Here is a 55,447-nt window from a genome sequence, read left to right as displayed (position 1 = left end):
TATGAGGTATGAGAAATGGGTGAAGGGAAGAGTATTCTTCACTCATAACCCATAACTCTTCACACTTCACCTTTATAATTCACCACTTACTATTCACTATTTTTATTTCATAAACCAAGAAGAAGTTATAACTTTACATCCTAATTTGTGAAGTAATAGGTTTATTTATGCACAATTTGTATAGAACATAAGTATGAGTTTTTCTGGAAAAAAAGTTGTTAAACGAATAGCTATTGCTTTAGGGGCTTTAGTTGTTTTTATTTTGGGGTTGATGTACATTCTCCCTGTTTTTTTTAAAGATACAATCAATGAAGAAATTAAAAAGTTGCTTGCCGATTCGATTGAAGGGGAAATAGCATTTGATGATATTGATGTGTCGTTTTATAAAAAGTTTCCCTATTTAACAGCGACTATTACTAACCCTAGTATTGAAGGTGTACAAGTGGATTCTCTACAGTCTGCTAAGTTATTCGAAGCGAAAGAATTAGGACTTGGAATTAATATGATGAGTCTATTAGATTCCAAAATTAGTTTTAATCGTGTTTTTATCAACTCTCCTGTTATAGACTTGTTAGTCAATGAAAAAGGAGAAGCCAATTATATGGTTGTTAAATCTACGGATGATAAGGAAGATGAAGAAGAGAAAGGATTTGATTTGCAAATCGACCAGTTAGAAATTAAAAATGCGCTATTGCGCTATTGTGATGAAGCAGGGAATTTGTATTTTTCAGCAACGGGTTTTGATTACTTGGGGAGTGGAAATATGAGTGAAGCTGTTTTTCAATTGAAAAGTAAAGTCCGAATTCAATCTTTTGATTTCAGTTTTGAAAATGTTTTTTATGTGAAAGAAAAGCCTATTTTGGCTGACTTAGAAACGCTAATTAATACCGAATCATTAACCTTTGAGTTTCAAAAGAATGATTTGAAAATTAAGGATTTAATTGTGGGTTTTGTCGGAAGATTTGGCTTTATTGAGAATGGTTATGATATGTTATTTGATATCAAAACACAGCAGGCGAGTTTAAATGAATTGTTGTCTTTGGTTCCACCAGAGTACCAAGGTTGGTTTGATCAAACAAAATTTGAGGGTGTTGTTGATGGCAAGTTTAACCTGGAAGGAAAGTTTTTAGCTTTAGACTCAATTAAGCCTTCAGTAAATTTAGATTTATCCATCAGTAAGGGACTTATTCAGCATGGTAATGTAGTTGACCCGATTAAGGATTTAACGTTGGATTTTCAATTTAAGATGCCTTCTTTGGATATGGAGCAAAGTGAGATCTTAATCAATCAACTTAGTTTCGCTATTGCAGGTCGCAAAAGTGATATTAAACTACATACGAGTGGTTTTGAGAAACCGACTATTCAAAGTTCTGTTGATTTGGATTTAGACTTAGATTTGATCCAAAAATCCCTAGGATTAACAGGTTTTGAATTGAAAGGTGATCTTAAGATTAAAGGCGTAGTTGATGGACAATTTGCTAAAGGTGTTGTAGAAACGCGTACACTTCGAGCAGTGAAACGCGATACGCTAATTACTAGTATTCCAACTTTTGATTTTAATGGAATGATTCGCAATGGTTATTTTAAATTGGATAGCTTACCTCAGGCTTTGAAAGAAATTAGTTTTGATGTTAAAGCAGAAGGGCCTACTTCAAAAATTAGAGATATCAAGTTTCGCATTGATAATTTGAATCTTTTAGCCATGGATAATTTTATCAAAGGACATTTTGCAGTAAATAATTTGTCAACGTACGATGTTGATGCAAGAATTGAGGCGGCTATTGATTTTGACAACATCAAAGAGTTTATTCCTTTTGATGAAGCGGTATTGCATGGGAATTTTAAGATTGATGGAACGGTAAAGGGGAGTTATGAACCGAAACGCAAACGATTCCCAGTTATCAATACAGAAATTAAATTGACCAATGGGTATGTGCAACTTAAGCGTTTGCCAGAATTGCCAATTGAAGACATTCAAATTCACACCATTGTAAAAAGTTCTAGAGGATCAATCAATGACTTATCGATTGAAGTTTTACCTATTAATTTTAAAATTGCCAATGAACCTTTTCAATTAGCCGCAAGTTTATATAATTTGAATAATCTTAATTATAATATTCAATCAAAAGGAACGATTAATCTTGGAGATATTTACAAAATTTTCAAAGTAGATGGCATAGATGTTAACGGGAAGATTATTACAAGCTTATTTTTAAAAGGATTGCAAAGTGACGCGTTGAAGGGTGATTTCGATAAGTTGAAAAACGGAGGGAAATTTGAAATTGATAATATCCGTATTCGCTCTGAGATGTTCCCTTATCCTCTGCATATCAAAAAAGGGATATTTAAGTTTTTTAAAGAAAAAATGGGCTTTGAAAAGTTTGTAGCTAGTTATGGTACTTCCGAAATTAACATGAAAGGATACTTAACGAATGTTCTTGATTATATCTTAAAAGAGGATACGCTACAAGGAAAGTTCACTTTTGAAAGTCAATATGTCAATGTAGATGAATTTATGATGTTTGATACAAAGAATGCCTCAAACGGAAAAGGAGGATCTCCTTCTTCTGGATCTGGGGTTATTCAAGTACCTAAGAACTTAAATATTTTATTTGATGCTGTCGCTAAGAAAATTAAGTATAGCGAATATAATTTAGAAAATTTTAAAGGTGGCTTACTTGTAAATGGCGGGAGAATTGAACTGCAAAATACTGATTTCGGTTTAATCGGTACAAAGGTTAACATGAATGGTAGTTATCAACCAACAGGATTTAGAAGTGCTAAGTTTGATTATGCAATTAAGGCTTCTGATTTTGATATTCAGAGAGCTTATAAAGAGATTACTTTGTTTAGAGAAATGGTTACTATGGCAAAAGATGCCTATGGACAAGTTTCTTTGAATTATCAATTAGGGGGTAATTTGGATAAAAATATGTTTCCTGTATTTCGATCATTGGCTGGTAGTGGATCTATGACCTTAGAAAATATTGAGTTTAAAGGATTTAATTTACTTGGAGCAATTGCAAAAGAAACAGATACTAAATCCTTAGAAGAGGGGAAAGTTTCAGATGTAGAGATTAAAACGACGATAAAAGATAATGTGATGACCATTGAGCGTACTCGAATGAAAATGGCAGGTTTTAGACCTAGATTCGAGGGACAGATTAGCTTAGATGGAGAAATGAATATTGGATTTAGATTGGGTTTACCTCCGATGGGGATTATTGGTATTCCCATGCGTATTCAAGGAACGTCAGATAATTTCAAAATAAAATTAGGAAGATATAAAGCAAGTGATGTTTTAGGGCGACCTTCTGATGACGAAGACGAAGACGAGCAGCCAGAACCAGGTTCAGAGAACGGCTTAACGCCGGAAGGGCAATTACCTAGTTCAACTGAAGTAAGTAAGAAAGAAGAAAAAGCAGCATAAATTTAAAAGCTAGAGTGTGAATCTCTAGCTTTTTCTTTTTTTTGCATGTCTAGAAATAGTATTTTTACTTTAAGATTTTGAAATAAAAGCAGGATGAGAGAAATCATTTCATTAACCCAAGAGGAAATAGAATTAATTACACGTGGAGATCATTCAAAGGCGATGCATATCTATCAAGATACAGTTCTAGAAGAGCTACAAGTTTTGAAAGCAAATTGCATTGAAATTAATCCAACGGATGTTCATTTGAAAACGTTAATTGCTCGGATGTATCAAACAGTTACGGATGGAGATCGTTCAGGTGTGGGGATTGCTGCACCCCAAGTAGGAGTCAATAGAAGGATATTCTTGGTTAAGCGTTATGATAAAATAAATGAGCCTTTTGAATTTTTTATTAACCCTCAAATTGTTTGGTATTCTACTTTACTTCAGCAAGGACAAGAGGGATGTTTATCTATTGAAGATCGATATGATACTGTTTATCGCAGCTTAGCGGTTCACATTACCTATTTTGATTTAGAAGGGAAGCAGTACCAAGAAGTGGTTGAAGGATATACCGCAGTGATTTTGCAACATGAGTATGATCATTTAAATGGTGTATTATTTACCGATCGAATTGAGGAACAAGTACAGCGTAAGTACAGGGATGCAACAGAAGAGATTCCTTTGGTATATGAAGTTTAATTTGTATAAGCTATTGTTTCTAGTCGTTTGCCTCGGGCTGCCAAACGCTGGTCACGCGCAAGATAAGCCAGCTTATTCTGTTTTAACGTTGGCCTGTCCAACCGAGAGTAAAGAAATAATTGACTTGTATGAAACGGGTTTTTCAGCTTTAGAAAAAACAGCCTATTCTAATACAGCGGGAAGAATTTTTTTTCAAATTATTCAATTGGATAAGCGTTTATGTGATGCCTATTATTATACAGGTTTAGCCTTGATTAAGCAAGACAAAGACGAGGCTGCTTATTCGTATTTGTATTATGCAGATAGTTTAGTCACACAACCTAATTTAGGTTTTAAAACGGCTTTAGCTGAATCGGCTTTACGTCTTGGAAATGTGGGATTGGCTCGAAAAAAATATGAAGAAGTAAAAGAGTATTTTCCAAATAGTCCCGAAGGGTATTATGGGTTGAGTTTAACAGCAACTTCTTTGGGTGATGTTGTAGAGGGACTGGTTAATACAGACCGTACCTTAGCCAAATACAAAAAATCAGGGGGATTAACGAAAGATAGAGAGCAAGAGATTTATTTGATTAAGGCGATTCTATTGCGAATGAATACCCAATATGAAAAGGCGCTTGAGTTTTTTGAAAGGAGTAAAGAGAGTTTTGGTACAACAACCGATTATTTAGCTAATTATGCACTCACCACATACGAATTGTATCTAAGTACCAAAGAGGAGAAGTGGAAAAAGGAAAGCCAACAAGCCCTGCAACTCATACAAGATACAGCCGGTGTGAAAGAAGAATTTTTCAAACAGTTTGTGTATGATTAAAGCGCTAAATCAATTTTAAAACCAACGCCTCGAATACTGCTAATTTGTATGGCATCATCTTCCGCTAAATATTTGCGCAAACGCGTGACAAATACATCCAAACTTCGTCCATTAAAATAATCTGCGGATGGCCATAGTTTGGTTAGAATTAATTCGCGCGTTAGTATAGAATTATTATGTTGGATAAAAAGTAAAAGTAAATCTCTTTCTCTTTCGGTTAGTTGATATTTGTTTTTGGAATTTTCTAATCGTAGGTGATTGGGATTAAAAGTGTAACTACCTAAATGATATACCGCATTTGTTTCTGTTTGGGTATAACGGAGTATATTGTCAATGCGCAATTTTAGTTCTTCAGGATCACAAGTTTTCGAAATATAGTCTGCCGCACCTAATTTTAAACCTACTAATCGATCGATATTTTGATTTTTAGCCGTTAAAAAAAGAAAGGGAATCTGCGGATTATCTCGGCGAATTTCTTTTGCTAAAGTAAAACCATCTTTCAGAGGAAGCATAATATCCAAAATAGCTAAATTGAAGGTGGTTTTTTGTAATAAGGTAGCTACTTCCTCAGAAGAAGAAGTCCAAATAACGTCAAAACCACTAAATTCCAAATACTGTTTAACCACAGTACCATAATCGAGATCATCTTCAACGAGGAGAATTTTATACATAGGGTAAAAGAATAGTGAAGGTTGTTCCTTCTGTTAATTTACTTTTTAATTGAACCCGGCCTTTTCTTCTGTCTACAATTTGTTTGACTTGATACAGACCAATTCCCAAGCCAAGGGTATTGTGGATATTGTGATGTCTAACTCGATAAAACTTTTGAAAAATTAGATTTTGTTCTGCTTTTGCAATTCCAATTCCATTATCAGCAACTTGAATGCACAACTTACCCTCGTTCTCCTTTAGGGTACATACAATAGCTGTACCCCCATATTTAATGCTATTTTCAAGCAAGTTTAAAAGAATAGTTTCTATTTCAGTTTGAGGAAAATTCAGTTTATCATCTAAATCCCAAGCTAAGGTAAAGGAAACGTGTTCGTTTTTTAGTTTTAGATCAGCTAGGAGTTGCACTAAATCAGCTTTACTAAAGGCATGATCTGTGGTTTCTACAAAACCACCAAGTTGATTTTGTAGGCGTTCTAAACGACTAACTTGCCTTTGAATAAGTTCTATCGTTGCGGAATTATATTCTTGCTGAAGATTATTACAACCATATTTTAACGTAGCAATAGGGAGTTTAAACTCATGTGAAACATTATCAACCATATTGTGTAAGCTCAAAACTTCCTGTTCTTTTTTCTTGATGGTTTTATACGTGATATAATACAAGATTAGAATAAAAGTGCAAATGAGAAAGGAGCCTAATAACAACGGAAAAAGCTCTCGAAAGGCTATGCGGTTAAAGTTGATTACTTCAATGTATTTTTCTTGTTTAACGGTAAAGTGATTTTTGTAATCTATAGGGCAATCTATACAGGTTTCATCAGATTTATTTGTACTGCTTTCTTCTACTTCCCATTCAGAAGAATTAATGCGATGTGCTTTCTTTACGTCTTTTTCTGTCTGTAGAATAGTAATAGGCTCTAACAATAGGTTTTCTTTGGTGGAATTGATAATCACATCAGTCAGGTCAATGCGAAAAGCAACTTTATAGCCTAACTCGCGAAAGGTACTATCAATTTTTTTTGTAGCATCTAAATTAGCCGCTTCAAAAAGAGAGCGATTCTTGCTTTTTATTTCTTCTAAAGTTGTTTTCTTTTGCAATAAATCCAATACAGCACGATAAATAAAATTGTCCTTTTTTTTGGATCCTTTTTCAAAGGATAACACGGGTTCTAATGCATCAATTTTTTCATGTGCTATGCTGTGAATCTCTTTTTTCTTCAGTTCTAAAACTTGTGCAAAATAAAATACCATTATCCCTAGTAGCAGCAGATAGAATAAGCTAAAAGCAATCAAATAATATTTGGGTTTATAATACTTCATAGCATACAAATTTAGCATAAAATAAATTCGAGCGAATGGCTCTTTAGGGAGTTAACCGTTCATTAACCGTTCATTAACCCGTTTCATATTGTGTTTGTAACATCTTTGCTTAAAATTAAAGAAAATATGGGACGTATAGTTATTTTTCTAGTGCTACTATTGATGAGTGCACTATTGTATGCACAGCCTACGGATTTGATAGTAAAAGGAAAGGTAGTTGATCAAAAGCAAGAAGCGTTGGCTTTCGTAACCGTGGTGTTGAAAGATGATGCCGGAGTAGTTATAGACTCATTTTATACCGATGAACAAGGGGAGTATCAGATTCTTTCAAAACAAAGTTTTAGCACTTTAGAATTTCAGTATGTAGGTTTTCAGGTTCAAGTTGTTCACCTCGATGCTGGCATTCCTTCAGTTATAACTTTACTTGAAGATACTGCACTCTTGGATGAAGTGATAATTACAGCCAAACGACCAACGATAAAAAGAGAAATCGATCGATTAGTTTTTAATGTACAAGATACGCCCTTAGCAACTAGTAATGCATGGGATATTGTCAAGCAGACGCCTGGTGTTACTTCAATTGGGGATAATTTGAGTATACGCGGTAGTCAAAGTATTTTGGTGACGATTAATGATAAGAAAGTAATGTTGACGGGTGAACAATTAAAAGCTATGCTTGAAGGAACAGAGGGAACGCAAGTTGAAGCAATAGAGGTAATTACGAATCCCCCTGCCAAATATGAGGCACAAGGAAATGCAGTGCTGAATATAAAATTAAAAAAGAATAATTTATTGGGATATAAAGGGAGTATTTCGGAGCGTTTTAAACAAACGACGTATGCTTATAATACATTGAGTACCCAGCACACTTATACAGGAGAGAAGATCAATATATCAGGGAGTTATTCTTTTGGCAATGGAAAAACCGTAAGATACAATGAAGATAATGTGCTTTATGAAAATGGAGATCGATGGAGTAGTGTGATGACTCGTATGAACAAGATGAAAGGCAGACATAGTTTTCAAGTAGAAACGGATGTGAAATTGGATAGTACCCTTACCCTTACTGTAGGAGGTAACGGTTATATCAACGAGCAAACAAAAGGTGATTTTGTAATTCCTACGTTGATTTATAATCCGGAGAATCTCGTTGAATCTTCCTATACTACCTTTAATAAAAAACGAGCGAATATGGATACCTATACGGGGTATTTTATGTTAGATAAACATTTTAGTACGGATAAAAAATTACTGTGGTCTTCTTATTTTACGTATGATAATCAAAAAGATAATCAAGAAGTATTAACAGAACTCCATTTTCAAAATCAAGACCCATCGAAACAATTTTTTGCTACCAAGGATAATCAACGTACCCGATTGGCTGTTTCAGGAATAGACTATTCAATAGACAGTGAAACCTCTAAATGGGAGCTTGGCGGAAAATACAGTATTGTAAAGGCTTTATATGGTTTGGATTTTTTTGACCAGGCGATTGAAAATACTGAATTCAACAAAGAAAAAAGCAATGTTTTTGATTACCAAGAAATCAATTGGGCAGGTTATGGTTCTTATACCAAACAATGGGGAAAATGGCAAGCTAAAGCGGGAATTAGAGGAGAATACACGGGAATTCAAACCAAAAGTAGTGGTGTAGGAAGTGCTGATCAATCGTATTTCAAATTATTCCCGACGGCTTATTTGAAATATGAGTTGACAGGGAACCAACAATTGAGTTTTGCCTATAGCAAAAGAATTGATCGTCCGTCTTATTCATGGATGAATCCTGCAAAAAGTTATTATAATTTGTTCTCTTATTTTCAAGGGGACCCCGATTTGAAAGCCGCAATAAGCCATAATTTTAGTTTAAACTATAATTTCAATGAATTAAATGTAGAGCTCTTTTATAACCGAGAAGTGAACCCTTCCATGGAAATTTCCTATCAAGAAGACCAAACCAATATGCTTATTTATCATTATACCAATATTGATAAAAGACAACTAGCGGGTCTGATTGTCAATTATACGTACCAAATTTTGCCGATATGGTCGGTCAACTCCTTTTTATATATTCAACAGCAAGAAGATTATTTTTATGGTGTAGATCAAAAATTACACAAGAATGATGCTTTCGTTTTTGGTGGACGCCTGAATACGGCCATAGATATTGATAAAGAAAGTAACTGGAAAGCCATGTTAACGTATAGTTTTGATACCCCAACGGTACAAGGATCATTCAAAATAGGGGGCTATCAACGTACGGATTTTATTATGAGTCGCGATTTTACTAAGAGTAAGTGGTCTGCGAATTTATATGTATATAATATCTTCGGAAGTGATAGACAGATTATTAGTACGAAGTATGCAAATCAGAATAACTACTTTAAAGATTATAGTGATACGCAAGGTTTTGCTATAGGGTTAAAGTATACTTTCGGAAATCAAAAAATAAAATACAGTGCAAAAGAACTGGATATGCAAGAGAAAGATAGGTTATAAATGTTGGGTTATACTTTGTTAACGTCTTGTTAATGATTTTAGAGCTTTGCTGCTCTAATCATGATGTTTTTTTTACGTACTCTAAATTAACAGGTAATACTAGACCCTTAGTTTTGTCTCTATTAATTAACCAAGTAGTAACGTAATGAAAAGAAAATTACATTTAGCAGGATGGGTGTGTTCGATGTTGTTCAGTGCACAAGTTTTTGCACAAACAACACAAGCTTCTATTCAAGGAATCGTAGTGCAAGACAATGCCATTCAACAAGGAAAAGAAGTTTTAATAAGAAATACCTCTACAGGATTTACCACACGTACAAAGACGAATGCAAGTGGAGAGTTTGTGTTTAAAGAAATTCCTTTGGGAGGACCTTATCTTGTAATGACCCAAGATGAAGCAGGTGTTGAATTTAAAAAGTCGGGTTACTATGTAAATCAAGGAGATAATGTCTTTGTGGATTTGGTTATCGGAGAACAAGATCAGCAATTAGATGAGATTATTATCGAAGGAAGAAGTTTAAAAAATCAAAAAGAATCTTTGGGTGCAGCTACAACGTTTACGGCAAATTCGATTAAAAACTTGCCGATTAATGGGCGTAATTTTGCTAACCTAACGGATTTATCACCTTTATCGAATGGCGGATCTATAGGTGGACAATTAGGTTCATCCATTAACTTTACGATTGATGGTACTACAGCTAAAAATCCAACGTCTGGAGGTGCAACAACGAGTAGAAGTGGAGCACCGTATTCAATCTCGATGGAAGCAGTACGTGAATTTCAAGTAGTGACGAATCAGTATGATGTAACCCTTGGGCGCAGTGGTGGTGGAACGGTGAGTGCCGTAACTAAATCCGGAACGAATGAGTTTTCAGGATCGATGTTTTCTTATATGCGCGCCGATTGGTTGTCTAGTCCCTATGATATTAATGGAAATAAGAAAGGGAAAACGGATTATTCTACGTATCAGTACGGCTTATCCTTAAGCGGTCCGATTATTAAAGATAAACTACATTATTTTATCGCTTGGGACCATCAGTTGGATACGCGTTCCTTAATTATTGCGGATATAAAAGGACCTGCTGATGAAGATCGTTTCGGAATCACAAACCAAACCTTAGAAAAATTTGTCGGTATTGCTCGTAATAAATATGGGGTATCAAATGCACCCCAATACGGGACTTTTGATAAAAGAAGAAATTCAGATGCTGCTTTTTTGCGTTTAGATTGGCAAATCAATGAGAATAATTTATTGACGGTTCGAAATAATTTGACGTATGATTACAATCCTTTGGGATTGGGAGATAATACACAAATTAATTTATACGAGTCCTATGGAACAGATAAAAGTGTTGATAACAGCTTGTTAGCCACCTTGAGGTCGAATATTAATTCGAAAGTGACCAATGAATTAAAAGTTCAATATTTATATACCTTCCAAGATAGCCATCAAAGTGATGAGTTACCAGGATGGTATATTCCACGTGCCATTGTAGAAAACGTTACTTCTACGGTTGGCGATGCCGTGCGTTCGGCTAATATACAGCTTGGTGGACATCGTTTTGCACAAGAAAAATTCACTAATAATGTATTTCAAATCGTCAATAACTTGTATTACAATACAGATAAAGTGAAGTATACCTTTGGAATGGATTTGATGCAAACAAATTCCAACTCTGTGTATGGAAGTGAAGTGAATGGACGTTTCCATTTTAATACAGACCCAACACTTGGTTATTCTTCTATGGATAGTTTTGACAACCTTAGGCCATATAGATTCTATAGAGAGGTTCCTTTATCGGATGATATTGCTGTAGATGGAAATATTCTTAATGCAGGTATTTACGCACAGATGCAAACGGCCTTATTTCCAGGATTAGATATGACATTGGGACTTCGAATGGATTATGCCAAATACCCTACCGCACAGTTTAACCAATTGGTATATGATGAGTTGGGATTAAGAACAGATAATAAATTTAAATCCTTAATTGTTCAACCTCGTATACAGTTTAATTGGAACATCAACGAAAACAATACAGATTACATTCGTTTAGGTGGAGGAATTTTTGGTTCAGATATTAATAACTATGCTTTAATTAACAACCTAACGTTTGACGGTAGTAAATTAGCAACGGTTGACGTAATGGGAGCCGATGTTCCTGTACCTGATTTTAATGCTTACCGACGAGACAAAAGTACAATTCCATCCTTAGAACAGCATCAGTTGAGTACGATTAACTTTACAGGAAAAGAGGTAAAAGTGCCCATGGTATATAAAGCAAACCTTTCTTATACCCATTTCTTTAGCAGTAAGTTTAAAGTAACAGCGACGGGTTATATGAACCTTGCGCGTAATAACTACTTTTACAAAGATAGAAATATGGTAGACACTCCATTTTTTACTTTAGAAAATGAAGGAGGAAGAGGCGTTTATGTACCAGGTAGTACAATTCTAGCCAATGGAGCTTCCGATTGGAAACAAGGAAGAAAAACAGACAAACTAGGTCGTGTATTAGAGTTAGTAAGCGAAGGAAAAGTAGATAACTATGCTTTTGTATTTGATACCAATTACAATTATTATAAAGACGGTCATATTGCAGTAAGTTATACTTGGAATTCAACCAAAGACAATACATCCTATAATGGAAATGTTGCAAACTCGGCTACTTTGGGATTACCTGTAAAAGATGATCCAAGAGATTTGAGTAAGATGACATATTCGGATAATCATTTTAGACATAAGGTGGTTATTTACGGAAATGCACCAAGTTTTTATGGAATAAATGTGGGGGTTCGTTTTTCAGGCATTGGAGGAACCCGTTATAGTCTATTGTCAGGAGGAAATACAAATGGAGATTTCGCAGGTGCAAGTAATAATTTAGCATACATTTTTGATATCAATGATGCGCGTACTCCTCAACATATCAAAGAGGGTTTGCAAGCGATTATGGATAACCCAGAGGTTAGTTCTAGTTTGAAAGATTACATCCAGAATAGTTATGGTAAGATCGCTGAGCGAAATGGAGGTAAAAATGGCTTCTTTGGAGTATTTGATTTACGTATAGCAAAAACCTTTGCCCTTAACGAAAAGCACAAATTTGAATTGTCCGCAGATATATTTAACCTAGCGAATTTATTGAATAAAGATTGGGGCGTTAATAAATCGATGAGAACGCAAGCCTTATATGCCCTAGGAGTACCTAAAAAAGGGGATGTTGCTGCATTACCGGGTTTCGATCAAGCACAACAAGAATTTAATTACCGAGTGAATACAAAAGGAACACCTATTAAAAGAGGAACACCTTACCAAATTCAAGTAGGTTTAAAATATAGTTTCAACTAAGAGTATCCTAGTTAATATCTTGATGTTTTAATTAGAAGGTTAAAAAAAAGATAGCGTAATTGCTATCTTTTTTGTTTTTATACTTTTTTAAAAAGTGGTATTCTCTACTTAAATGTTGTAATTTTAACAGTTAAACATAAGTAGATGGAATTTGATTATTTTGACAGGATTAAAAAGATAAGAACAGGGATCCGCTTTTATAGTGAATTGTTGATTGAAGCCTCCTGGAATGTATGGAATATCAAAACGCGTATTGGTATTTTCTTTTTTTCGTTAGTAGCAGCTTTTTTAAGTACTTATTTTTTAACCCCTGACGTTTTTTCAGAAGCACAGAAATACACCTTTTTTATTTTAATTTTTTCTATTTTACTGTGGGCAACAGAAGCAATTCCTCCTTTTGCAGTAGGAATTATGATTATTGGTTTTCTGGTTTATACCATGGGAAATATGGAAGGAGCTACTATTTCTCCTCAAGAAATTTCCTCTACCTGGTCCGATAGTGTAATCTGGATTTTTTTAGGAGGATTCTTTCTCAGTGAAGGCATGCGAAAAACAAATCTAGACCTTTCACTTTTTAAAAAGACAATTGCTGTTTTTGGGTCAAACCCCAATAAATTAGTCTTGGGAATAATTTTAGTAACCTCTGTGTTATCACTTATTATTTCAAATACGGCCACTGCGGCTATGGTTTTAGCATCCGTTATGCCTTTGATTGACAGAGAAGGAAAAGATTCTCCGATGTCTAAAGCCATTTTGATTAGTATTCCTGCGGCAGCAACTTTTGCAGGAATGATAAGTATGGTTTCTACGCCCCCAAACTTAATTGTTGTTGATGTTTTAAAAACAAAAGGCTATTCGATCAGTTTTATGCAATGGCTATTTTTAGGTTTAGTACCTGCCGTTATTTTATTAGCCGGATTTTGGTGGGCTGTTGTTAAGAAATACACCTCAAAAGTAAAAGGGCTGGATGTTTCTTTTGTTAATGATGCCTTGGAAATGACCAATAGTTTGCGATTACAGCGTCTAGCTGTTATCGTGATTTTAGTGGTAACCGTTGGTATGTGGATGTTTGGAACAAAGTACCATATTCCAACAGCAGGAGCTGCTATGATTCCTATTATGTTTTTGCCCATGCTAGGTATTATTACTGCGGAGGATGTGCGAAAATTGCCTTGGGATACCCTGATGCTAGTGGCAGGAGGATTGTCTCTGGGGATAGCTATTAAAGAATTATTGGCTCCTTATTATTCTCAATTTTTAGCAGGAGAAGAATTTAATGTGGTTGTTATGATGCTTGTTTTTGCAGTAATTACCGTATTGTTTTCTAACATTATGAGCAGTACAGCCACCGCAACTATTTTAATTAATATAGCAGCTATTGTATTACCCGTAGAGCAGTTATTACCTGTTGGTCTGATTGTAGGGCTTTGTTCGTCTTGTGGTTTGTTTTTACCTGTTTCAACCCCTCCTAATGCCATTGTATTTGGGACGGGAATGCTCAAGCAAAAGGATTTTCGTTTAGGTGGTTTATTTGGTGCTTTTGTAGGAACGACCGTTATTATTTTATGGGTCTTATTCCTAAAAGAATTTACTAGTTTTTTTGACTATTTCTAATGAAAAATAAGAGAATATAAATTAAAAGTCAGTTACTTTTTGGAAGCAACTGACTTTTTTTATAGAAACAACTTAAAACTATAGACTTATATTCTTTCTGGAAAATTGGTAATAATACCATCAACCTCAAGCTCTTTTAACTGTTTAATATCTTCATTTTCATTTACGGTCCAAGGATAGATTTTTAAATTGGCTTCTTTGATTTTGCTTACATTTTCAGCATTCAACCACTTGAAATACGGATTAATTGCCACAGCCTTTATTTGTTTTGCAAATTCAATTGCAGCTGTAGGTTCTTTTTCAGTCAATACAGCAATATCGATTTGACTATCTAGTTTGTGCATAATTTCTAATTCATTCCATCTAAAACTAGAAATGATAAAATTAGCATTGGTCCATCCTTTCTTTTTAAAAGCTTGGATAACTTTATAAGTAGGTTCAGCCGTATTGGCTCCTTTTAATTCGATATTTAATATTGCTTTCTTATCAATGGTTTTAATTATTTCTTCCAAGGTAGGAATTTCATATTGGTCATCGACCAAAAGTTTTTTAAGTTCAGCCTTTGTATACGTTTCGATCTTTCCCTTGCCATTGGTTTTGCGTTCTAAGTTATCATCGTGAAAAACCATTAGAGCACCATCTTTCACAACGAAAACATCAATCTCAATAACGTCACATTGCATATCTACAGCTTTTTTTATAGAGGCGACTGTATTTTCTGATACGTGCCCCATCGCTCCGCGGTGACCGATGCGCAATATTTTTGATTCTTGTGCTAAGGATATTGAAGTTATCATTGTGCAAATAAGTAATACGAATTGGGTGTGTAGTTTCATTTTTAATTGTATTGATTGTTGAAAGCAAAGATGAATAAACGCTGTTCAATCGACATTACCTCAATATTATTTTAAAGTAAAGGATACAATCAAGAATTCTTTATACGATACTAAGATAGCATTCCTATCGTAAAAGAACAAAGGCTAACTTCGGTTGTTGAGGTTAGCCTTTGCTTATTATTTTACTTTAAATCTTTTAAAATTTCTTGTACAGCACGTTCTAATTGAGGATCGTTGTTATTTAAGCGATCCATAAATGAATTTTTCACATAAATATCAGGAGCAACTCCTGTTTTTTCTAGATTATTGCCCTCTAAGGTATACGTTCCCCAAGAAGGTAAACGATAAGAAGAATTGTCCACTAAAGACTTCCCTGAGGTAAAAATAATCCAACGATAGGTTTCTTGACCAATGATTTTACCCAGTTTTAAAGCTTTGAATCCAGCGGCTGTCATTTCAGCATCGCTGAGAGAATATTCATTGATTAATAATACAATTGGCTTTCCACTGGGGCTAAAATTACTTTGCATAGTAAGTTTTCCTTCGCGGTATTTCCATTGTAAATAGGGGCGTTGAGCCAAGAAATTTAAAACTTTGTCATGAACATTTCCTCCTGTATTAAAGCGAAGATCTAAAATTACACCTTCTTTATGGTGTTCTTGTTCTACCATATCCAATAAGAAGGAGTCTAGTTCTGGGGAAGTCATATTTTTCATATAACTATAGGCAATTCGATTGTTGCTCCATGTATTTACCCGTTGTTTATTTAGGTAAATCCATTCATCATACAACAGATTTTTTTGCGTAGTATAGGCAATCGGATGTAATTTAACTGTATATTCTTTGCCAGAACGCATAAAAGTAAGTTCAATTTCTTCTTGTTTCGTAGGGGAAGTAAAATACGTATCTCGATTCGTATTCGTATCAATTGCCTGCTGGTTCACTTGCGTTAAAATATCTCCTTTTTGAATGTCAATACCCTTTATAAAAGCTGGAGACTTGCGCAATACACGTGCGATTTCATACGGATTAGAGTCGGAAAAGAGTAAGCCTGTTTCTGCTGTAGTGAATTGTAAGCGCGTTTTTTCTTCCTCACCTGTTGTGTTAAAGCCTAGATGAGATGAACCTAGTTCACCTAGCATATCATTCAGTAAGATACGAAGGTCATTTCGGTTATTAAGATAAGGAATATATGGGGCAAAATAAGCTTTGGTCTTCGTCCAATCTATGCCATGAAAATTTTCATCATAGAAGTTCTCTTCTACACCAGCCCAAGTTTCTTCAAACATTTGTTGAAACTCATCTGCTAAGTTTTTGGTAAATGAATATGCGATGTTTATTTTTTCAGGTGTTCCTTTTTCTAAGGTAAATTTATAAATATTACCCTTGCTTAAAGCATATAGAGTTTTGTCGTTTTGTAAGAGTTGACTGGTGGTTTGATCACTTACTTTTTCCGTTTTTTCTTTCTCAAAGTTTTCGTAGATTTTGCGATACAAGCTAAACTTTCCACTTTCTTGATTTGAAGAATAATAGACATATTCTTTTTTATCATCTTTGAAAACTACTGGCGCCAATTGATTGCCAAACGTATCACTAACCAATTCAATTCGGTCTAATAATCCTTCGGTATTGATGCTAATGATAGTTGATTTTTCAGCTACACTTTCTTTTTTCTTTTCTTTTTTAGAACCTTTAGCTTCTTCTTTGTTAACGTCCTTTTTCGCTGTGAATAAACGATTGAATTCATCTGATTTAAAAGGATCAGCATACCAATCTAAGGCCAAACGATAGATACTGGCATTTTGTGTTCCCATAGGATAAGAGGGATTTAAACGATCACTTGTAAAATAGATGTATTTGCCAGAGGGAGACCAGGTAGGATTGGATTCGGATATACCTGTATTCGTTAGATTTAAGGTTTCATTCTTTTTGATATTGTAGATAAAAATGTCATCCTCAAAATTGCGCTTAGCGGTAAATAACACATAAGATCCATCCGGTGAAAAGGATGGTTTTGAACTTTGGAAGGCCCATATTTCATCTTTAACGATAGTTTTGGAAGTAAACGTTTTTAAATCTAATAGACGAACTTCATCTCTACCACTTAAATAAACTGCTTGGGTTGCATCCTGATTGAAAGCTATATCGCGATTATTACGTTGATCACTTGTTATTTGCTCAATTGTTCCTTTGTTATTCGCTTTTATTTTAAACCAATTCTGATATCCTTTATCGGTTTGACTAAAAAGTAAAGTGCTATTGTCATTTAACCATTTTGCTTCTAGCGCGCGTTCTTTTCCATTGGTAAGCTGTTGAATGAACTTTCCTTCTAGATCTGAAACAAATACAATTCCTCTACTAATAAAGGCTATTTTTTTGGCATCTGGAGAAATATCAAAGAAACTGATTTCGTTTTCAACCGTAAAGGTTTGCTCTTTAGCTAGCGATTTATTCGTGTTCAATGTTATAGCAACAGGTTGAACCTGATTGGACTTCGTATCTAATATAAAAAGTTGATAGTCTTTTTCAAATACAACTTTACTACCATCTGCTGAAACGAAGGGTTTTTTAATCGATGAGGTAAAAGCTGTTAAAGCTGTCTTTTTACCATTTATAAACGTATAAAGGTTGTAATTTCCGTTGTTTTCATCTGAAATAAAATAAATATTTCCCTTTTGATCTACGGTTGGGTTGAAATCTTTACCGTTATAATCCGTATACTGTTTAAAGCTTTTAGTTGTAGGCGTATAACTTAAAATATCGGGATTATTTTCTCCTTTGTAGCGTTTACGCACTACTTGATTTGCACTTTCGGTAGAGTTAGTGAATAAGAATTCGCCAGAAGGCGTTTCTACTAAGCCATTGGTATTTGTAAAGTAATGAGTAAATAGAGGAGAAGGAGTACCTCCCTCTTTGCTAATTTTAAACGAGGCATAATTGTTATACGCGTTGCTTGTAAAATAGATAGTTTCACTATCCCAACCCCAACTTTCCATTTCATCGGCCGCTTGGTGGTAGGTCAATTGCTTAATTGTTCCTCCAGTAAGAGGCATGACAAATAGATCTTTGTTGCCATATTGATCCGAAGTAAAAGCCAAATGCTTGCCATCAGGGGATACTCTTGGATTGGTTTCATTACCTGGTAAAGCAGTTAGACGTAAAGCTTCTCCGCCAATTGCAGGAACCTGCCAGATATCTCCATCAAAACTAAAATAAACTATTTGGCTATCCGGACTTAAGGAGGGAGTAGAAGCGAAGTGGATTTTATTTTGACTCCATAGTGTAGTTACTAGAGATAAGGCAAGTAGTGTAATCGTTTGTTTTAACATGAAATATATTTTCCCTAAACTTAAAACTATTTTATAAATAGCCCAAGTTTTTCAGCGAATCTATTTGTTTCTTGCGGGAAAAGGACAATAAAAAAACGCTATCCTTTTCGATAGCGTTTGATATATAGTATTAGTTTACTGGACTTCCGTATAAATCGAATTCACTTGCTTCATCAATGAGGATTGTTGCAAAATCTCCAATTTTTAGATAGTGCTTTGTAGCATCAATTAAAACTTCGTTGTCTACATCTGGACTGTCAAATTCGGTACGACCAATAAAGTGGTTGCCTTCTTTTCTGTCGATAATACAACGATAACTTTTTCCGATTTTTTCTTGATTTAATTCCCAAGAGATTTGTGATTGAACCTCCATTATCTCATTTGCTCTAGCCTGTTTTACTTCTTGTGGAACATCATCTTCTAACAAATAAGCATGTGTATTTTCTTCATGAGAATACGTAAAACAACCTAAGCGCTCAAAACGCATTTCTTGAACCCAATCTTTTAAAATCTGAAAATCTTCTTCTGTTTCACCTGGATATCCAACAATTAAAGTAGTTCGAATAGCCATTCCAGGAACTGCTGCTCTGAATTCGTTTAATAATTTCGTTGTTTTGGCCTGTGTTGTACCACGACGCATTGATTTCAGGATATTGTCTGAAATATGTTGCAGAGGAATATCAATGTAGTTACAGATTTTTGGCTCGCGTTTCATTAATTCTAACACGTCCATCGGAAAGCCTGTAGGAAAAGCATAATGCAAGCGAATCCACTCGATACCTTCCACTTGGGTTAGGTTTTCTAATAATTCAGCTAAGTTTCTTTTCTTGTATAGATCTAAGCCATAATAAGTCAAATCTTGAGCGATAAGAATTAATTCTTTTACACCATTTTTAGCTAAACCTTCTGCTTCCTTTACTAATTTTTCAATCGATTGAGAGATATGCTTTCCACGCATAATAGGAATGGCACAAAAACTACAAGGACGATCACATCCTTCAGCAATTTTTAAATACGCATAATTTTTTGGTGTTGTTGTTAAACGTTCACCTAATAATTCATGTCTGTAATCTGCACCTAATGCTTTTAATAAAAGAGGCAAGTCTGTAGTACCAAAATATTGATCAACATTTGGAATCTCAGCTTCTAAGTCTGGTTTATATCTTTCTGATAAACATCCGGTTACGAATACTTTATCAACGATTCCTTGTTCCTTCTTATCTACGTATTCCAATATAGTATTTACCGATTCTGCTTTTGCATTATTGATAAATCCACAGGTATTTATAACAATAATATTCGCTTCGTCGTTAGTCGCTTCGTGTGTAACGTCTTTACCACTAGCTTTTAACTGTCCCATAAGCACTTCACTATCGTAAAGGTTTTTAGAACAACCTAGGGTTACAACGTTTATCTTGTTCTTTTTTAAAGATCTAGTTCTCATTTGTTTGAAAAAAAATTGGACTGCAAAAGTACATTTTTTTTCTATATGGTGGAGAAGGTTTGTGAGAATTATAAGAAGAGCTAGGCTAATCTAAACTGATTCCGTTTTAATAAGGTGAAAATGAGTGCATAAAAAAAGTGACTTCTTTATGCAAGAAGCCACTTTATATAAGTTGTATGGGTATATTTTATAATTTAAAAATACCTCCAAATGCAATAACTGTTTCACCAAACCAGAAGCTGTGAAAAGCTTTATCTTTTTTACTTGCTGTTGTTCGAACATCATACATATCGATGTATCCTCCTTTTAACTCTCCTTGTACAAAGAAGTGTTTAAAGAAAGTGATGTTCAAACCTGCTTTAGCAGAAAAACCTAATCCAGAAACGTGGAACTCATCATAGCGTTCTTTTCCTAAAAGAGTGGTATTTGTTTTTGGATAAATGATTCCAAAACCAAGACCTTCTGTTACATTCACTTGAATTTTATCCGTGTTGTAAATTTGGAATAATTTAGAAATATCATCTACACGGTTAACTTCAACGTTAAGATAGTTTAACCCATCTGTATGCTCGAATCTCAAAAATTCATCGGTTAATTTCACTTGGTCCGGATGTCCAGGAACTTGTTCACCATATGTACCTTCTCCATAATACTCTCCCGAATAGTTTACGGTTTGGTTTTGACGCATTACATATTTCATGTGATCAACCCCTAAGGAGATATTGTATTTATCTGTAATAAAGTAACCAATTCGCAAGTTCGTTTGCGGAATAGTCATACGCCCTGGATTGACATAGTCAACATGCCATCCTTTCGGTTTGTCATCTGCCTTTACATCTTTGATTGTAAAATCGTAATTTTCTCCTCTAAAACGAATATCTGAATTCGAATAATAACCACGGTTTCCTCCCCAGTAGATATAAAATTTTCCTTTATTTGAGGCTGTATAGCGCAAAGGTGTAGTAGTTGTTTCTTGTGCAAATCCTACTGTTGTTGCCAACAAGCATATGCTTGCAATAATTTTAAAAAAGGCTTTCATTAGTTTGATTTTTTAAATTTCAAAATTGTAAGCCAAAAGTACAATAAAAAAATCTCTTTGAGAGTTTATCCTCAAAGAGATTAATAGTATTAAAAATTCTAAAAAATTAGAAATTGATAGTATAAGAGAGATTGAACCAGTTTTCTTTCATTTTCCAAGTTGCATTGCTGTACAGGTCATTGACTGTTAGGTCTAAAAGGCTCGTTTTGTAGGATCTAGTAGAATATGCATACGATAAATCAAGACGAGAATTCCCGAATTCATACCCAATCCCCGCAGAGAAGCTATTTAAATCCCCCGTATATTTAATGTTTTTATAAGGACTTTCTTCAAAGCGATATCCTCCGCGAATGCTGAATTGTTTGATGCGATATTCTCCACCAATACGCAATTCACTCGCCACTTTCATTTCATTGCTATAAAAACTATTCAGTTGCTGATACGTACGATCATTTTTAGGTCTGAATCGACTATTGCTATAATCTCTAATACCATAATCGACACTGATTAATCCCCTTTCATTGAATACGTAAGCTAAACTTCCCGTATACTTAGAAGGGGTACTCACTTTATATCGCTCATAAATGTTTACAACTTCTGGATAAAGAATAGACGGTTCATTTACTCCAAAACGGGTGGTTTCTATTCCTTGAGTTAATTCGTCGTGTAAGTTATACCAAGTTGGCGATTCATACGCAACACCAGCTCTCAATCCTTCTGTGATTTGCCCAATAACTCCTAGGTTGAACGAAAATCCTGTACCATAAGTATATTGGTAATTAGAATAACTAATGCTTTGAACTACATCTTTCTCTAGGGGAGAGTGGTTTACTTCAACCGCATGAGAGGTTTGTGTATAATCATATAGATGTAAATTCAAATTACCTCCAACAAAAAGTCGTTCACCCAATTGAGCAGAGAAGTTTCCGGAAAACTTGCTGTTATAGCCATTGGAACTTACATATTTACCTTGTGTGTACGTATCTCTATTGGAACCGAAATTAGCCACATATTCCCCATCTTTCGCTCCTTTGTCTAAGATAAAAGTTTCATGAGCTAAGTAGGTTTGCTGTCCAGAAAAACCGGCTATGTTACTCGCATTGATATAAGCTTGGTTTGCGTTGCTATTTTCTGATACAGCTTGAAAGGGCACTTGATTGCGATTGGCTACTTGATAAAAGTATTCTCCAATAGAGTTGGTTTGACCTAAACCTAAAATGCGATAATCATTGTGTAGGTTTTTAGTACTTTCATAATTGAGTCCTAGTGCAAATTTCTTCATAAATGCAGAAGAATCATCTGGATAAAAGACAAAGATAGCCCCTAGCTGGCCTAAATCAAGTCCAGTATAATTTTTAGATTCACTATTGTTTAAATAGTTTGTTTTATTGTTTTTGTTTGCGACTGATAAACTAAAGGCCGCTTGATTGTAATTGAAAATCGCTCCACCTGCGGGGTTAATCTTCAACGCAGATAAATCTCCACCAACAGCCCCGAAAGCACCACTCATCCCTTTGAATCGAGCGGTACCATTCATGTCAGATTCTGTATATCTTGAAATATCTTGAGGATTTGGCTCTTGTGCCTGTGCAACACTCATAGTTAGTAGGGTTGCACTTAATCCAAGAATAAATTTGTTCATAAAATAAGTTTTCAATATAGATTAAGATAAACGATTAACGAGAACTTCTGCTACCACTACTTCTACTGCCACTACTGCTTCCGCTACTTCTACTGCTGCTGCCACTGCTATAGTTACTTCTTGTTCCGCTGCTACTACTGTTGTAATTACTTCGCGAGCTGTTTGTAGTACTAGGTCTGTAAGAGCTGTTGCTTGAATTTGAAGAACGACTCGAGTTATAAGAACTTCTGCTATTCGAATAGTTGCTATTGCTACTTGAATTACTTCTAGAATAGTAGGAGTTGTTCGTAGCATTGTTATTGTTCGTGTTGTAGCTAGAACGCGTTCTATTGGTTGAAGAGCTCGTTGGTCTAGTTCCTTGAGAAGTAGATCTCGTGTTATAAGATGTTCTTGAATAGGCATTATTTGAATTTCTTAAACCATTGGATTGATAAGAAGTTCGTGTATTGGAATAGGAACCTCTTGATCCTCCAGAATAATTCGCATAATAGGGTCTTGAATAATAGCCTCCACCATAATAAGGAGATCCCCAATAATGATGATTATATCCAGGTCTATAATAACCGTTCCAGCCCCAGCTAAGTCCCCAGCCAAATCCCATACCTCCATAAAAATAAGGATCATAGAAAGGATCGTAATAGCCATACCCCCAATAAGGTCTATACCCTTGGTTGTAGTAATTAATCTGAATACTTGTTGGTTCTGTTCCCCATGAACCATAGCTCATGGCTTTACTTGGTTGATTATTTAATATACTGTCGTTTACGGGGGAAGTATAAGCGTTTACATCTGTGAAGTATTCTGAGTCTTCATTTAGTGAAGCAAAATAATTTTCATAGTAGTTTCCGGATTCATTTACCGTATAAGGATCTGCTTGTGCGCTCGATCCATAGATACCATCTTGAGAAAAAGAGGCATTATGATAAGAGCCACAAGAAATAGCGAATCCTCCTAGAAGAAAGAAAAGGCTGATTCTTCTCATGCTTTTTGTTTTTTGAAGAATTGTAGTCATTTTCGATGGGAATTTAATTGTTGTTAGAAACAAATTTAGTTACTTTTGTGGAATTATTATAGTTAATTAAGAGTTAAACAACTTAAGTGCTAATATATTAAAAATGAGCAAGAATATTACTAAGAGAAGTGAGGATTATTCGAAGTGGTACAATGAGCTAGTAGTAAAAGCTGATTTGGCCGAAAATTCGGGAGTTCGAGGATGTATGGTTATCAAGCCATATGGCTATGCTATTTGGGAGAAAATGCAAGCAGAGTTAGACAAGAAGTTCAAAGAGACAGGACATCAAAATGCGTATTTCCCCTTATTCATCCCCAAATCTTATTTTAGTAAAGAGGCGAGTCATGTGGATGGATTTGCTAAGGAATGCGCTGTTGTTACCCATTATCGCCTAAAAACTAGTGAAGATGGAAAAACGATAGAAGTTGATCCAGATGCAAAATTAGAAGAGGAATTGATTGTTCGCCCGACATCAGAAACGATTATTTGGGATACGTATAGAAAGTGGATTGAATCTTATCGCGATTTACCTATTTTGGTAAACCAATGGGCGAATGTTGTGCGTTGGGAGATGAGAACGCGTTTGTTTTTAAGAACAGCTGAGTTTTTATGGCAAGAGGGACATACAGCCCATGCTACGAAACAAGAAGCTATATTTGAAGCAGAACAAATGTTAGGTGTATATGCCGATTTTGCGGAGAACTTTATGGCTATTCCTGTTATAAAAGGATTTAAAACGGAGAATGAGCGTTTTGCTGGAGCGATAGAAACGTATTGCATAGAAGCATTAATGCAAGACGGAAAGGCACTGCAAGCGGGAACCTCTCACTTTTTGGGGCAAAATTTTGCCAAAGCATTTGATGTGAAGTTTACAAACCAAGAAGGAAAGCAAGAATACGTATGGGCAACTTCATGGGGGGTAAGTACGAGATTGATGGGTGCATTAGTTATGACGCATTCCGATGATAGTGGTTTAGTATTACCACCAAACTTGGCGCCAATTCAAGTGGTGATTGTACCGATTCACAAAACAGATGAACAGCTAGAGGCTATTCGCGAGGAAGTGAAAAAAGTAACAGATCAATTTAAAAAGTTGAATATTTCATTTAAGTTTGATGATCGTACGACATTTAAGCCTGGGTGGAAATTCAATGAATATGAATTGAAAGGGGTGCCATTGCGTATTGCAATTGGGCCAAAAGACTTGGAAAACGGAACTTTTGAAGTTGCACGTCGGGATACCTTTACAAAAGAGGTTGTATCGAAGGACACAATTGTTACCTATGTACAGGATATGTTGGAAGAAATCCAAACGAGCTTATATGAAAAAGCCAAGACCTATAGAGATTCACATATAACAGAAGCTAATTCTTTTGAAGAATTTAAAGATTTGTTAGAAAATAAAGGAGGATTTATTTCTGCACATTGGGATGGGACTATTGAAACAGAAGAGAAAATTAAGGAGCTTACTAAAGCTACAATTCGCTGTATTCCAATAAATAGAAAAGAGGAGGATGGAGTTTGTGTATTTACAGGAGCATCCTCTAAAGGAAGAGTGTTATTTGCAAAAGCATATTAGAGATAAAAATTTTTTGTTTTTCTCTTGCGGAATTAAAAATATATTGTACTTTTGCATCCGCATTAGATAAACAAAGGGTCCGTTCGTCTAGGGGTTAGGACGCCAGGTTTTCATCCTGGTAACAGGGGTTCGATTCCCCTACGGACTACAAGTTTCTTTAAAATTATAATGCATTTTGGTCCGTTCGTCTAGGGGTTAGGACGCCAGGTTTTCATCCTGGTAACAGGGGTTCGATTCCCCTACGGACTACAAGATTCTATCGAGAATCGCAATTGATATTTTGGTCCGTTCGTCTAGGGGTTAGGACGCCAGGTTTTCATCCTGGTAACAGGGGTTCGATTCCCCTACGGACTACAAGTTCTTTTGAATTACAATATATTTTGGTCCGTTCGTCTAGGGGTTAGGACGCCAGGTTTTCATCCTGGTAACAGGGGTTCGATTCCCCTACGGACTACAAGATTCTATCGAGAATCGCAATTGACATTTCGGTCCGTTCGTCTAGGGGTTAGGACGCCAGGTTTTCATCCTGGTAACAGGGGTTCGATTCCCCTACGGACTACAGAAAAAAATAGTATAGACTTAATAAAATATTTAAAAAATGGCAAATCATAAGTCAGCTTTAAAAAGAATTAGAAGTAACGAAAAAAAGAGAGTATTAAACAGATATCAGCATAAAACTACACGTAACGCGATTAAAGCTTTACGTTTGATTGAAGATCAAAAAGATGCTGCTGATAAATTACCTGTAGTGGTTGCAATGATTGATAAATTAGCAAAGAAAAATATCATTCATGCAAACAAAGCTTCTAATCTTAAATCTAAATTAACAAAACACGTTGCTGCTTTATAAGAAGCGCAATAGGTTGTGTTTATAGAAGACATACACTAAGCTCTCAATTCCATGAGGGCTTTTTTTGTTTATACTATACATTTCAAATTAATAATATTAAAATTTTAAAATCCTTTTATGACACAAATTAGGAATATTGCTATTATCGCACACGTTGACCACGGTAAAACTACCATGGTTGACAAAATATTACACCACTGTCAATTATTTCGTGAAAATGAAACTTCTGGAGAGTTGATTTTAGACAACGAAGATATCGAGAGAGAAAGAGGAATTACAATCGTTTCAAAAAACGTATCTGTAAGTTATAAAGGAACTAAAATTAATATTATCGATACTCCAGGACACGCGGATTTTGGTGGAGAAGTAGAGCGTGTATTGAATATGGCTGATGGTGTTCTTTTGATTGTAGATGCTTTTGAAGGACCTATGCCTCAAACTCGATTTGTATTGCAAAAGGCAATTAGCTTAGGCTTAAAACCTTGTGTGGTTATCAATAAAGTAGATAAAGAAAACTGTACACCAGAAGAAGTGCACGAAAAAGTTTTCGATTTAATGTTCGAATTAGGCGCTGAGGAATGGCAAATGGACTTCCCTGCGGTTTATGGTTCGGCAAAAAACAACTGGATGTCTGACGATTGGAAACAACCAACAGATTCTTTTGAACCGTTATTAGATATGGTTTTAGAGCACATCCCAGCGGCAGAAATGAAAGAAGGTACAGCGCAAATGTTAATTACATCGTTAGATTATTCTACTTTTACAGGACGTATCGCTATTGGTCGTTTACACAGAGGTGTTTTGAAAGAAGGAATGAATATTTCTTTAATTAAGAGAGATGGTAAAACCGTTAAATCTAAAATTAAAGAATTACATACATTTGAAGGATTAGGACGTCTAAAAGTATCTGAAGTACACGCAGGAGATATCTGTGCGGTTGTGGGTATTGAAGGATTTGAAATTGGAGATGTTATTGCTGATTTTGAAAATCCAGAAGCATTGCCAACAATTACGATTGATGAGCCTACGATGAGTATGTTGTTTACAATTAACGACTCTCCATTCTTTGGTAAAGAAGGTAAGTTTGTGACCTCAAGACACATCAAAGATCGTTTAAACAAAGAGTTAGAGAAAAACTTAGCATTACGCGTAAATGCAACGGATAGTGCTGATAAATTCATGGTATTCGGACGTGGTGTATTACACTTATCTGTATTGATTGAAACTATGCGTCGCGAAGGTTATGAGCTTCAAATTGGACAACCACAAGTTATCATTAAAGTAATTGATGGTGTAAAATGTGAACCAATTGAAGAATTAACAATCGATATCCCTGAGAATTTGTCAGGTCGTGGAGTTGAATACGTTACTTTGAGAAAAGGTGAAATGTTGAGCATGGAGCCAAAAGGAGAGCGTATGATTATGAAATTCTTAGTGCCTTCTAGAGGTATTATTGGATTGAGAAATCAATTGCTAACAGCAACGGCAGGAGAGGCGATTATGTCACACCGTTTCTTAGAATATCAACCGTACAAAGGAGAAATTTCTGGACGTATCAATGGTTCTTTAATTTCTATGGAAAACGGAAAAGCAATTCCTTATTCTATTGATAAATTACAAGATCGCGGTAAGTTTTTCGTTGATCCTAATGAGGATATCTATGAAGGACAAGTTATTGGAGAAAACTCTCGTGGAGATGATATGACTGTGAACGTAACGAAAACTAAAAAGTTAACAAACGTTCGTGCATCAGGATCAGATGATAAAGCAAAAATTGTTCCGGCAATTAAGTTTTCATTAGAAGAGGCTCTTGAGTATATTCAAAAAGATGAATATGTTGAGGTAACGCCTAAATCTTTGCGTTTGAGAAAAATTTTCTTGAAAGAAACGGATCGTAAGAGAAATAAAAGTTAAGTTTAAACTAGATTTTTATACATAAGCAATCCAGAGGAACAAGTTCCTCTGGATTTTTTTTTGGCATTGAATCAAGTAAAAAGCGAAAGGATTATGAAAGGATTGTGGATTGATTTGATGTTATTCACTTCTATTTTTCACTTTTTATTGGCATTGAATCGTTGTCGATTGAAACTGTAGATTCATGTTTTTGCAGTATATTTGCATCGCAATCCAACTAAGGTTTGGGGTGTTTTATAGGGGATTTTTTTCTTTATAAAAAATAAGTAATGGAATATGATACAAGAAAAACAAGAAAGTACAGCATTAGAACAAGGAAAAGTATTGCCTTTAATGGAGCAATTTTACACCATTCAAGGAGAGGGATTTTATTCTGGGAGTGCGGCTTACTTTATTCGTTTGGGCGGTTGTGATGTAGGATGCCACTGGTGCGATGTCAAAGAAAGTTGGGATGCAGAATTACATCCTTTAACAGTTGTAGAAGATATTGTAGCTAGTGCCTCAGCAGTTGCTAATTTAGCGGTTATTACCGGAGGTGAACCTTTGATGTATAACTTAGATTACCTAACCAAAAAATTGAAAGAAGCAGGCTTAAAAACCAATATAGAAACCTCAGGCGCTTATGAAATGTCGGGTGATTTTGATTGGGTTTGTCTATCTCCTAAAAAAGCAAAACTGCCAACGGCAAGCGCGTTTCAAGCGGCTAATGAATTAAAAGTAATCATTTACAATAAACACGATTTTATTTTTGCTGAAGAACAAGCAGCTCAAGTCAATAAGGGTGCTTTACTTTTATTACAAACAGAATGGGGAAAACGCACAGAAATGATGCCTATGATTATTGAGTATGTTAAGCAAAATCCAAAATGGAAAATATCCTTACAAACACATAAATACTTGGATATTCCTTAACATAGTTTTATATTTACTCCATCAAAATAAATTAGAAGTATGAAAAAAATTATTGCAGTTACAGCATTCCTATTCGTAAGTCATTTTGGTTTTGCACAAAGTACGTACAAAGCAGATGCAGAAAAATACATGGAAGTAAGTGGACAAATGAAAATATTTGAATATCTTACTCAAGATATTATTCAAAATATTCCTGAAGAAAAGAAAGCTGATTTCAAAAAAGATTTAGCTGGTAGTTTAAAGGACTTACAGAGTAAAATGGCTGATATGTATATGGAAGAGTTTAGCCATGAAGATATCAAGGCATTGATTAAGATATATGAAACTCCTATTGGAAAGAAATTATATGAAAAGAACAAAGTTCTATATGATAAAGGACAAGATGTAGGAATGGAATGGGGAATGGGATTACAAAGTATTATGATGAAATACATGGAAATGTAAAAGATAGAAAAAGGAAGCGTATTGCTTCCTTTTTTTTATCGTATAGTTGATATGCTTAGTAGGTACTAGGCGCTACAATTTTTTGCGCTGAAGCCTATTCACCTTTTCTACTTAACCTTGCGAGATAGTCATAGTTTTCCCCCTCATAGACTAATTCACAAGCTAAACCACTTCCTAGCGCCGCATTTTGGAGGGTGTTATAGTCCAAATATAACCAATCAAAAGCTTCTTCCGTTTGTCCTTTATAGTGAACATTAAAAACTAATTCACCATAATACTCTTTGTTGTCCATATTAATCCATTTTCCACCATCTTCATCTTCATCAAACATATAGATTAAATCAGAACTGTCGATTAAGATTTGTCCATTCGGAGCCAATAAGCTTTTTAAATGCTCTAAATAGGTGGTAATATGAATAAGTCTACCAAAAATTCCCGTGCCATTCATCAGCAATAGGAGGGTGTCAAATTGTTCTTCTTTGTAGTCTAGGATATTAGCTAATATAGCTTTTTTGACACCTCTTAATTGACAAGCTTCAATAGATTTAGCTGAAATATCAACGGCTGTAACATCAAAGTTTTTTTCTTGTAAGTACAAGGCGTGTGAACCAGCTCCAGCTCCGATATCTAAGATTCTTCCTTTGCATTTTTTTAAGGCAATCTGTTCTATTGCGGGCATTTCTTTATACGAACGAAACCAATAGGAAATATCCATTTCTTCTGCTTCAGAGATATCTGTTTCGGTAAGAATAACCGCTGATTTTTGAGTTAATTGATAGTCTAAAATTGCTTGGCCAATTAGGTCTTTCATTTTTTTGCTGATTTTTGATCTATAAAAAAGGGAGTTGTTGTAATTTTGTATTTCAAAAATAAAAGAATGATTAAAATACTGCAACAGCTTCCAAAGTTAGCCAAAGATAAGCATAATGAGAATAAAAAATATTTCGCGAAGCTGCAAAAGAAGCCACCGAAGGATTTAGATTATCAAATGCAAGAAATCCACACAGCAGTATTTAAAAAAACGGATTGTTTGTCGTGTGCGAATTGTTGTAAAACTACTGGGCCTTTATTTACTAGTGCTGACATTGAGAGAATCAGCAAGCATTTGCGCTTAAAACCACAACAATTTATAGATCAGTATTTGAAAATTGATGAAGATAGAGATTACGTGCTTCAACAGGTGCCTTGTACTTTTTTAGATGCCGAGAATTATTGCATGATTTACGAGGTCCGTCCAAAGGCTTGTAGAGAATATCCGCATACAGATCGCAAAAAATTTCAGCAAATTGCTAACTTGACGTTACAAAATGTAGCTATATGTCCAGCAGCTTATGAAGTTGTTGAACAAATGAAAAAGAAAATTGTCATCAAATAATTAAACAAAGAAAGGTTCTTCATCCTCATCTTCAAAAAGAGTGGAGACTTCTTGGGTGAAATCTTCAATTTTAGCTGAAAAGTAAGCAATGATATCTGTAATGACTTCTTTTATTTTTTCGAAAATGCTTAATGCATCGTCTAAATAATCTTTGATTAAGTGAAAGAAGTCTAGAATTCCATCAACTAATTTGATAACGTATTCCCCTATATTCATACTTTGTTTAGTTTTTGTTACTCAAATGTACTCAAAAAAAATTGGGATTAGAAGCTTATTATTCATTTAACTCAACCAATCTTTTAGATTTTGAATATGAGCTTTACTTACAAAAATAGGTTGTTGATCTTCACTTTGAACTTGGAGAACAAGTTCTATTTTTTGACTATTATGGCGAATTACTTCCTGAATAGCGTGAATGTTTACAATGAAACTTCGATTAATTTTAAAGAATACTTTAGCCTCCAGTTTGGTTATTATGTCTTTGATTGTATCGTCATAGATGAAGCGCTCGTCTTTGAAGGTATGCAAAAATAAATGTTTACCCGAAGCAAATAAATAAGCGATTTCACTTGTTTCTATTGATTTTAGTCGATGTCCATCGTGAATTAAAAAACGATCTTTGTGTGTTGGATTTTCTTGTTCTAAAGCAGGTATTACTTGGGGTATTTGTTCTTCATTTAGGTGTTTGGTAATGGTAATATACTTGATTAACACCTCATTCAAAGCATTTCTATCAAAAGGTTTTAAAATATAACCAATAGCAAATTGTTTGAAAGCTTCAATTGCATAGTTGTCATAAGCGGTGATAAAAACCACAGGACTTTTAACGGCAATTTTATCGAAAATATCTAGGCTTTTACCATCTCCGAGGTGAATATCCATAAAAACGAGATCAACAGCATGTTGAAAAAAGAAAGTCGTAGCTTCTTTGACAGAAGAAAGCATGACAATATCACTAACCGAAACCGGAAGTATGTCTTGGGTAAGTAATAATTTCTTTAGATAATTAGCTGCTAGAGCTTCATCTTCGACAATGGCAATTCGCACTTTTTTTTGTAAAAGTACTAAAAAGTTATGCGTTCTAAAAATGCGATTTTAACGAGGCTTATTTTTGAATAAAAAAAGCTACCAGAAATGGTAGCTTTTGCAGTGTGATCGGCTATAAATTTGGGTTGTTTTCTCTTGCTTTTCTGGGGAAAGGCAAGGTATAACGCGGATCGTTTTGTTGTAATATAAATTCGTCTTTGCCTAGTTTATGAACAATTTTTCGTTGGTCTAGTCTTCGTAAATCATTCCAACGATGTCCTTCAAATGCAAATTCTCTAAATCGCTCTTCTAATAAAAACGTTTTGTATTCACTTTGATTAAATCCTTTTAGTTTTTCTACTAGGTTAGCTACTGCTTCCGGTTTATATCGATGCTCAATAACGGGTTGTAATGCTGTAGTAGCTTGATCTAATTGATTTAAAAAGAGGTAAGCTTCTGCTTGGATGAAATACAATTCAGCCGTTCTGAATGAAATTCGAGTAGCATCATTTCCTGTTTTTACAACCACTAAATGATCGCCTATTTGGTCAAAAGAAATAACATATCTCCAGTCATTAGCCGTATCATAAGTAGCTTTTAACTCTTCTGAAACATAGATGAACTTGTTGTAATTTTGACTGTAAACATCTTCTAAGTTTAGAATAGATTCGACAGATTTAAAATTAGCAACCGCAATCGTATTGGTTGTATTTAAATTTTGCAACGTACTTTTTATGGCTAGCGCATTTGTTGCACTAGTTAAAGCTTCTGCATATTTTTGTTGGTACAAAAAGACACGAGCTTCTAAAGCTAAAATTGCTAGTTTAGAAAAACGGTAATTTACACCCGCTTCATACGTTGTTACTTTCAATTTATTTTTAGCAATATCAATATCTGCATGAATTTGATTATATACTTCATCAACGGTTGATTTCGCTCTTTTATTTTCTAAGTCTACCTCATTTTGAATAACAATTCCTGCTTCTGTCTTTGCTGTGGTCGGGTTATAAGGTTTAGCAAATAAATTTACTAAGTCAAAGTAAGCCATAGCACGTAAAGCATGTGCTTCTCCTAAGAGTTGTTCTTTAGTATCTCCCTCTTGCATTGTTTTAGAACCATCATTGATGGTAGAATTCGCATAAAAAATTATTTTGTAGAGTATTTCATAAGGAATGTCTTTAGTACTTGCATCTGGATTTTGATCATTGTAAGCATAAATATCTCTTACCGTAACAATTTCACTTTCGTCAATCAACGGAATCTGAACTTCATCTGTTCGGATAGTGGTTAAGCTTTTGTGATTTGGATAAGCTAAATAAGCACTTGTTAAGAGCTTTCTATAATCATCCGTTGTTTTGGGAATGATTTTTCCTTCTGGCTCAATGTCTAAGTATTTATCACAACTAACGGTTGATAAACCTAAGCTTATACATCCAATAAATAAAAATAGTTTTTTCATAATATTCAAAGGGTTAGAAGGTTACATTTAATCCCAAAGAGAATGATCTTTGGATCGGTTGAGCATAAATATTCCCATAAGTTTCAGGATCAAAATAGCCGTTGTAATCAGTTCCAAATACGAATAAGTTTCTTCCTTCAACGGTAAAACGCACATTGTCTAAACGCAATTTATCTAAAACTGCTTTTGGCAATGTGTAACCTAAACGCATACTGCTAATACGCAAATAACTCGTTTCTTTTGTCCAGATATCCAGGTAGTTGTAATAGTTAATAGGCGCTCCACCATAATCAAACCATTTGGTTAACATCCAGTTGTCTGTTCCATCGTAAGGATCATTTCCTGTTATTGCAGGTAAAGAACCATTCGTATTAAGTGGAGTCCACATGTTTAATACATCTTTTGTGTAATTTCTTCCTGGATCTACCAAGGCTGAATTATAAGAAGGTGTACGGGTTACCATTTGTTTTAAATTGAATGCTGCAGAGATTGTAAAATCAAAATTGTTTATTTTGAAGGTATTGATAATTCCCCCTGTAAATTTAGGATCTCTATCTCCTGCATAGGTAAATAAATCTCTTGATTCTTCAGCATTTAATTCTGAACCGACCATATAGCCTGGCATGATGTCTTCCCACGCATCGTATAGTTTGAAAAATTCTTTCGCTGATACTTTATCGCCATTTTGCCAGAATAAAGGATTTCCTTTATCATCTAATCCTGCTGTTTTTAATACAAATACGGAATTTACTGCGTGTCCTTCTCTTGAAGGTAAATATTCACCATCGTTTACTTGAATTCGATCTACTCTGCTTTTGTTATGAGCAAAATTGAAGGTAGTGGTCCAAGAGAAGGAAGGCGTAACAATATTTCTTGTTGTTAAGGAAATTTCATATCCTTTGTTGGTTACTTGTGCCCAGTTCATATTGGTAAATTCAAATCCTGACTCAAAAGGCAAAGCACGTAAACCAATTAAATCTGTACTTTTTCTGTTGTAAGCATCAAATTCAATAGCAATGCGATTTTTGAATAAACCTAAGTCAAAACCAAAGTTCGTGTTTGTTGTTTTTTCCCATCTCAAGGTTCCATTTGGCAAATTAGTTACCTGAATAGTGCTTTCTGGATATCCAGGAAGAATAGAAGATGTACTGTATTCTCCAATTACAAATGGAGAAGTAGTACGGTCTATATTTCCTTGTAATCCGTAAGATGCACGTAAACGGAAGTTGTTGATGAAGTCAACATTCTCCATGAATTTTTCATTCGAAACTAACCATGAACCAGAAATAGCCCATAAGGGTAAGTATCTGTATTTAGGATCCACTCCAAATAGGTTAGAACCATCATAACGCACACTACCAAATACGGTATATTTTCTATCATAGGTATACGAAGCCGTTGCAAAGAAAGAAGCATAAGCATCTTCTCCTTTGGTTCTTTTATACGTTTCGTATAATTTTTTATTTGAATTACTGTGTCCTTCTGGTAAAGTAAGGTCTATCGTTGTTAAGGTTAATGGATCATAACCATACCCTTTCGATTTGATTTGTTTTCTTTCTTCTTTTCGGACTTCCATACCCGCCATAATATCTACTTCATGTATATCATTAAAAATAGCGTTATACATGGCTTGGGTTTTCCAATTGTATTGGAAATATTTATCGGTAAAGTTTTCGATAATACCTCCTTCTGGTACTAAATACTTAAATTCTTTAGAAGCACTGTTATAGTATTTACTTCCTTCTCTGAATTTACGAGTATTATACGTTTCTTTCCCTAAGTATTTTTCGGTATCATTATTTTCAATTTGTAAGCCCAATTGAGACGTTAATTTTAAGTCGTCCAAAATTTGGTAGTTCAAATCAAAAACAGCTTTTAGCGATTGGTTTACCAATTCATAGCTTGTATTTTGTCTTTCCTCTAAAAAATTAAAAGGAATATAAGAATCATTGATTCCATCAATATCTGGATCATATTGAAAACTTCCATCCTCATTGTAAGGCTGTAAATAAGGGTTGGCATTTCTGGAATAATTCGCTGGGTTTACACTCGCATTAGCGTCCGAAATAAAGCTTGTTTTTTTCGATTGCGTACCAAATAAAGCAACACCTGCAGTTACTTTGTCATTCAACTGAAAATTGTTTTTCAACGTAATGTTATAACGTTCAAAGCCAGTTCCAATCGTTGTTCCTTCCTCATTGTAGTACCCCAAAGAGAAGTAGTAGTCTGACGTTTCTCCACCACCCGATAAGCTCAACCCATATTGTTGGTTGAACGTAGGTCTATATAATTCTTTACCCCAATCGGTATCCACTAATCGCAAGCGATTAATTGCATTTTGACTTTCGGGAGATAGAGAGTTAAACCCACCTGCTCTATAGGCATCTAATTCGTTATTTCTGTTTAAAATTCTCGCTATTTCACCTTGTCCAGAACGAAGATTACTGATATCCGATCTACCCGCTAACATCAATTCGAAATCCACTTTTTCAGAGGCATTCATCAAGTTCAATTTCGAAAATTGAGGGCGTTCATTTACGAAAGTATTCGCTGTAAAGTTAACTTTCATTGAACCTTTCTTTCCTTTTTTCGTTGTAATCACAATTACTCCGTTGGCTGCTCTTGCCCCATAGATTGCAGTAGCTGAAGCATCTTTTAAAACGGTAATATCTAAGATGTCATCTGGATTTAAACCTGCAATTGAAAAGTTTTGTAATTGATCAATATTGGCTTTATCATCAAAATTAGGTACATTATTTCCTTCTAAAGGCATCCCATCAATTACCCATAGCGGATCTTGAGGACCGTTTAAAGAAGCCGTACCTCGGATCCTAATTTTAGCCGGTCCACCAGGTGCACCTGTTTGTGTAGTTACAGCGACTCCTGCAATTTGTCCAGCTAACATTTGATCCACACTCGCAACTCCTGATTGTTCAATATCAGCCATGCTGATCTGAGCAACAGAAGAAGTTAATTTGCGTTTTTCAATTGTTTGATAGCCCGTTATAACAACTTCATTTAGGATGTTTTCATCTGTTCCTAAGGCAACGTTATATTGCGTTTTAGTTGTTAAATAAACCAATTTGGAAGTATATCCAATAAAGCTTATGCGAATGGCTTTTGTTTCTTTTGGCACTTCAAGGGTAAAGTTACCATCAAAATCAGTCATTGTTCCAATACTTGTACTTTCGATGATACCTTTTTGGCCTGTTTCTGTTGACACACTTTGTGTTTCAACAATAACAGAAGCCCCTGGTAAGCCCGATTTGTCGCTCGCATCTTGAACAAAACCTGTTATCGTTCTTTTCTCTTGTGCTAGAACAAGAGTTAGGGTAAAGAACGAAAATAAAAGAAATAGTTTTTTCATTTTCTTAAATAAGTAAGGTTATTAGTTTTATATACCTAAAGCTTGGTTAATTCTATTGGCTAAATCTGCATAATGTGCTTGTGTTGCAGCATCTCCAGATTTGGCTTTTTTGTTTACAAGTTTTTGAACGGCAAATAGTTCACCTTTCTTATAACTTGTTACCTCCGAAACGCGTTTCATTACCGTATAGTTGATGTTTCGCACAGAATTTTCGTTTAATGAAACTCTACATAGGGTAGGCATTTGCAAAGATTGCGCTAGGAGTAACCCTTTTTTGTCTGTTTTTTCAAATAATTTATTTACATCGATAATTAATGCATCTACATAATTTTTTTGGGTCATTCGCTCTAAGATAGAAAGTGATTTCCCTTTTTTAGTTGGTGCAAATATCTGATTTCTAAGTTGATTAAATAACTCTTGAACCGTATAAACTTTTTCTCCTTTAGTTTGAGCTTGTAAAGCTTCACTTTCTAAAAGTCGGAGTAAACGTTCGTCGTTTAATAAAAAATAAATCGTTGAATATTGTAATTCTCTTGCTAATGAGTAAGGCGAATACTCATATGGACCAACAGGAGAATCTTTTAAGCTGTATGTTTTTTCATTAATCGCATTGAAAAATAACCAGTTTGGAATTGTAAGTGCATGTTTGCTCAAATATTCCATGGCTTTTTTCTGTGTTTCGTAAGGCACGGGTTGATATGCTTTTTTGTTGTTTCCATATACAGCATGATCTAAATACACACCACCGATATTTGCTAAAACATGTTGGTTATACATTTGCCATTGTCCAATAGCGCCCATGTATAATTTTCCAGCTTCATAATAATCTTCTCCTTGGTCGTAGGTCCATGAAATAATATTATCTACTACTATTTTTAAGTTTTTTAATCCATATTCACTTGCTTTCATTGCATCATTTCCTAGATCTTCTGATTGAGATCTCGGATCAACAATGTTGAGATAGCTTTGTTGTTCACCATAAAAATACATTGGATCATCTTGGTGATCTTCGATCATTTTTCTAAGTGTTTTTTGCTCCATTTCTTTGGATGGATACCAGCGATACCCCCATTCAATAGCATATTTGTCATACAAGCCAATTTGTGGAGTAATAGCGGTAACGTGATCCTCAGGTTGAGCTACATAATTGTAACGCGCATAATCCATAATAGAAGGTGCTGTTCCCCCCATTTGCGTTGTAAATGTTTTTGAACGCAAAGAATCAACAGGAAAAGCAAATGAAGCACCCATATTGTGTTTTAATCCAAAGGTATGACCAACTTCATGAGAAGAAACAAAGCGAATCGCATCACCCATGTGTTCGTCACTAAATTTATTTGCTCTTGCTTTTTCGTCAATAGGACCTGTTTGAATGCGCATCCAACTGTGTACAGAAGTCATTACGTTGTGCCACCAAATAATATCTGATTCAATAATTTCTCCACTTCGAGGATCAATTACAGAAGGACCCATGGCATTTGATTTTGGAGATGCTGCATACGTAATTACAGAATATCGAACATCATCAATATCAAAATCCTTATCTTCTTCCGTAGGTTCTTTGGCGATGATTGCATTTTTAAATCCGGCCTGTTCAAAAGCAACTTGCCAATCGTGAACACCTGCAATTATTTTTTCTCTCCATTGGGGAGGTGTTGCAGGGTCAATATAATAAACAATAGGTTTTTTAGGTTCTACCAATTCTCCACGAAGGTATTTTTCAATATCTTCTTCTTTGGGTTCCATTCTCCATTTAGTGATGAATTCTTTTTCATCCATTTTGTGTTGAGCATCACTGAAATACCAGTGCTTCTCTGTAAAATAACCCACGCGTTTGTCTGCAATTCTCGGCTGCATCGGCTCTTTGGATAAAAGCACAATATTAGTGGTCACGCCCAAAGAAATAGCTACCTCACCAGAACCTTCATTTACGGTGGTTGTCATCAGTGATTTCACCACAATATTTTCAGGAAATGTTTTGATTCCTTCAATATAAGATAAATTCGTTTTGATAGAAGTAGGTAAACTTAAGCCTGATAAAACATCATTAAAACTCTTTTGATTGCCATCAAATACTTTGTTTACTTTAATTACAGTAGCCGTAGAATCAGGATTTTTTGTTTCAATGTCAAAAACTTCTAAAACAGACTCTATAAAGTTATCCGCAACAGAACGGGTTATAGCATCTTCTTTTGGAGAAGATACACGTGGCGTTTCTGTTTTTACCCAAATTTTGTTCGCAATCGTGTCTTTGTGAAAAGTAATTAACTTATTTTCATAGTTCATCCCCTTATTTGCCCCTGCATCATTAATTTCTAAGGGAACTTGCGAAAGCTTGTTTACCAACAAAAACTGACGATTTAATAAACTATCCGGTATTTCAAAATAAACATCCGTTTTGACTTGTATAACGTTAAATAGCCCTTGGGTGTAAGTGCCTTTTTTTATTAAATCAGCGTAATTGTTTTTTTTCGTGTCAGTAGAGTCTTTTTCTTTTTCTTTCTCCTTCTCAGCTTTTTTTTCTGTTTTCTTTTCCGCTTTTTTATCTTTAGCGTATAAAACACCTACGGGTGCTTGTGTCATGCAACCTATTAGAGCTAAGGTACTGATACTTAGTTTAACCGTATTTCGATTCATTACAATGTTAAGTTTAAGTTAAGTAAGGGATAAAACTAAAAGACTTCTGTTTAAACTTAAAATTTTCTGGAGTGAGTGGATTTAATTTGGGAGTGAGTGGATATTTTAACAATTAAGTAAAGGGAATACACATACAAAAGTCTCATTATGTGAATAGGTTTGATAGGTGTCTATTTGATAAAATTGATAGATAGATGCAATATAGAATAAACCAAAGCCTTCACTTTCTTCTTTGTGTTCTTTTAATTGAATATTATTGACTACCGTTGCAAATTCATTGGTCAAGGTTATTTGAATTAAAAGCGGAGAATCGAGCGTAGCAATGTTGTGTTTCATTGCATTTTCTACTGCAATTTGTAAAGCTAAATACGGGATTTGGGTTAGTGTAGGTTGATTGCGTTTGTCTATTAATTCAAAGTGAAGTTCTTTTGGAAAACGAATGTGTTGCAATTCAATATACTGCTCAATAAATTTTAGCTCTTGATCTAATCCTACAAGATTACTGCTAGGGGAGTGAATCAAATAACGGTACGTATTACTTAAGTTTAAGGTGAATTTTTGGGCTAAATCACTATCTATCGTAATCAACATATAAAGGGAATGCAATGAATTAAAAAGAAAATGAGGATTGATTTGATTTTTTAATTGTTTCAATTGCATCAGTACTTTTTCTTTCGTTATTTTTTCTTTTTCTAAGGCCAATTGCTCTTTTTCTTTATAGGCACGTTTGCTTTCGACATTGAAAAAGTAAAGTAAGATTAGAATGATGGAAATAGAACTAATGAGAATTAAATACGTATTTCTTTTTAGAGGAATCACATTTTCATCCACATTGACTTTTGGAAAGTTAATACTAATGTAACCTTTAAAATTGACAGAGTTAAAAGGAGTGAAAAATCGATATACTTCTAGTTTTAAAAATTCAGATAACACAACTTGAGGACCTGATTTAGGGTCTTTAGTAACAAGCGTATCTTGACTTGTAGTTGAAGAAACTTCAAATATGTTTTGCCCAATTAAATCCAATTCCGGATGATAGATACACGTTCCATCCGAGGCAAAGATATACGCATAGTTGGGGGTTGTAATATCTATCGTAGTTAAGTGTTTATGCAATTCTTTGAGATCAAAGACAAAGCCCGTTAAAACCTGCTTATTCTCTCTTTCGATTCGATTCCAACAAACCCAATATAAGTTGGAATTTAACCGAAGGAAATTATTGGTCGTTGTTGCTGTTTTATTTAAAATTAACTGCTGGATAAAAGGTGTATTTAGCGATAAAACATCAGTAGACGTGAAGTTGTTAGCTAAAACTCGATTTGTAGAATCAATCACAATATACCAATTAGAACTTGGAATGTTGTTGTAATTTTGAATTTCATTCAGTACCTCGTATTTTAGGTTGAGTTGCTCTACAGGAGTTTGTTGTGCCACATCGGTTAATAGCGCCAAATGGTTGTCAATCATTTTAAACTCTTCCTCAAGTGCATTTTTTCGATGATTGAAGCTTTTTTTGATGATATCCTGATAGGTTTCCTCATAACTACTGTTGATGGAATGACTTAGAAATAAGATAGCTAGTGAAATAATACTTACAATAGCTATGGCAATACTAAGAATGGTTTTACGGGAAAACAGCAGTTGTTTCATAGCAAATAAAATAGGTTATATTAATTGGAATAAAGTAAATAAGGCGCACGCGTAGTTTTGAAAGAAACTAATTCTGTTTGCCAAGATTGTCTGATTTCAGCTTCCGTTTTTCCTGCTATAATTTGTTGTTTCAGCTGTTCTGTTCCTGCTAGTTTCACAAAGAAATTGGTAAAGAATTTATCTTTATTTTGAGATTGACGATAGGCTTTGAGCAACCATTTTAATTCTAACTGTGTTACTGGAGTTTCTTTGGATAGATTTTCACCATAACAAAGTTTTCCATTATTCATTGGGTCTTTGGCACCTGGATTAGGTTTAGGCGTAAATTGATACGGCATATCCTTTAAAAAGGGAGAACCGTAAATTTGAAATTGTAAATTAGTTCCTCTACCCGAACTTACATTTGTTCCTTCAAAAAAGCACAAGCTAGCGTACAAATTAATTGCTTGATCATTGGGTAAATTTGGCGATGGCGCAACGGGTAATGAATAGCTAGATTGTCTGGTGTAGTTCAAATTTGGAATAACCGTTATTGGAGCTTGAATGCCTTGATTCAACCATTTTTCACCATTTATCATTAAAGCGTATTCACCAATTGTCATACCATGTAATATTGGAATAGGATGCATACCTACGAAACTCTTGTTTTTAACCTCTAAAATTGGGCCATCGATAAGGGAAATATTAGGGTTAGGACGATCTAAAATAACAAGAGGTATGTTATTTTCAGCACACGCTTCCATGACATAGTGTAAAGATGAAATGTACGTATAGAATCTTGCCCCAACGTCTTGCAAGTCAAAAAGTAAGATATCAATATTTGCCAATTGTTCTTTCGAAGGTTTTTTGCTATTGCCATACAGCGAAATAATAGGCAAACCTGTTTGCGTATCTTTGCCGTCTTTAATTAATTCTCCCGCATCAGCGGTTCCTCTAAACCCATGCTCAGGGGCATATATTTTGGTAACATTGATGTTGTTTTGCAGTAAAAAATCAACGGTGGAAGTATAGCTATTCGTATGAGTATCTGTTCGAACAACTCCTGTCTGATTGGTTAGGATTCCCACTTTTTTGTTGCGTAGTAAATCAAAATAAGCCGTTGTATTTTCAGCACCCACGCGAATAGTTGAAGAAACAATAGGGTGAATTTCTTTTTTGTCACTTGAAAAAGAATACGAATTTACACTATAAATGAATAGCGTTGCTAAGAATAATAATGTATTTTTGACTGTTGAATTTGATACCATAACAAAGTTGAAATTAGAATATTTTATAGCTAAACGTTTAGTTACTACAAAGAACCATAAAAGTAGTGTATCTGCGCCAATTATTAAAATTGCAATTACTGCAATTGCATTGGGTATTATTATGATGCTTGTATCGGTGGCTACAGGTTTAGGATTAAAACACAAAATTAGAGATAAAATATCAGCTTTTAGCGGTCATATTGTCATTACCAAATATGATGCAAATGTTACTGATATCACGCTTAAACCGATTGAATTAAATCAGAAACTCGCTTCTCAGGTACAAGGATTGGAAGGAGTGAAACAAGTTCAACCCTTTGCTTCTAAGGCTGGGATTATGAGAACGGAGACTGCTTTTGAAGGCATTGTATACAAAGGAGTCAATGAAGCCTATCAATTTGACGAAATGAGGGAGTACATTGAACAAGGGCGTTTACCTGTCTTCGAAAAGGAAATGAGTAATGAGATTTTGATGTCAACGTATATTGCGCGTCGATTGGAATTTAAATTAGGTGATAAAATCACCACTTATTTTATGAAGGATTGGGGAAATAAAGTTCCCAATGTACGTCAATTTGAGATTGTTGGATTATTTAATTCAGGATTGCAACAATTTGATGAAAATATCATTATTGGAGATTTACGCCATGTTCAACGCCTAAATCGTTGGACTGAAAATGAAGTAGGAGGATTTGAAGTTATCTTAAATAATTTTGATCAAATAGAACAAAAAGGCAATGAGATTTATTTGAATTTACCTTCAACCGTTGACAGTAAAACAATAGTCGAAAAATATGAGAATATTTTCGGGTGGTTGGATATGTTCGATTTTAACATCAGAGTCATCATTATCATTATGATTGCTGTTGCTTCTATTAATATGATTGTAGCTTTACTTGTGCTTATTTTAGAACGCACACAAATGATTGGAATGCTAAAAGCATTAGGAGCCAACAATTGGAGTGTGCGCAAAATATTTCTATACAATGCGTTTTATTTGATAGGAAAAGGATTGTTATATGGGAATGGCATCGGCTTAGGATTGCTCTTTGTTCAAAAGTATACCGGAATTGTGAAATTAGATCCAACTTCCTACTATGTGCGCGAAGCTCCCGTATTAATTCGCTTCTCAGATGTGATTTTACTCAATGTAGGTGTAGTGCTAATCGCAATGCTTGTTTTGCTGATACCTTCCTATTTAATTACAAAAATATCGCCAGTAAAGGCTATTCGATATGATTAAAAAAGTCGCGTTTAGCGACTTTTTTAATTCGTTCATTTCTCTCTCTCTTCTTTGAAAGTCAATTCAATGTCTATCAACTTCAATAGCGATTTTACAAATGCTGTCGTTTGCATTCTAACCCAAATAGATAGGATAAGCCCCATCTTCATAACCACTTTGAAAAGGGGAATCGTTAAATCAGTATCGGCAAGGGCAAATTTTTTCCGTCATTTGCGAATTTAGGATAGAATAAAAATACAGAACGAAAATATTTTTTTTGATCCCTACAAGAAGGTTTCGAATGGATTTAGAACTTAAAGTAATAAAGGTTGTCCTTTATTTTAGTGATGATTTTAGTATTAGTGATGTATTGAAACGTCTTCTTTTAGATATGTTTTTTTTATACGCTTATAAATTGTGATTTTTTTTTCAAAAGCGTAAGAATATTTGTTAATTATTGGAAATTTTAAAGATTCGTAGATAGTTGTTTGAAATTAGTCTAAATAAATTGAATTTATGAAATTTAGATAATACCTTTGTGGCTGCAAATATTTTAAATCACGTAGTAATGCGTACGCTAAATAAGGGGCTTTCAACTTGGAAAGCTCAATGGCTTTTTTTCTTTTTTTTCTTAACTGCAACTGTCTTTGCACAGCATTCGGTTGAAGTTCAAATTAAAGTTACAGATGAAAGTCTACACGGAATCGCAGAAGTAACGGTTTCTTTAAAAAATAAACTCCATAACTATATTGGCTTGACAAATGAGCAGGGAGAGGTGAGTTTTCAAGTTATTCCAGGGAACTATCAAGCACAGTATTTTCACATCAGTTATACCAATAAACAAAATGAACTCACTATTGTAAAAAGTCAGCAAATAAGCCTGGTTTTGCCGCAAGTAGTTAATGAGTTAGAAGAAGTTATTATAACAGCCGAAGAGGGCAAAGGACTATCTACAAAGTCAGTGATTAATCGCAAGGCAATGGAGCATTTACAGCCTTCTAGTTTTGCAGATTTGATGGAGCTTTTACCAGGAGGATTGGCTCAAACACCTAATTTAACAGCAACCAACGTAATTCGCATTAGAGAGTTTGGCCCTAGTCTTAGTGGTTATTCTACCAGTGCTTTGGGTGTGCAGTTTGTCATGGATGGCAATGTATTGAATTCCAATATGGATATGTTGCAGGCGGTAAAAGAGGATAAAAGTTTTACTGGACTCGCTGCGAGTAGACGCAATACAAATGCAACCGGTGTTGATATGCGTACGTTATCCACCAATGATATTGAAAGTGTTGAAATAATACGCGGTATTCCAACGGTAAGTTATGGCGATTTGACTTCAGGTTTAATTTTGATTAATAGAAAAAGTGGGTATACCCAATGGCAAGCCCGTGCTAAAGCGGATGGGTTTAGCAAGTCTTATTATATTGCTAAGGGGTTTGATGTATTGCCTACTTGGACCTTAAATACCAGTTTTGATTATTTGAATGCATTAGCAGATCCAAGAGATTTATATGAGTCTTATAAACGGATTACAGCTTCAATACGATCTAAAAAGACCTTTGATATTCAGGGAAATATACTGGAGTGGCGATCTAATTTAGATTATAATATGAATATTGATGAGTCTAAAGTAGACCCAGATACGGGATATGAAAAAATAGATTTTTTTAAAAATAAACGTCAAAAAATAAGCTTCTCAAATAACTTTGATTTTAAAGTTAAGCACCAAGGCTTGTTTAAAAATATTAAACTAACCACAAATGTAAATCAAGGCATAGAAGATATTGAACAGCGGGTTTTTGTTCAGTACAGTGGACCAACTGTCGTTTCTATTGCAACAGAACAAGGAGTAAATGAAGGATATTTTCCCGAGTTGAGTTTTGTGTCTCAGGCAAAAACAGAAGGACGTCCGCTTAATATAAATGGAAAGCTAGAAGCGGCTTTGGGTTTTCAAACCGGAACTTTCAAACACGACATTGAGGTGGGAACGGATTATAAGTATTCTCATAATTACGGAAGAGGAGAAATGTACGATTTGTTAACCCCTCCATCAACTGCTTCGACAACCAGACCTCGTGCCTATAAAGACATTCCTGCCTATCAAAATCTTGCCTTTTTTGTAGGAGATAAACTAAGTTGGTCGTATGCAGATAATAATTTTGGACTGTATGGAGGAGTTCGTCTTTCTAAAATGCTAGGCATGGATAAAAGCTATGCTTTGAGTAAGAAAATCTATGTGGAACCTCGATTTATTTTTCAATGGGGATTGCCAAAAGTACAGCTAGGGAATGAGGTGTTGAAAGCCGATATCACCGCAGGATATGGTGAATTGTACAAGCAACCAACTGGATTGATGCTATACCCAAATAAGCGATATAGCGATTTTACGCAACTCAATTTTCGTCCAGAAAATGCAGCTTATCAATACGTCAATTTCATGACTTATGTGGATGATTTTACCAACAAACAACTGGTGGCAGCTAAAAATGTCAAAAAAGAAATTCGCTTGGATTTAAGTTATGCGAACCACAATTTTTTTATCACCTACTTTGATGAGCAAATGAAAAATGGTTTCAGAAGTGTAGTAAATTATAAAAGTTATACGTATAACCGATACGACGCTTCAGGCATTGATTTAGCAAATTTGACTGAAAAACCCAATATAGAAAATCTGCCTTATAAAGAAGTTAATGTCTTACAAGCAGTAGGTATCAGAGGTAATGGAAGCAATACCTTAAAAAAAGGAATTGAGTTTGGTTATACCTCTCCTCGTTTTAAGGGCATTAATACGCGTTTTTCCCTAAGCGGTGCTTGGTTTGAAACGCTGTATTCTAATTCACTTCCGATTCACGAAAAGCCCAGTATTTCTTTAGCGGGAAGTGATTATGCTTATGTGGGGATTTATCAAAAAGACGATGGAAATAAGATAAGTGGATTAAATTATAATTTGGTTATAGATACTTATTTATCTGTACTAGATATGAATATATCAGCCTCTTTTCAGGGCGTTTTATTTAAAGACGATACAAGAGAGTGGAAAGAAGAGCAACCGATAAGTTATTATGGAGCGGACGGAATTGTTTATGACTATACAGATGCTGATCGAACAGATCCCTACCTACAATGGTTAATACGAAATGTCTCGACAACGGATAATATGAATAGGCACTTTACGTTTGATATGCGCGTAAATTTGAAAGTAACGAAACGTATTTACAAAGAACTAAAGGCTTCCTTATTTGTAAATAAACTGTTCTCATATATGAGCCCTTATACGTTTAACAATACGAAAATATATAGAAAAGATAGTACAGAACCCTATTTTGGAATGGAACTTACATATAATTTTTAATACATAAAATAATGAGAAAAGGATTTATAACCTTGTGTTTGGCAATTTTAAGCTTAACAGCAATTACTACTGCTTGTAGCAGCGACGATAGTGGAGTAGAAAATATACAAAAGCAAAGTAGCTTAAAAATTTCTTTTCGCGGAGTAGATATAAAAACGGTAAAAGAATTGACAATAGAAGCGCTTGAAATAAATTCAGGAAAGAAAATTGAGAAAACAATTACCGATAAAAGCACGGAATTATTGTTAGACAAAGGATCTTATAAGCTTTCTGTAAATGGAGAAGTAATCTTAAACAATGGCGAAGAAGTTGCCGTTGGTGGAGATAAATCAGTAGATATTAAGATCGATGAAGTTGAAGTAGTGATTGATCTAATCATCAAGACGTTCAGCGAAGACTTTATCATCGAAGAAGTTTTCTTTACAGGGGTAAGAACAACAGAAGGGAAACCTTATACAGGTGGACGCTATTTTAAATTGACTAATAATACAGATAAAGTACTAAAAACTGGAGGTCTGTTAATTTGTCAATCAGAATTCAATACTACACAGAATCACAACGTAACGCCAAGTATTAAAGGAGATGCTTTTGCTGTACAAGCGGTATTAATGATTCCTCAATTACATTCAAAAGACGTGCAACCAGGTGATTTTATTGTTATAGCAGATATGGCACAAAATCATAAGAAATCAAATATTCCTGCTTTTGACTTAACAAATGCAGATTATGAATATCCAAACTTAGATAACCCAAAATTAGGACAAGTGGATAATCCAGCTGTGCCTAATGCGCAAGTTATTTATACAAAAATGGCTTTTAATATGTTCTTTTTACATGATAGAGGCGCTGAAAGCTATGCGTTAGCTCGTTTTCCAGATGGATTAACAGTAGAGGATTGGGCTAGAAACTATATCTATAACTATGAGTATTTAAATGCAGCAGGGAATATTACAAAGAAAACAACTTTAAAAGTATTAAATACTTGGATTTTGGATGGTGTAAATTCTGCAGCCATTGAAAAATGGGAACACAATACGTTAGATAGTTCAATTGACAGTGGATGGACAGGTTGTGGAACCATTGATTCAGATCCTACCCGTTATGGAAAATCAATCCGTCGTATTACTATCGGAAAAATGGAAAACGGAAAGAATTTATATAAAGATACCAATAACTCAACGAAAGATTTCATTCGCGATGCTGATGCAAGCCTTAAAAATGGAATTGTTCATTAATATTAGTTCAAATTGAAGAAGCTCACTATTTTTTGGATTGGTTTACTTGGTTGTATGAGTTCGATGCAGGCGCAAGACAGCTTATCAACCTATCAGCGAATGATACTTCAGCAACAATCCGAACAAGCTTTTAAAAAAGAGTATTACTATAATCCAGTACATAAACTGGGTTATAGTAATTTTTCGTTTTCAGATATTTTGGTTAGCCAGAGTAAAGAAAAAAAAGAACGCTACAAATTACAAGAAGGATCAGGAAAAGAAGGCATTGAGATTGCAGCATCCTCTTTTAAAAAATTAAGTAACAACCGCAGTATTTGGGGGAATGTAGTGTACCAGAATAATTCTCAAAAGAATATACAGTGGAATGCAAATTTAGATTTAGATATAATTGCACCCTATGTGATGGCTGATTCTACAAAAGGGAGTATGAAATATGAAGCTTATGAGTTTTTAGGTGGATATGCCCAAAAGATAAAGAAATTTTCTTTTGCGTTGGAAGTGGCGTATCAGGCTCATTTAGGGTTTAAAAATAAAGACCCACGACCTAAGAATATATCGTCAAATATTACAATCAAAGGTGGTATTGGCTATGAGTTAACCCAACAGTGGACTGCAGGTGCCTATGCTTTGTATACGAACTATACCCAGAATACAGATGTTACTTTTGTCAATCAAACGCAAAAAGCAGCCCTTTATCAAATGAATGGTTTAGGAACTTGGAACCGATATTTTAGTGGAAAGAGTACCGGAACTAATTTTGAAAGCAATGGGAACGAATATGGACTAAACCTAGATAATAAAGCCTTAGATTTTAGTTTAGGATTTACAAAAGGGAGTACAATACTCAAGAAGTTTTTTAAAGGAGTAAATCTCAGTAATTCGTCAGGAGATGCAGAAGGAAATCGTTTAGAGAGTGACTATTATTCTATTTTTGCCCTCAAGTTTTTTCAGATAAATGAACATCGAATCGGATTGAAATACAACTATTCACAGAAGGATAAAGAGGGAATAGAAGTATATTATACAGACAACGAAACGAATTTAGGATTGGTCAAATTGCTAGAAAAGAAAATGTTTGTAGCAAAGGAAAGCAGCCATGTGGTAGAAGGAATGTATGAAGTAAACTTTCCAAAAAGCCGATTAGTAGCAAAGCCTTTTTGGAAATATCAAAAAAATACAGAGCGATTGAATGAATTTAATTCGAAGCAAAATTTCACTTCCAATTCCTATGGACTTAATCTATCTTATACTCAGGCCTTAAGCCCTTTATCCACAATTGAAATTGCACCCGCTTTTACCTATCGCAATACAAATCAAGCAATGCATCAATACAACCTTCTACAATCAAAACAAGCGATTGAAGATTGGTTGATGAATGATTTTGACTATTTCACTGCCAATTATTTAGCTTGGGGGACAACCGTGAAGTATGCGATCGAAAAAGTGAAAAATGCACCGATGTTTATAGCAATTACTTATAATCAGGTGGATTTTAAAAAAAATAAACAAAACAACTATTTAGGCGTTACTATTGGTGTGACGTTTTAATCAATAAGACAATAAAATGAACAAAAAGTTTACAATAACCTTGTTTTTGGCAATAGGGGGACTTTTGAGCTTTACAAATGCGCCCAAAATTTTTAACCCTGATGATCCCGCCTATATAGAGATTATCGAAAGCTATAAAAAACCAATTGCACAATGGCCAAAACCTACCATTGATTCCGGTGTTGATTGGGTGGAATTTGGTAGTATTCAAAGAGATACTGCTTTTTTTACAACCCAAGAATTGCCAGAAGTACAGTTGGGTAAAATGCTTTTCTTTGACCCTAAACTATCTCAGTCTAATCAAATTTCTTGTAGTACTTGCCATGATCCAGAAATGGGATGGACAGATCGCAGAAAAGTAGCTCTAGGGCATGATCATTTAGAAGGAATGAGAAATACACCTAGTCTCTATAATATTGGAAATAGAAAAGCTTTCTTTTGGGATGGTAGAGCAACTAGCTTAGAAGAACAAGCAGAAGGGCCTTTAAGTGCACACAATGAAATGGCTATGGATGTACATTTGTTGCCTAAAAAAATCCATAAAATTAAAGCGTATAAACCTTTATTTAAGGCAGCCTATGGGGATGAACAAGTTACCTATGATCGGATTGTAAGTGCTTTAGCTACTTTTCAAAGAACCATAAAAAGTCAACCAAGTCGCGTAGATCAATTTGTGGATGGGAAGTACAATGCAATGACAGACCAAGAAATCTACGGAATGCACTTGTTTAGAACCAAAGGACGTTGCATGAATTGCCACCATGGTCCCGATTTAACCGATGATAAATTTCACAATATCGGATTGACGTATTACAACAGAAAATTCCAAGATTTAGGACGGTACGAAATAACCAAAGACCCCGAACATGTCGGACAATTTAAAACCCCATCGCTACGTGATTTACTCTTAACACGACCTTGGATGCACAACGGATTCTTTGATAATTTAGAAGGAATTGTCAATATATACAACAGTGGAATGCACATGATTGATCCAACGCCAGAGAAAAAAGAAGCGGATCCTTTATATCCGTTTACTGATCCACTCATGCAACCTTTAAAACTGGATCGCGAGGAGGTAAAAGCAATTGTTGCTTTTTTAGAATCGTTATCCGGTAGTAGATATAAAATGAAAAGACCCGATTTTCCTAGGGAATAATTAAGTTAGTTTAAAGGGGCTGACTCTTTTCAATTAGAGACAGCCCCTTTTTTGTTTTTCAAAAAAGTTGAGGTATTTTAAATATAACGCATCGATAAAAGGAGCTATTCCAAAGGAAATAGATCGGTCGAAAGAAGTTTTATTCAATTATTGTTTTCTGAGTTGCTTAGGGGAATAGCCCGTATATTTCTTAACAAAACTAGAAAAATAGGTGGCATATTCAAATCCAAGCGTAAAGGCGATTTCAGAAACACTTAAAGTTGAATTTTTCAATAACCGTTGAGCTTCAATTAATATGCGTTCTTGTATAATTGTCGTTGTTGATTTGCCTAAGGTTTGCTTAACTACAAAGTTTAAGTAGTTGGTATGTACCTCTAGCATATCAGAAAAATCCGTCGCTGTTTTGAGACGGACAACTTGCTGTTTATTGGTAATTGGAAATTGCTTTTCCACCAGCTCTAAAAATTGTGCACATAAGCGATTGGTTGCATTTTTCTTTTCTACTAAGGTATACGTACTCTTCAGTTTATTTGCTTGATGAATGATAATCTCAATGTAATTGCGCAAGATTTCTTTTTTTAAAGGATACTCTTGTTTTTGTTCTATAGCAATATTTTCAAATAAACTTTTAATCATTTGATTTTGCTCTAAATCTAAAGAGTAAATAGGAGTAGCTTGTAAAGCATTTAGAGTTGATCTAATTTCAGTGCTTTGAAAACCAAGAAAAGTATTGGTAAACAAACAGAAAAAACCATCAGGTGACTCGGATGTGGGCTCAAGTGTATACGTAGATAGAGGATTGGAGAAAAAGAGAGTAGGCCCCGTAAATTCTCGAATTTCGGTTCCACAAAATAATTTACTTTCACTGTTTAAATAAGATACCTTATAATGTGTTTTTATATTATAAGGGATTAATTGTTCTTTACCTTCTTTTTGGGTATAAACAGCAAATTCTTTCGAATTGGTGCTACATAAAGAGGGTAAATCTTTCGTAATAATATTTAGCTCTAATTTTGGGGTTGTGTATGTCATTCTTTCGCTTCTTTTATTCTTAATATTAGTTTTAAGTGTTTAAAGAGTGAATTTATTTAGGTGTGTTTTATAGTTATTCGTAAAAATATATATAATTAAACTCGTTAATTTGATTAAAAAATATTATTTATTGTGTTTTTTGGATATTTTAATAAAAAAAATATTATTTACTTTTTTAGCGAAGACATACTGTATTTTGTAAAAGTTTTTTGCTTTTTTAATAGGGAGGAGGAAGGTTTTTTTTGTGAAAATCTTATTTCTTTTTTTAAGATGGAAATTTTTACTGGAACTTTTTAATCATAAATGAATAGTCAACGTTGAAATGAGGACGTAAATAAGTAAAAAAGTAAAAATGTGATAGAGGAAGTCCTTTTTTGGTTTGGTAAAAAAAGCGTGTATTAGATTGATTCTTTTGTATGTATAGCAGAAGTGTACGTCTGTAATTTTGCTACTTTGAATACGTTGAAATTAAAAGGTGTTTGTTCGTACTGAAATAATTGAGTGGGTTATTGCAATATAACAAGCGGATACAATTGCTTATTCAATTAGTCGGATACTCTAAAAGTAGGAATGAAGTCTAAACTAACAATTAGCTAACCTTGTTTTTTGTTAGTGGAAATATTTTTTGTATACATAAGTTTTGACAGATTATCGGTAATTTGAGAGGTACTTTCATATTGATAGGAACACCTTTCTAGTAAGTTTTTAGAATTTAGATTACTGCTAAAAAGTTGGGCTCGAATTGTTGTATAAGATAAATGCTGTTGAATAAATTGTTCTAGGGCAAATAGTAACTCCGTAGCCAATCCCTTTTTCCAATACACTTCATGTAAAATATAACCAATCTCAATATCTGATGTCGTTTCTTGATAAGGAAATAAGCCCACTTCGCCAAGTAAGATAGGTTCTGTCTGTGTTTTTAGCAGAATTTTATATAGGCCTAAGCGCTTCGGATATAACGAAAGATTTATGTTGTACTTTTTTACTAAGTCCTCCTCAGTCCAAGGTGTTTTAGTATTGGGTATCCAACGCATGGTAGGAAGATGATTGTGTAGCGCTAACAAAGGATTGATATCGGTGGAAAGTTGAATCGAATGAATTAGCAACCTAGAAGTTTCAAATAAAGAAGGCATCGTGTTTAGCTTATTGATATAGTGTAAATGTAAAGATATTTAAAGAAGCTTATTTTTAAAATTTGTCATTTTTGTGTCTTTGTAAAATGAAAATATATGCTTTTAAAATTCTATATTGCATGCAATAATTCAAGATAATACGAAGAATAGCATAGTATTTGCATATATGTAATCGAATTACTTCTGGAAATATAATAAATAGATTATTAAATTAGAAAATAAAAGATGAAATCTAAATCAACACTTAATATACTAACCATCGGTTTTGCATTATTCGCTATGTTTTTTGGAGCCGGAAATATTATTTTACCACCAATTATTGGACTATTAACAGGACAAGATTGGATTTGGTCTATTTCAGGCTTTACCATTACAGCTATTATAGCCCCGTTTATGGGAATTTTAGCCGTTTTGTTTTCTGGAGATGAATTTACGGATTTGGCAAAGAGAATCAATAAGACTGTAGGTCTAGTTCTTGCAACAGCCATTATATTGAGTATTGGCCCATTAGTAGCCATTCCACGTACTGCCGCAACAACCTATGAAATTGGATTATTGCCCATTTGGCCTGATTTTAATGCCGTTATTTCTTCTATCTTGTTCTTTGGTATAACCTTAGCCTTGTCTTTTTCATCCTCAAAAGTAGTTGATATTATTGGAAAATTTTTAACCCCTTTATTGCTTATTTTATTAGCAATTATGATTGTCATGGGAATTCTCCATCCTTTAGCTCCAGCAACTCAAACTTCAATTACGGGGGGTGAAGCTTTTCGTAGAGGTTTTGCCGAAGGATATCAAACAATGGATGTGTTAGCTTCTGTCATTTATGCAGGAATTATCATTTCTGCTGTAAAAGCAAAAGGATACGTCAGTCAAGAGGCAAAAACTAAAATTACATTTCTATCGGGATTTGTAGCTATTTTGTGTTTGTTGTTTATCTATGGCGGATTAATATATTTGGGAGCAACTTCGGGGTATGATGCTTCAGGAGATTTAAAACGTACAGAACTCTTATTGTATATATCTAATCATGTATTAGGCGCTCAAGGAACAATTGCCTTATCTCTTTGTATTGCTTTAGCCTGTCTGACCACAGCTATTGCTTTAGTATGTGCCACAGGATTATTTTTTAGTAAATTGACTAATGGAAAATTGAGTTACAAAGTTGTGGTTACTGCTACTTGTATTTTCTCAGCTATTCTTGCTGTAAATGGAGTAGATGAAATTATTGATTATGCGGGCCCTTTCCTGGGGATTATTTATCCTATTACACTTACCTTAATATTATATGTAGTCATCTTCGGTAAAATAGTCAAACAAAAAGCACCTTTTGTAGGCGCAATTATAACAACAACTATTTTTTCCTTGCTCCAATTTTATATTGTTATGACACTAGACAAAGCAACAGAAGATAGTTGTGTATTTCAATTAAACCAGTGGATGGGGCATGTACCTTTATATAGTTATGATGTACCCTGGTTATTGCCTTCGTTTATTGTATTTGTAGTGTTATATCTATGCTATAGGAAATAAAAAAAAATCCCATTCTTTAAAAGAGAATGGGATTTTGTTTAAAGGGATATTTTCTTTCCTTGTTCTGGGAAGATATAATTAATATGTAGCGGATTATTTTCCCTCAATTCTCGTTTGATTATTTCTATTTGATTGTCAGAAGGTTTTAAATGTGTAATAATAACAGTCAAATCATTTAAAGATTCTACTTCAGCTAGTTTAGCCAGTTTACTTAATTCCTCATTTAATAACTTAGGTGTTAAATGGCCATATAACAAATGCTCCGCTTGACTATTGGGAAAAGACACTTCAATTAGAATTGTTTTTAGATTTTTGTTTTGTACTAAAGGAGTGATATATTCCCAAATGGTTTTAAGGTGATTCGTTTTTTCAATGCGGTCTGCACCCGTATCCCCAAAGTAAAGCACGTAGTCATCATTATTTTTTAGTAAAATAGCTGAGCTCTTTTGTGGATTTACATGACTTAATTCAAATACCTCGGCTGATAAAGTTGTATGCTCAATAGAAAAGGGTTGGAAAGGTTGTACCTTAGTATAGGTATATTTCCCAAGAATTGGCGATTCTCCTTCATTGCCAAAATTAGCCCATGCAGCATTAGTAAAATAATTGTGCTTGAAAATTGCTGCAACAAAAGGTAAAGAATAAATTGGTTTGGCTGTATCTTCTGGTGAATTGATAATTAAACCTGCTAGATGATCAAGATGTCCATGGGATATAAAGTATCCCTTAATATAATCATGTAGTATAGTTTTGAAAGGAGAATTAAACGTTTTATGTTCGATTGCTTTATTTATTCCACTTCTAATAGTACCTGCATCCAGTGCTAAATAACTATTGCTGTTTTGCACACCTATTAAATAACAGGATAAATTACTTTCATCACCCCCTCCGTAGACACCCAGAGGAATTATTTCGAGATTCTGTGCAACTAGTGTTGAGGTACTAAATAGTGAAAAAGCAAAAAGAGTAAAGAAAAATGTTTTCATTATAGGATATATTTACTACAAAAGTAAAAGATAAGTAAGGAGAAAAGACTGTTTCTTCCTTTTTTCTTTTGGTATTAGATTCTTTTATTTTAAAGTAAAAATATTTAAATGC

At 34.5% G+C, this 55,447-nt stretch carries 37 protein-coding genes and 5 tRNA genes; 23 read left to right on the top strand and 19 right to left on the bottom strand.

Features of this window, described 5'->3' with window-relative positions; translation table 11 throughout:
• Positions 1-193: 193 nt before the first annotated feature.
• The 3 genes from ACMHJ2_RS16390 (at position 194) to ACMHJ2_RS16380 (ending at position 4,925) form a co-directional block, all read left to right on the top strand.
• Positions 194-3,430: an AsmA-like C-terminal region-containing protein gene (locus ACMHJ2_RS16390; RefSeq protein WP_413513941.1), complete on the top strand. Its 3,237-nt coding sequence runs from the start codon at positions 194-196 to the stop codon at positions 3,428-3,430.
• 93 nt (positions 3,431-3,523) lie between these two features.
• Entirely contained in the window at positions 3,524-4,114 is a 591-nt protein-coding gene (gene def, locus ACMHJ2_RS16385; RefSeq protein ID WP_413513940.1) for a peptide deformylase, read from the top strand.
• Complete coding sequence (locus ACMHJ2_RS16380) at positions 4,104-4,925, top strand: tetratricopeptide repeat protein (RefSeq protein WP_413513939.1); 822 nt, start codon at positions 4,104-4,106, stop codon at positions 4,923-4,925. The genes def and ACMHJ2_RS16380 overlap by 11 nt, the downstream gene beginning before the upstream one ends.
• Here ACMHJ2_RS16380 and ACMHJ2_RS16375 read toward each other — a convergent pair.
• The gene (locus tag ACMHJ2_RS16375; protein WP_413513938.1) at positions 4,922-5,596 is read right to left on the bottom strand and encodes a response regulator transcription factor; all 675 of its coding nucleotides are present in this window, start codon (positions 5,594-5,596) and stop codon (positions 4,922-4,924) included. The two genes, ACMHJ2_RS16380 and ACMHJ2_RS16375, sit on opposite strands and share 4 nt — an antisense overlap.
• Positions 5,589-6,917: a sensor histidine kinase gene (locus tag ACMHJ2_RS16370; protein WP_413513937.1), complete on the bottom strand. Its 1,329-nt coding sequence runs from the start codon at positions 6,915-6,917 to the stop codon at positions 5,589-5,591. Before ACMHJ2_RS16370 ends, ACMHJ2_RS16375 begins: the two co-directional genes overlap by 8 nt.
• 126 nt (positions 6,918-7,043) lie before the next feature.
• On the opposite strand from ACMHJ2_RS16370, the gene ACMHJ2_RS16365 reads away from it, so the two are divergent.
• From ACMHJ2_RS16365 to ACMHJ2_RS16355, 3 genes are all read left to right on the top strand, one after another.
• Positions 7,044-9,413, top strand: coding sequence for an outer membrane beta-barrel protein (locus tag ACMHJ2_RS16365; RefSeq protein ID WP_413513936.1), 2,370 nt, complete (start codon positions 7,044-7,046; stop codon positions 9,411-9,413).
• 145 nt (positions 9,414-9,558) lie between these two features.
• Positions 9,559-12,759 carry a TonB-dependent receptor gene (locus ACMHJ2_RS16360; RefSeq protein ID WP_413513935.1) on the top strand — a complete coding sequence of 1,067 codons (3,201 nt, stop codon included), beginning with the start codon at positions 9,559-9,561 and terminating at the stop codon, positions 12,757-12,759.
• A gap of 144 nt (positions 12,760-12,903) precedes the next feature.
• On the top strand, positions 12,904-14,373 hold the full coding sequence (locus ACMHJ2_RS16355) for an SLC13 family permease (protein ID WP_413513934.1): 1,470 nt from the start codon (positions 12,904-12,906) through the stop codon (positions 14,371-14,373).
• Between the two features lie 86 nt (positions 14,374-14,459).
• Here ACMHJ2_RS16355 and ACMHJ2_RS16350 read toward each other — a convergent pair whose 3' ends face one another.
• From ACMHJ2_RS16350 to ACMHJ2_RS16325, 6 genes are all read right to left on the bottom strand, one after another.
• A complete protein-coding gene (locus tag ACMHJ2_RS16350; RefSeq protein ID WP_413513933.1) occupies positions 14,460-15,209 on the bottom strand; it encodes a glycerophosphodiester phosphodiesterase in 750 nt (249 codons plus the stop codon).
• A 182-nt stretch (positions 15,210-15,391) separates the two neighbouring features.
• Positions 15,392-18,538: a S41 family peptidase gene (locus ACMHJ2_RS16345; RefSeq protein ID WP_413513932.1), complete on the bottom strand. Its 3,147-nt coding sequence runs from the start codon at positions 18,536-18,538 to the stop codon at positions 15,392-15,394.
• A gap of 130 nt (positions 18,539-18,668) precedes the next feature.
• The gene (gene rimO, locus ACMHJ2_RS16340; RefSeq protein WP_413513931.1) at positions 18,669-19,982 is read right to left on the bottom strand and encodes a 30S ribosomal protein S12 methylthiotransferase RimO; all 1,314 of its coding nucleotides are present in this window, start codon (positions 19,980-19,982) and stop codon (positions 18,669-18,671) included.
• A gap of 187 nt (positions 19,983-20,169) precedes the next feature.
• Positions 20,170-21,021, bottom strand: a complete 852-nt coding sequence (locus ACMHJ2_RS16335; RefSeq protein WP_413513930.1) for a hypothetical protein — start codon at positions 21,019-21,021, stop codon at positions 20,170-20,172.
• A gap of 106 nt (positions 21,022-21,127) precedes the next feature.
• On the bottom strand, positions 21,128-22,663 hold the full coding sequence (locus ACMHJ2_RS16330; RefSeq protein ID WP_413513929.1) for an OmpP1/FadL family transporter: 1,536 nt from the start codon (positions 22,661-22,663) through the stop codon (positions 21,128-21,130).
• Between the two features lie 34 nt (positions 22,664-22,697).
• The gene (locus tag ACMHJ2_RS16325; RefSeq protein ID WP_413513928.1) at positions 22,698-23,645 is read right to left on the bottom strand and encodes a hypothetical protein; all 948 of its coding nucleotides are present in this window, start codon (positions 23,643-23,645) and stop codon (positions 22,698-22,700) included.
• Positions 23,646-23,778: 133 nt separating this feature from the next.
• On the opposite strand from ACMHJ2_RS16325, the gene proS reads away from it, so the two are divergent.
• The 10 genes from proS to ACMHJ2_RS16275 all read left to right on the top strand — a co-directional run bounded on the left by proS (position 23,779) and on the right by ACMHJ2_RS16275 (position 29,374).
• Positions 23,779-25,254 carry a proline--tRNA ligase gene (gene proS, locus ACMHJ2_RS16320; RefSeq protein WP_413513927.1) on the top strand — a complete coding sequence of 492 codons (1,476 nt, stop codon included), beginning with the start codon at positions 23,779-23,781 and terminating at the stop codon, positions 25,252-25,254.
• 76 nt (positions 25,255-25,330) lie between these two features.
• Positions 25,331-25,402, top strand: a tRNA-Glu gene (locus ACMHJ2_RS16315).
• Positions 25,403-25,431: 29 nt separating this feature from the next.
• Positions 25,432-25,503 (top strand) — tRNA-Glu (locus ACMHJ2_RS16310).
• A gap of 33 nt (positions 25,504-25,536) precedes the next feature.
• Positions 25,537-25,608 (top strand) — tRNA-Glu (locus ACMHJ2_RS16305).
• 28 nt (positions 25,609-25,636) lie between these two features.
• Positions 25,637-25,708: transfer RNA gene (locus tag ACMHJ2_RS16300), tRNA-Glu, on the top strand.
• Between the two features lie 33 nt (positions 25,709-25,741).
• Positions 25,742-25,813 (top strand) — tRNA-Glu (locus tag ACMHJ2_RS16295).
• 39 nt (positions 25,814-25,852) lie between these two features.
• Positions 25,853-26,104: a 30S ribosomal protein S20 gene (gene rpsT / locus ACMHJ2_RS16290; protein WP_002987410.1), complete on the top strand. Its 252-nt coding sequence runs from the start codon at positions 25,853-25,855 to the stop codon at positions 26,102-26,104.
• A 117-nt stretch (positions 26,105-26,221) separates the two neighbouring features.
• Positions 26,222-28,018: a translational GTPase TypA gene (gene typA / locus ACMHJ2_RS16285; protein WP_413513926.1), complete on the top strand. Its 1,797-nt coding sequence runs from the start codon at positions 26,222-26,224 to the stop codon at positions 28,016-28,018.
• Positions 28,019-28,294: 276 nt separating this feature from the next.
• Positions 28,295-28,930, top strand: a complete 636-nt coding sequence (locus tag ACMHJ2_RS16280) for a 7-carboxy-7-deazaguanine synthase QueE (protein ID WP_413513925.1) — start codon at positions 28,295-28,297, stop codon at positions 28,928-28,930.
• Positions 28,931-28,969: 39 nt separating this feature from the next.
• A complete protein-coding gene (locus ACMHJ2_RS16275) occupies positions 28,970-29,374 on the top strand; it encodes a DUF2059 domain-containing protein (RefSeq protein ID WP_413513924.1) in 405 nt (134 codons plus the stop codon).
• Between the two features lie 94 nt (positions 29,375-29,468).
• Here the strand turns inward: ACMHJ2_RS16275 and ACMHJ2_RS16270 are convergent, their stop codons facing one another.
• A complete protein-coding gene (locus ACMHJ2_RS16270) occupies positions 29,469-30,185 on the bottom strand; it encodes a class I SAM-dependent methyltransferase (RefSeq protein WP_413513923.1) in 717 nt (238 codons plus the stop codon).
• A gap of 66 nt (positions 30,186-30,251) precedes the next feature.
• Between ACMHJ2_RS16270 and ACMHJ2_RS16265 the strand changes: the two genes are divergently transcribed.
• On the top strand, positions 30,252-30,749 hold the full coding sequence (locus tag ACMHJ2_RS16265; RefSeq protein WP_413513922.1) for a YkgJ family cysteine cluster protein: 498 nt from the start codon (positions 30,252-30,254) through the stop codon (positions 30,747-30,749).
• Here ACMHJ2_RS16265 and ACMHJ2_RS16260 read toward each other — a convergent pair whose 3' ends face one another.
• From ACMHJ2_RS16260 to ACMHJ2_RS16230, 7 genes are all read right to left on the bottom strand, one after another.
• A complete protein-coding gene (locus ACMHJ2_RS16260; RefSeq protein WP_413513921.1) occupies positions 30,750-30,965 on the bottom strand; it encodes a hypothetical protein in 216 nt (71 codons plus the stop codon).
• A 66-nt stretch (positions 30,966-31,031) separates the two neighbouring features.
• On the bottom strand, positions 31,032-31,796 hold the full coding sequence (locus tag ACMHJ2_RS16255; protein WP_413513920.1) for a LytR/AlgR family response regulator transcription factor: 765 nt from the start codon (positions 31,794-31,796) through the stop codon (positions 31,032-31,034).
• Positions 31,797-31,908: 112 nt separating this feature from the next.
• Positions 31,909-33,234 carry a RagB/SusD family nutrient uptake outer membrane protein gene (locus ACMHJ2_RS16250; protein WP_413513919.1) on the bottom strand — a complete coding sequence of 442 codons (1,326 nt, stop codon included), beginning with the start codon at positions 33,232-33,234 and terminating at the stop codon, positions 31,909-31,911.
• Positions 33,235-33,247: 13 nt separating this feature from the next.
• On the bottom strand, positions 33,248-36,601 hold the full coding sequence (locus ACMHJ2_RS16245; protein WP_413513918.1) for a SusC/RagA family TonB-linked outer membrane protein: 3,354 nt from the start codon (positions 36,599-36,601) through the stop codon (positions 33,248-33,250).
• A 27-nt stretch (positions 36,602-36,628) separates the two neighbouring features.
• The gene (locus tag ACMHJ2_RS16240) at positions 36,629-39,238 is read right to left on the bottom strand and encodes a zinc-dependent metalloprotease (RefSeq protein WP_413513917.1); all 2,610 of its coding nucleotides are present in this window, start codon (positions 39,236-39,238) and stop codon (positions 36,629-36,631) included.
• 105 nt (positions 39,239-39,343) lie between these two features.
• A complete protein-coding gene (locus ACMHJ2_RS16235; RefSeq protein WP_413513916.1) occupies positions 39,344-40,888 on the bottom strand; it encodes a histidine kinase in 1,545 nt (514 codons plus the stop codon).
• A gap of 20 nt (positions 40,889-40,908) precedes the next feature.
• Positions 40,909-42,135, bottom strand: coding sequence for an exo-beta-N-acetylmuramidase NamZ domain-containing protein (locus ACMHJ2_RS16230; protein WP_413513915.1), 1,227 nt, complete (start codon positions 42,133-42,135; stop codon positions 40,909-40,911).
• 7 nt (positions 42,136-42,142) lie between these two features.
• On the opposite strand from ACMHJ2_RS16230, the gene ACMHJ2_RS16225 reads away from it, so the two are divergent.
• The 5 genes from ACMHJ2_RS16225 to ACMHJ2_RS16205 all read left to right on the top strand — a co-directional run bounded on the left by ACMHJ2_RS16225 (position 42,143) and on the right by ACMHJ2_RS16205 (position 50,651).
• On the top strand, positions 42,143-43,378 hold the full coding sequence (locus ACMHJ2_RS16225) for an ABC transporter permease (RefSeq protein ID WP_413513914.1): 1,236 nt from the start codon (positions 42,143-42,145) through the stop codon (positions 43,376-43,378).
• 547 nt (positions 43,379-43,925) lie between these two features.
• A complete protein-coding gene (locus tag ACMHJ2_RS16220) occupies positions 43,926-46,709 on the top strand; it encodes a TonB-dependent receptor plug domain-containing protein (protein ID WP_413513913.1) in 2,784 nt (927 codons plus the stop codon).
• An 11-nt stretch (positions 46,710-46,720) separates the two neighbouring features.
• Complete coding sequence (locus ACMHJ2_RS16215) at positions 46,721-47,944, top strand: DUF4876 domain-containing protein (protein ID WP_413513912.1); 1,224 nt, start codon at positions 46,721-46,723, stop codon at positions 47,942-47,944.
• Positions 47,945-47,956: 12 nt separating this feature from the next.
• The gene (locus ACMHJ2_RS16210) at positions 47,957-49,492 is read left to right on the top strand and encodes a DUF6850 family outer membrane beta-barrel protein (RefSeq protein ID WP_413513911.1); all 1,536 of its coding nucleotides are present in this window, start codon (positions 47,957-47,959) and stop codon (positions 49,490-49,492) included.
• A 16-nt stretch (positions 49,493-49,508) separates the two neighbouring features.
• The gene (locus ACMHJ2_RS16205; RefSeq protein ID WP_413513910.1) at positions 49,509-50,651 is read left to right on the top strand and encodes a cytochrome-c peroxidase; all 1,143 of its coding nucleotides are present in this window, start codon (positions 49,509-49,511) and stop codon (positions 50,649-50,651) included.
• A gap of 147 nt (positions 50,652-50,798) precedes the next feature.
• On the opposite strand, the gene ACMHJ2_RS16200 is transcribed toward ACMHJ2_RS16205, so the two are convergent.
• Positions 50,799-51,683 carry a helix-turn-helix domain-containing protein gene (locus tag ACMHJ2_RS16200; RefSeq protein WP_413513909.1) on the bottom strand — a complete coding sequence of 295 codons (885 nt, stop codon included), beginning with the start codon at positions 51,681-51,683 and terminating at the stop codon, positions 50,799-50,801.
• Positions 51,684-52,276: 593 nt separating this feature from the next.
• On the bottom strand, positions 52,277-52,816 hold the full coding sequence (locus ACMHJ2_RS16195; protein ID WP_413513908.1) for a GNAT family N-acetyltransferase: 540 nt from the start codon (positions 52,814-52,816) through the stop codon (positions 52,277-52,279).
• A gap of 225 nt (positions 52,817-53,041) precedes the next feature.
• Here ACMHJ2_RS16195 and brnQ point away from each other — a divergent pair, with 225 nt between their 5' ends.
• Positions 53,042-54,349: a branched-chain amino acid transport system II carrier protein gene (brnQ, locus tag ACMHJ2_RS16190; protein ID WP_413513907.1), complete on the top strand. Its 1,308-nt coding sequence runs from the start codon at positions 53,042-53,044 to the stop codon at positions 54,347-54,349.
• 38 nt (positions 54,350-54,387) lie between these two features.
• Here the strand turns inward: brnQ and ACMHJ2_RS16185 are convergent, their stop codons facing one another.
• The gene (locus ACMHJ2_RS16185) at positions 54,388-55,335 is read right to left on the bottom strand and encodes an MBL fold metallo-hydrolase (protein ID WP_413513906.1); all 948 of its coding nucleotides are present in this window, start codon (positions 55,333-55,335) and stop codon (positions 54,388-54,390) included.
• Between the last annotated feature and the right edge of the window lie 112 nt (positions 55,336-55,447).

Origin of the sequence: Myroides odoratus (assembly GCF_965118575.1) — a bacterium.
Classification (GTDB): Bacteria; Bacteroidota; Bacteroidia; order Flavobacteriales; family Flavobacteriaceae; genus Flavobacterium; species Flavobacterium odoratum_B.
This window is presented reverse-complemented; position numbering and strand designations above follow the sequence as displayed.

Coding starts and splice junctions, on each gene's coding strand:
- ACMHJ2_RS16390 (WP_413513941.1), top strand. CDS start 194: ATGAGTTTTTCTGGAAAAAAAGTTGTTAAACGAATAGCTATTGCTTTA.
- def (WP_413513940.1), top strand. CDS start 3,524: ATGAGAGAAATCATTTCATTAACCCAAGAGGAAATAGAATTAATTACA.
- ACMHJ2_RS16380 (WP_413513939.1), top strand. CDS start 4,104: ATGAAGTTTAATTTGTATAAGCTATTGTTTCTAGTCGTTTGCCTCGGG.
- ACMHJ2_RS16375 (WP_413513938.1), bottom strand. CDS start 5,596: ATGTATAAAATTCTCCTCGTTGAAGATGATCTCGATTATGGTACTGTG.
- ACMHJ2_RS16370 (WP_413513937.1), bottom strand. CDS start 6,917: ATGAAGTATTATAAACCCAAATATTATTTGATTGCTTTTAGCTTATTC.
- ACMHJ2_RS16365 (WP_413513936.1), top strand. CDS start 7,044: ATGGGACGTATAGTTATTTTTCTAGTGCTACTATTGATGAGTGCACTA.
- ACMHJ2_RS16360 (WP_413513935.1), top strand. CDS start 9,559: ATGAAAAGAAAATTACATTTAGCAGGATGGGTGTGTTCGATGTTGTTC.
- ACMHJ2_RS16355 (WP_413513934.1), top strand. CDS start 12,904: ATGGAATTTGATTATTTTGACAGGATTAAAAAGATAAGAACAGGGATC.
- ACMHJ2_RS16350 (WP_413513933.1), bottom strand. CDS start 15,209: ATGAAACTACACACCCAATTCGTATTACTTATTTGCACAATGATAACT.
- ACMHJ2_RS16345 (WP_413513932.1), bottom strand. CDS start 18,538: ATGTTAAAACAAACGATTACACTACTTGCCTTATCTCTAGTAACTACA.
- rimO (WP_413513931.1), bottom strand. CDS start 19,982: ATGAGAACTAGATCTTTAAAAAAGAACAAGATAAACGTTGTAACCCTA.
- ACMHJ2_RS16335 (WP_413513930.1), bottom strand. CDS start 21,021: ATGAAAGCCTTTTTTAAAATTATTGCAAGCATATGCTTGTTGGCAACA.
- ACMHJ2_RS16330 (WP_413513929.1), bottom strand. CDS start 22,663: ATGAACAAATTTATTCTTGGATTAAGTGCAACCCTACTAACTATGAGT.
- ACMHJ2_RS16325 (WP_413513928.1), bottom strand. CDS start 23,645: ATGAGAAGAATCAGCCTTTTCTTTCTTCTAGGAGGATTCGCTATTTCT.
- proS (WP_413513927.1), top strand. CDS start 23,779: ATGAGCAAGAATATTACTAAGAGAAGTGAGGATTATTCGAAGTGGTAC.
- rpsT (WP_002987410.1), top strand. CDS start 25,853: ATGGCAAATCATAAGTCAGCTTTAAAAAGAATTAGAAGTAACGAAAAA.
- typA (WP_413513926.1), top strand. CDS start 26,222: ATGACACAAATTAGGAATATTGCTATTATCGCACACGTTGACCACGGT.
- ACMHJ2_RS16280 (WP_413513925.1), top strand. CDS start 28,295: ATGATACAAGAAAAACAAGAAAGTACAGCATTAGAACAAGGAAAAGTA.
- ACMHJ2_RS16275 (WP_413513924.1), top strand. CDS start 28,970: ATGAAAAAAATTATTGCAGTTACAGCATTCCTATTCGTAAGTCATTTT.
- ACMHJ2_RS16270 (WP_413513923.1), bottom strand. CDS start 30,185: ATGAAAGACCTAATTGGCCAAGCAATTTTAGACTATCAATTAACTCAA.
- ACMHJ2_RS16265 (WP_413513922.1), top strand. CDS start 30,252: ATGATTAAAATACTGCAACAGCTTCCAAAGTTAGCCAAAGATAAGCAT.
- ACMHJ2_RS16260 (WP_413513921.1), bottom strand. CDS start 30,965: ATGAATATAGGGGAATACGTTATCAAATTAGTTGATGGAATTCTAGAC.
- ACMHJ2_RS16250 (WP_413513919.1), bottom strand. CDS start 33,234: ATGAAAAAACTATTTTTATTTATTGGATGTATAAGCTTAGGTTTATCA.
- ACMHJ2_RS16245 (WP_413513918.1), bottom strand. CDS start 36,601: ATGAAAAAACTATTTCTTTTATTTTCGTTCTTTACCCTAACTCTTGTT.
- ACMHJ2_RS16240 (WP_413513917.1), bottom strand. CDS start 39,238: ATGAATCGAAATACGGTTAAACTAAGTATCAGTACCTTAGCTCTAATA.
- ACMHJ2_RS16235 (WP_413513916.1), bottom strand. CDS start 40,888: ATGAAACAACTGCTGTTTTCCCGTAAAACCATTCTTAGTATTGCCATA.
- ACMHJ2_RS16230 (WP_413513915.1), bottom strand. CDS start 42,135: ATGGTATCAAATTCAACAGTCAAAAATACATTATTATTCTTAGCAACG.
- ACMHJ2_RS16220 (WP_413513913.1), top strand. CDS start 43,926: ATGCGTACGCTAAATAAGGGGCTTTCAACTTGGAAAGCTCAATGGCTT.
- ACMHJ2_RS16215 (WP_413513912.1), top strand. CDS start 46,721: ATGAGAAAAGGATTTATAACCTTGTGTTTGGCAATTTTAAGCTTAACA.
- ACMHJ2_RS16205 (WP_413513910.1), top strand. CDS start 49,509: ATGAACAAAAAGTTTACAATAACCTTGTTTTTGGCAATAGGGGGACTT.
- ACMHJ2_RS16200 (WP_413513909.1), bottom strand. CDS start 51,683: ATGACATACACAACCCCAAAATTAGAGCTAAATATTATTACGAAAGAT.
- ACMHJ2_RS16195 (WP_413513908.1), bottom strand. CDS start 52,816: ATGCCTTCTTTATTTGAAACTTCTAGGTTGCTAATTCATTCGATTCAA.
- brnQ (WP_413513907.1), top strand. CDS start 53,042: ATGAAATCTAAATCAACACTTAATATACTAACCATCGGTTTTGCATTA.
- ACMHJ2_RS16185 (WP_413513906.1), bottom strand. CDS start 55,335: ATGAAAACATTTTTCTTTACTCTTTTTGCTTTTTCACTATTTAGTACC.